This is a genomic window from Burkholderia diffusa (assembly GCF_902499115.1).
Classification (GTDB): Bacteria; Pseudomonadota; Gammaproteobacteria; order Burkholderiales; family Burkholderiaceae; genus Burkholderia; species Burkholderia diffusa.
The window spans coordinates 1-57,671 of sequence record NZ_CABVPN010000003.1 but is presented as its reverse complement, the minus strand read 5'-3'; the positions used below and the strand labels follow the sequence as shown (position 1 = coordinate 57,671).

Genomic DNA, 57,671 nt, shown 5'->3' with positions numbered 1-57,671 from the left:
CGCCGGCCGCGCCCGGGTGGCGCGACAGCGCGGTCACGCGATGGCCGCGACGCACGGCTTCCGCGGCGATGCGCGAGCCGATCATCCCGGTGGCGCCGAACAGTGCGATGTTCAAGGTACGTTGCGTCATGTCGATTCTCCAGAAATAAAAGTAACTACAATGATTACATATAAGACCGAAAAAAAACGGAGCAACACTCCGTCGTGCCGGTCGCCACGCATGCGCGTCACCCGGCCTCCTGCCCGGCATCATCCATTGCCCGCGATCACCCGCCGGCGCTTCCTGCCGGCCGGCTGCGCTGCTCCGATTCGAGCACGTCGGCCGTGACGTCCGCGAGCGTGCGCGTAGCGAGCGATGCTTCCATCGCGCGCTGCGCGTCGCCGATATAGTCGAGCAGCACGCCCTGGATGTGCCGCCCGACGAGACACGCGGGATTCGGCGCCTCGCGATGCAGCGCGAACAGCTGCGCATCGTCGACCGCGCGATACACGTCGAGCAACGTGATCTCGCCGGGTTCGCGCGCCAGCAGCGCGCCGCCGCCCGCGCCGAGCTGCGACGTGGTCAGCCCCGCGGCCGCCAGCATCGACAGCAGACGGCGAATCAGCGCCGGATTCGTGTTCACGCTACCCGCGATGATGTCGGACGACAGCGGCGCACCTTCCTGCATCGACAGCAACGCAAGCACATGAACGGCAAACGCGAACCGGCTGCTGGTATTCATTCCTCACTCTCTCGGTGACGCCGGCTCGAACGGCAGCCGGCGACGATGTGTAACCATGATAATTACATATTGAAGATTCCGCAAGGGCCCTTCACTCGCCGCTGGCCGGCTTCGCACCCGAGGCGTTCTGCTGGCTCCACTGCTGGAGCTTCTTGCCGGCCTCCGCCATCTTCGCGCCCGCTTCCGATGCCGCGTGTGCGACGACGGCGGAAGCGGCCGCATCGATCTGCGCCTGCGCGGCGGACGCAAGGCCGCTCGCCGACAGCGGCGGCACGGCCGAGGCCGCGCTCGCAATGCCGGCCTTCGCGGCATTGATCTGCTGGTTGACGGTGCTCGCCACCTGGTCGAGCGCCTTGGCCGCGTTGTTGGCGGCATCGGCGGCCGCGCTGGCGGCCGTATCGGGTTGCGTGGCCGGCGTGCCGGACTTCTCGCAGCCTGCGAGCAACAGCACCGCACCGACGGCCGCGGCCGCCAGCACGGACCCGGGCACGCGACGCGCCGGCCAAGTCTTCATCTTCATCAGCGATCTCCGGCCGTGCGCCGCACGGCCTGAATGGTTGGACCAGCGTCGATGATACCGCCTGTGGAACAGGGCCAATGACGACTCGTTATTAAAAATGCCTTTCAATTTCGGATTTGTCTGATTCAATTGCAGGCGTGCCGAGACTAAAGTGGGCAGGCTTCAATCCGCTCCGTCTGCTTCCCGTTTCTTCATGGCTTTCCTCATCGACTGGTTCATCGCGCTGGCCGCCGCGCTCGCCACCACCTTGTTCCTGTGCCTTCGTTCACCGTCCGCGCCGCGCCTGCGTGCAGCCGGGCGCCCGCGCCGCGTCGCGTGCGCTCGCCTGCTCGTTCAGGCTGTGATCGGCTTCTGGACGGCCGCGCTGATCGTCGCGCAGGGCATCCTTGGCCCCGACGGCGACGGCCAGTCGCACGCCGGCTTCGCGGCGCTCGCATTTGCCGCACTCGGGCTCACCACCGTCGCCGCCTACTGGTGCGCCTGCGCATTGCGGCTGCGGCGCTCACGCGTGCCGTTCGCCCGCCGCTGACGCGCCAGACCGGTGCATCGCGGCGCACCACGCCACGCATCGCACGCACCATTTGAGCTCTCATCGCACCACGTGCGTGCACCCACTGCGGGTCCGGACTCACACGCGGCCTGCCCCGCTACCGTGCACGCATCGCCGGCGTGCCGCATCGCACGGCCTTCCGCACCACTTGTACGCACGCGTTCACCAAGTTGGCTCGATATTTGCATTCCTTGCCCGTTTTTTGCGCAAGGAAGCCACGGCATGGATGGTCTGAAATCCGGCGTCGATACACTGTTCCTCTTGATCGGTGCCGTCATGGTGCTCGCGATGCACGCGGGCTTCGCATTTCTCGAGCTCGGCACGGTCCGCAAGAAGAACCAGGTCAACGCGCTCGTGAAGATCCTGGTCGACTTCTCGGTGTCGACGCTCGCGTATTTCTTCATCGGCTATACGATCGCGTACGGCGTCGAGTTCTTCGACGATATCGGCACGCTGTCGCAGCACAGCGGCTACGCGCTCGTGCGCTTCTTCTTCCTGCTGACCTTCGCGGCTGCCATACCCGCGATCGTGTCCGGCGGCATCGCCGAACGCGCGAAATTCAATCCTCAGCTCGTCGCGACGCTGATCATCGTCGGCTTCATCTATCCGTTCTTCGAAGGGATCGCATGGAATGAACGCTTCGGCGTGCAGGGCTGGCTCACGCATGCCTTCGGCGCGCCGTTCCACGATTTCGCGGGCTCGGTCGTCGTGCATGCGTTCGGCGGCTGGGTCGCGCTGCCGGCCGTGCTGCTGCTCGGCGCACGCCACGGCCGCTATGCGAAGGACGGCCGGATCGCCGCGCACCCGCCGTCGAACATTCCGTTTCTCGCACTCGGCGCGTGGGTGCTCGCGGTCGGCTGGTTCGGCTTCAACGTGATGAGCGCGCAGACGCTCGACAAGATCAGCGGCCTGGTCGCCGTGAACTCGCTGATGGCGATGGTCGGCGGCACGCTCGCCGCGTGGATGGCCGGCCGCAACGATCCGGGCTTCACGTACAACGGCCCGCTCGCGGGCCTCGTCGCGGTCTGCGCGGGTTCCGACGTGATGCACCCGATCGGTGCGCTCGTCACCGGCGCCGCAGCCGGCGCTCTGTTCGTCGCAATGTTCACCTGCGTGCAGAACAAGTGGCGCATCGACGACGTGCTCGGCGTGTGGCCGCTGCACGGAATGTGCGGCGCGCTCGGCGGCATTGCGGCCGGCGTGTTCGGGCAACCCGCGTTCGGCGGCCTCGGCGGCGTGTCGTTCATGTCGCAACTCATCGGCACGCTCGGCGGCATCGCGATCGCCACCGCGGGCGGCACGCTCGTGTACGGCGCGCTGAAGGCGACCGTCGGGCTGCGCCTCGAGCGCGAAGCCGAATTCGACGGCGCCGACCTGTCGATCCATCGCATCTCGGCGACGCCCGAGCGCGACTGAGCGCGAATACGCGTCCGATCGGCGTCCGGCAGCCCGCCTGACGGACGCCCAAACGCATCATTACGTTTTCAATTCAAAAAACTTTCATCGAGCGCCCCTAAACTTCGGTCCAGTTTTCAACTTGCCTTCGCAATGCTTGCTGATCGCCTGCTGCGCGAAAGGCGATTCTTCCAACATTCGAAACTGGACTCCACATGCCCGCGTTGCCCAATGCTTCCCGTCGTCAGGCCCTGAAGATCCTCGCCGGCGCACCCATGCTGCCCCTCTCCGGCCTCGCGCTGCCGGCCCTGCTGACAGGTTGCGGCGGCGACGACAATCCGGCGGCGACGCCGGCCGCCGCCGCGTACACGTCGGCGGCGTTCTCGGCGATGGCCGCGCCCACGCTCGACAACGCGGCCGCGATGGCCACGACGACGGTCGGTTCGACGCTGTCGGTGTCCTTCTCGGACGGCTCGTCGCGCAACTTCAAGCTCGCGTACCGGCCGTTCTTCGTGACGGGCGACATGGTGCCGGACGGCAAGGGCGGCACGACGCTCGCGGGCGGCTACTACGACATCAACAACCAGCCGATCATCGATCGCTCGGTGGCCGGCAAGGAGCGCCAGTTCTATTCCGACTGCCCGGACGGCAGCTCGCTGCTGACGCTGAAAAATGCGAACGTGCCCGGCGTGAAGGGCAACACGGTGTTCGCGGTCGTGCAGTTCGAATACACGACGCGCGACCAGGCGAGCGCGTCGCAGTACGGCCAGCTGCCGTCGCCGATCGCCGTGCTCACGCTCGACCAGGATCCGTCCACCGGCGCGCTGAAGGTCGTGAAGTACCACAACGTCGACACGTCGAAGGCGCACGGCCTGTGGATCACCTGCGGCGCGAGCCTGTCGCCGTGGGGCACGCACCTGTCGAGCGAGGAATACGAGCCGGACGCGACGAAGGCCGCGACCGACGCGCAGTTCAAGGCGTTCAGCAAGAACACGTTCGGTGACGAGACGAAGGCGAACCCCTACCACTACGGCCACCTGCCCGAGATCACCGTGAATCCGGACGGCACCGGCACCGTGAAGAAGCACTACTGCCTCGGCCGCATCTCGCACGAGCTGATCCAGGTGATGCCGGACCAGCGCACCGTGATGATGGGCGACGACGCCACCAACGGCGGCCTGTTCATGTTCGTCGCCGACAAGGCGGCCGACCTGTCGGCCGGCACGCTGTACGTCGCGAAGTGGACGCAGACGTCATCGGCCGGCGCCGGCACCGCGACGCTCACGTGGATCAGGATCGGCCATGCGACCAGCGGCGAGATCGAAACGCTCGCGAACACGCTGAAGGCGTCGGACATCATGGACCTGGTGACCACCGACCCGAACGATGCGAGCTACACGAAGATCCATTTCGGCGGCAAGTTCAACTGGATCCGCGTGAAGCCGGGCATGGAAAAAGCGGCCGCGTTCCTCGAGACGCACCGCTACGCGGCGCTGCTCGGCGGCAGCATGGCGTTCACGAAGCTCGAAGGCACGACCGTGAACGCGAAGGACAAGATCGTCTACACGGCGATGTCGCGGATCGAGACGTCGATGGTCCAGGGCAACGCGGCGTCGCGCGACGTCGCGGTCGACAAGAAGATCGCCTCGGGCGCGGTCTACGCGCTGAACCTGAAGGCCGGCCAGCGCGACACGACGGGCGGCGCGATCGACAGCGAGTGGGTGCCGGTCGACATGGGCGCGCCGGCCGCGCTCGTCGGCGAGGACCTCGCCGCGGCCGATGCGCTCGGCAACCTGGCGAACCCGGACAAGATCGCGAACCCCGACAACCTGAAGTTCTCCGAGAAGCTGCGCACGCTCTTCATCGGCGAAGACTCGGGCATGCACGTCAACAACTTCCTGTGGGCGTACAACGTCGACACGAAGTCGCTCGCGCGCGTGCTGTCGTGCCCGGCCGGCGCCGAATCGACGGGCCTGCACGCGGTCGACGAGATCAACGGCTGGACCTACATCATGAGCAACTTCCAGCACGCGGGCGACTGGGAGTCACCGCTGCACGACAAGGTCAAGCCGACGCTCGATCCGCTCGTGCGCGCGAACTTCAAGGATCGCTTCGGCGCCAGCGTCGGCTACCTGACGGCCGAGCCGACCAGCATCAAGCTCGCGAAGGCCTGACCGCTTCGCACGAGGGGGGGGGCAGCGCCCCTGGCAGGCCGCCCCTGACCGGGCGTCCCTGACTGGGCGTCCCTTTCTTCATCACCGTTCATTCGTCGGCGCTCCACGCCGGTTTACGCGCGATGCCCATTGCGGGCATCGCGCTTTTTTTTGCGCGCGCCACGCGCACGCGAGTGCGCACGAGCCCGGTCGAACGGGCGATTTCAGCGATCGGGGGATAATACGGACCTGACGCGTCCGGCGGACGGGCAAAAAAAAGCGCCACGGAGACCGTGGCGCTAAAAAAGTTCTAGCCATTCCGAGGGCCGTGCTAGAACCTGAGAGACTGCGCGAAACACCGTTGCCGGTTAAACTCCTGAAACGATGTTTCGAAAACGTGAGACATTCTTTCCGTTTCCGCCCGACAAGTCAAGCGGTATTTGCACCGGTCTGCTCGCTTTCCGGCAATGCTCATTTGAGCGCTTTCCTAATAAACCAAGGGTGAACCCGTAAAATCTCATCCGATGAACGATTCACCCATGGAACATGCATCTTTTGACAATCATCCTACAATACCAACAAAATTGAAATCGAGTTTCGGAAATAGAGAGAATCCCTCGTGTCGACACCTGTAACGCCTCCCGCGCCCCGAGACCGCGAATCGTCGCCGGACGAGATCACCGCGCTCGCGCGCGGCCTCGCCGTGCTGCGGCGCATCGCGGCCGCCGACGCCCCGGTCAGCAACCGCGAGCTCACCGAATTGACGGGCATCCCGAAGCCGACCGTGTCACGCATCACGGCGACCCTCGTCAGCGCCGGCTTCCTGTTCCAGTTGCCCGACAGCGAGCGCTTCGTGCTGACTGCGTCGGTCCTGGAGCTGAGCCACGGCTTCCTGCGCAACTTCGACATCCGCGCGCGCTCGCGGCCGTTCATGATCGAACTCGCCGAGCGCACGTCGCTGTCGGTGCACCTCGCGGTGCGCGACCGGCTCGACATGGTCGCGATCGACGTGATCCGGCCGCGCTCGGCCGTGCTCGTCACGCGCCTCGAGATCGGCTCGCGGATGGACATCGCACGCACCGCGGTCGGCCGCGCGTATCTCGCGGCACTGGAGGACGACGAGCGCCGCGCGCTGCTCGACGCGCTGCGCGCGACGGCCGGCGATGACTGGCCGCACGTATCGGCGCGCCTGACCCCCGGTCTCGAGGACGCGATGCGCGCGGGCCATGCGATCGCGATCGGCGAATGGCGTGAAGGGCTGAACGCGGTCGCGGCCGGTTTCGTCGGCCCGTCGGGCCAGCGCTATTCGGTGAACTGCGGCGGCGCATCCAGTCAGTGCCCGCCCGAATGGCTGCAGGAACACGTGGTGCCCGCGTTGCACGAATGCATCGCGAAAATCACCCGCGAGATCGGCGGCGCGCCAGCCCGGCGCAGCGCCGTGTAATCGGTCCGTCATCGTCCTGTCGCCTTATGTAACGACCGTAACCCGTTGAAAGATAGACGACTGGACTGTAACGGGGACGGGACGTAGCATCATGCCCATCGTCGCGCCGCATCCGCGGCGCGCACCGCTCTTTTCTTTTTCCCGCGCGGACCGGAAGGGCCCGGACCGAGCCGGCCCTCCGGCACCGCATGCCCACGCGCCGCCCCAGGCTCGTCTCCCGGCCCGCCGCGCCGTCTTCCTGACAGAACACGATGGACAACCAACAAAAGCCCACGCCCCCTTCGAAGGATCCCGCCTCCCCCGCCGCGCGCCGCCCGCGCCGCACGCTGGTGATCGGGACGCTCGCGGTCGTCGTCATCGGCGGCTTGCTGTGGTGGCACCCGTGGAGCCGTACGCAGGCGGACGCGTCGGCGGCAGGCAACGCGGCCTCCGGCGCGAGCGCCGGCGGCAGTAACGGCCATCGCGGCCGCGGCGGCCCCGCCGCCATGGCGAACGTTCCGCAGCCCGTATCGGTCGCGACCGCGACGCAGGGCGAGATGCCGATCGTGCTGTCCGCGCTCGGCACCGTGACGCCGCTCGCGAGCGTGACTGTCAAGACGCAGTTGTCGGGTTATCTGCAGTCGGTCGCGTTCCGGGAAGGCCAGATCGTCAAGAAAGGCGACCTGCTCGCGCAGATCGACCCGCGCCCGTACCAGGTCGCGCTCGAGAATGCCGAAGGCACGCACGCGCGCGACTCGGCGCTGCTCGCGACGGCCCGCATCGACCTGAAGCGCTACCAGACGCTGCTGTCGCAGGACTCGATCGCGTCGCAGACGGTCGACACCCAGGCGTCACTCGTCAAGCAATACGAAGGAACGGTGAAGACCGACCAGGCAGCGATCGACTCCGCGAAACTGAACCTCACGTACGCGCGCATCACGGCGCCCGTGTCGGGCCGCGTCGGCCTGCGCCAGGTCGACCCCGGCAACTACGTGACTGCGGGCGACACGAACGGGATCGTCGTGATCACGCAACTGCAGCCGATGAGCGTGATCTTCACGACCTCGGAGGACAACCTGCCGCAGATCGTGAAGCAGGTAAACGCGGGCCAGAAACTGTCGGTCACCGCTTACAATCGCAACAACACCGTGCCGCTCGAGACGGGTTCGCTCGAAACGCTCGACAACCAGATCGACACGAGCACCGGCACGGTCAAGCTGCGCGCGACCTTCGACAACAAGGAAGGCTTGCTGTTTCCGAATCAGTTCGTGAACACGCGGCTGCTGGTCGACGTGATGCGCAATGCGACGATCGTGCCGACGGCCGCCGTGCTGACGGGCTCGATCGGCCAGTTCGTGTACATCGTGAAACCCGACAACACGGTGACGGTGCGCAAGGTCAAGGTCGGCCCGGTCGACGGCGAGCGCACGAGCATCGTCAGCGGCGTCGCGATCGGCGAGCGCGTGGTCACCGACGGCTCCGACCGGCTGCGCGAAGGCGCGAAGATCACGATCCCGGCCGACAAGCCGAAAGGCGCGTCGGGCGCGCATGGCGCCGGTGCGGCGTCCGGCGCATCGGGTGCGGCCGCCCACCGTGGCGGACACAAGCACGACGCGTCGCAGGCTGCGGCCCCCGCGGCCCAGTAACGCGCGGGCCGCTCGATGAATCCGTCCCGCCTCTTCATTCTCCGGCCTGTCGGCACCGCCCTCCTGATGGCGGCGATCATGCTGGCCGGCCTCGTCGCGCTGCGCTTCCTGCCGCTCGCCGCGCTGCCCGAAGTCGACTACCCGACGATCCAGGTCCAGACCTTCTATCCGGGCGCGAGCCCGGAGGTGATGACGTCGTCGGTCACCGCGCCGCTGGAGCGGCAGTTCGGCCAGATGCCGTCGCTGAACCAGATGTCGTCGCAAAGCTCGGCCGGCGCGTCGGTGATCACGCTGCAGTTCTCGCTCGACCTGCCGCTCGACATCGCCGAACAGGAAGTGCAGGCCGCGATCAACGCGGCCGGCAACCTGCTGCCGTCCGATCTGCCCGCCCCGCCGATCTACGCGAAGGTCAACCCGGCCGACGCGCCGGTGCTGACGCTGGCCATCACGTCGAAGACCTTGCCGCTCACGCAGGTGCAGGACCTGACCGACACGCGCCTCGCGATGAAGATCTCGCAGATCGCGGGTGTCGGCCTCGTCAGCCTGTCGGGCGGCAACCGGCCGGCCGTGCGGATCCAGGCGAACCCGACCGCGCTCGCGCAGTACGGGATGAACCTCGACGACCTGCGCACGACGATCTCGAACCTGAACGTGAACACGCCGAAAGGCAACTTCGACGGCCCGACGCGCGCGTACACGATCAACGCGAACGACCAGCTCACCAGCGCCGATCAATACAACGACGCGGTCGTCGCCTACAAGAGCGGCCGTCCGGTGATGCTGACCGACGTCGCGAAGGTCGTCGCCGGCTCGGAGAACACCAAGCTCGGCGCGTGGGTGAACTCGGAGCCCGCGATCATCCTGAACGTGCAGCGCCAGCCGGGCGCGAACGTGATCGCGACCGTCGACGCGATCAAGGCGCAACTGCCGAAGCTGCAGGAGACGCTGCCCGCCGCGCTCGACGTGCAGATCGTCACCGACCGCACGACGATGATCCGCGCCGCCGTGCGCGACGTGCAGTTCGAGCTGCTGCTCGCGGTCGGGCTCGTCGTACTGGTGATGTACCTGTTCCTCGCGAACGTCTACGCGACGATCATCCCGAGCCTGTCGGTGCCGCTGTCGCTGATCGGCACGCTCGCGGTGATGTACATGGCCGGCTTCTCGCTGAACAACCTGTCGCTGATGGCGCTCACCATCGCGACCGGCTTCGTCGTCGACGACGCGATCGTGATGATCGAGAACATCGCGCGCTACGTCGAGGAAGGCGATTCGGGGCTCGAGGCCGCGCTGAAGGGCTCGCGGCAGATCGGCTTCACGATCATATCGTTGACGGTGTCGCTGATCGCGGTGCTGATCCCGCTGCTGTTCATGGGCGACGTGGTCGGCCGGCTGTTTCACGAGTTCGCGATCACACTCGCAGTGACGATCGTGATCTCGGCGATCGTGTCGCTCACGCTCGTGCCGATGATGTGCGCGAAGCTGCTGCGTCACTCGCCGCCGCCCGAAAGCCACCGCTTCGAGGCGCGCGTGCACCGCGCGATCGACTGGGTGATCGCGCGCTACGCGGTCGCGCTCGAATGGGTGCTGAACCGCCAGCGCTCGACGCTCGTCGTCGCGCTGCTGACGCTCGGGCTCACCGCCCTGCTCTACGTGTACGTGCCGAAAGGCTTCTTCCCCGCGCAGGATACCGGCGTGATCCAGGCGATCACGCAGGCGCCGCAGTCGATCTCGTACGGCGCGATGGCCGAACGCCAGCAGGCGCTCGCGGCCGAGATCCTGAAGGATCCGAACGTCGAAAGCCTCACGTCGTTCATCGGCGTCGACGGCAGCAACATCACGCTGAACAGCGGCCGGATGCTGATCAACCTGAAGGCGCGCGACGAGCGCGCCGAGTCGGCCGCGCAGATCATCCGCAACCTGCAGCAGCGTGTCGCGAACGTGACCGGCATCACGCTCTTCATGCAGTCGGTGCAGGACCTGACGATCGACTCGACCGTGAGCCCGACGCAGTACCAGTTCATGCTGACGAGCCCGAACCCGGACGAGTTCGCGACCTGGGTGCCGAAGCTCGTCACGCGGCTGCAGAAGGAGCCGTCGCTCGCCGACGTCGCGACCAACCTGCAGAGCAACGGCCAGTCGGTCTACATCGAGATCGACCGCGCGAGTGCCGCGCGCTTCGGCATCACGCCGGCGACCGTCGACAACGCGCTGTACGACGCGTTCGGCCAGCGCATCGTGTCGACCATCTTCACGCAGTCGAACCAGTACCGCGTGATTCTCGAGTCGGAGCCGAAGGAGCAGCATTACGCCGAATCGCTGAACGACATCTACCTGCCGTCAGCGGGTGGCGGCCAGGTGCCGCTGTCGTCGATCGCGTCGTTCCATGAACGGCCGTCGCCGCTGCTCGTCGCGCACCTGTCGCAGTTCCCGTCGACGACGGTCTCGTTCAACCTCGCACCGGGCGCGTCGCTCGGCGAAGCCGTGAAGGCGATCGACGCCGCCGAGAAGGACATCGGCCTGCCCGGCTCGTTCCAGACGCGCCTCCAGGGCGCGGCGCTCGCGTTCCAGGCATCGCTGTCGAACCAGCTGCTCCTGATCCTCGCGGCGGTCGTCACGATGTACATCGTGCTCGGCGTGCTATACGAGAGCTACATCCACCCGATCACGATCCTGTCGACGCTGCCGTCGGCCGGCGTCGGCGCGCTGCTCGCGCTGATGATCACCGGGCACGACCTCGACATCATCGGGATCATCGGGATCGTGCTGCTGATCGGCATCGTGAAGAAGAACGCGATCATGATGATCGACTTCGCGCTCGAGGCCGAGCGCGTCGAAGGCAAACCGCCGCGTGAGGCGATCTACCAGGCGTGCCTGCTGCGCTTCCGGCCGATCCTGATGACGACGCTCGCCGCGCTGCTCGGCGCGGTGCCGCTGATCGTCGGCGCCGGCGCGGGCTCCGAGCTGCGCCAGCCGCTCGGGATCGCGATCGCGGGCGGCCTGATCGTGTCGCAGGTGCTGACGCTGTTCACGACGCCGGTGATCTACCTCGGCTTCGACAGCCTCGCACGGCGCGTGCGCGACTGGTTCGAACGGCACGGCCCCGGCCGCGACACCGGCAAGCACACGGGCGCATAAGCGATGAACCTGTCGCGTCCCTTCATCACCCGCCCGGTCGCGACGACGCTGCTCGCGCTCGGCGTCGCGCTCGCGGGCCTGTTCGCATTCATCAAGCTGCCGGTGTCGCCGCTGCCGCAGGTCGACTTCCCGACCATCTCGGTGCAGGCGTCGCTGCCCGGCGCGAGTCCCGAGACGGTCGCGACCAGCGTGACGAGCCCGCTCGAGCGGCACCTCGGCTCGATCGCCGACGTCAGCGAAATGACGTCGACCAGCACCGTCGGCAACGCACGGATCATCCTGCAGTTCGGGCTGAACCGCGACATCGACGGCGCCGCGCGCGACGTGCAGGCCGCAATCAACGCGGCGCGCGCCGACCTGCCCGCATCACTGAAGAGCAACCCGACGTACCGCAAGGTCAACCCGGCCGATTCGCCGATCATGGTCGTGTCGCTGACATCGGAAACGTCGTCGCCCGCGAAGCTGTACGACGCCGCGTCGACGGTGCTGCAACAGTCGCTGTCGCAGATCGACGGGGTCGGCCAGGTGTCGGTGAGCGGCTCCGCGAACCCGGCCGTGCGTGTCGAGCTCGAGCCTCACGCGCTGTTCCACTACGGAATCGGCCTCGAGGACGTGCGGGCCGCGCTCGCATCCGCGAACGCGAACAGCCCGAAGGGTGCGATCGAATTCGGCCCGAAGCACTACCAGCTCTATACGAACGACCAGGCCTCGCAGGCGTCGCAGTACAGCGACCTGGTCGTCGCCTACCGCAACGGCGCGGCCGTGCGGCTGTCCGACCTGTCCGAGGTCGTCGACGGCGTCGAGGACCTCCGCAACCTGGGCCTGTCGAACGGCAAGCGCGCGGTGCTCGTGATCCTCTACCGCTCGCCCGGCGCGAATATCATCGAGACGATCGACCGCGTGCGCGCGGCGCTGCCGCAGCTCACCGCGTCGCTGCCGGCCGATATCACGGTGACGCCGGTGCTCGACCGTTCGACGACGATCCGCGCGTCGCTGAAGGACACCGAACACACGCTGCTGATCGCGGTGAGCCTCGTCGTGATGGTCGTGTTCCTGTTCCTGCGCAACTGGCGCGCGACGCTGATTCCGAGCGTCGCGGTGCCGATCTCGATCATCGGCACGTTCGGCGCGATGTACCTGCTCGGCTTCTCGATCGACAACCTGTCGCTGATGGCGCTGATCGTCGCGACCGGCTTCGTCGTCGACGATGCGATCGTCGTGCTCGAGAACATCACGCGTCACATCGAGAACGGCAAGCCGCGGCTGCAGGCTGCGTTCGACGGCGCGCGCGAGGTCGGCTTCACCGTGCTGTCGATGAGCATTTCGCTCGTCGCGGTGTTCCTGCCGATCCTGCTGATGGGTGGCATCGTCGGGCGCCTGTTCCGCGAATTCGCGTTGACGCTGTCGCTCGCGATCGGCGTGTCGCTCGCCGTTTCGCTGACCGTCACGCCGATGATGTGCGCGCGGCTGCTGCGCGAGTCGCACGAGGTGCAGGAGGAAGGCCGCCTCGGCCGGTTCCTCGAGCGCTTCTTCACGCGGATGCAGCGCGGCTACGAGCGCACGCTGTCGTGGGCGCTGCGCCGTCCGCTGCTGGTCCTGCTGATCCTCTTCGCGACGATCGGCCTGAACGTCTACCTGTACATCGTCGTGCCGAAGGGCTTCTTTCCGCAGCAGGACACCGGGCTGATGATCGGCGGCATCCAGGCCGACCAGTCGACGTCGTTCCAGGCGATGAAGCTGAAATTCTCCGAGATGATGCGGATCGTGCAGGCGAACCCGAACGTGAAGAGCGTCGCGGGCTTCACCGGCGGCACGCAGACCAACTCGGGCTTCATGTTCGTCACGCTGAAGGACCGCACCGAGCGCAAGCTGTCGGCCGACCAGGTGATCCAGCAGCTGCGCAAGCCGCTCGCGGACGTCGCGGGTGCGCGCACGTTCCTGCAGGCCGCGCAGGACATCCGCGTCGGCGGCCGGCAGAGCAATGCGCAGTACCAGTTCACGCTGCTCGGCGATTCGAGCGCCGAGCTGTACAAGTGGGGGCCGCTGCTGACCGAGGCGCTGCAGAAGCGCGCCGAGCTGACCGACGTGAACTCCGACCAGCAGCAAGGCGGCCTCGAAGCGATGGTGACGATCGACCGCGCAACTGCCGCGCGGCTCGGCATCAAGCCCGCACAGATCGACAACACGCTGTACGACGCGTTCGGCCAACGCCAGGTCTCGACGATCTACAACCCGCTGAACCAGTACCACGTCGTGATGGAAGTCGCGCCGAAATACTGGCAGAGCCCGGAGATGCTGAACCAGGTGTGGATCAGCACGTCGGGAGGCAGCGCGAACGGCTCGCAGACGACCAACGCCGCGGCCGGTACCTTCGTCGCGACCTCGGCCGGCACGTCGAGCGCCGGGACGGCCGCCACCAGCGCCGCGGCGATCGCGTCCGATTCGGCGCGCAACCAGGCGCTGAACTCGATCGCGTCGAGCGGCAAGTCGAGCGCATCGTCGGGCGCGGCGGTGTCGACGTCGAAGTCGACGATGATTCCGCTGTCCGCGATCGCGACCTTCGGCCCTAGCACGACGCCGCTGTCGGTCAACCACCAGGGGCTGTTCGTCGCGACGACGATCTCGTTCAACCTGCCGCCGGGCGTGTCGCTGTCTCAGGCGACCCAGGTGATCTACCAGACGATGGCGCAGATCGGCGTGCCGCCGACGATCGTCGGCAGCTTCCAGGGCACCGCACAGGCGTTCCAGCAGTCGCTGAACAACCAGCCGATCCTGATTCTCGCGGCACTCCTGGCCGTCTACATCGTGCTCGGGATCCTGTACGAGAGCTACATCCACCCGATCACGATCCTGTCGACACTGCCGTCGGCCGGCGTGGGCGCCCTGCTCGCGCTGCTGCTGTTCAAGACCGAGTTCAGCATCATCGCGCTGATCGGCGTGATCCTGCTGATCGGTATCGTGAAGAAGAACGCGATCATGATGGTCGACTTCGCGATCGACCAGACGCGCAACGGCAACAAGTCGTCGTTCGATGCGATCCACGAGGCGTGCCTGCTGCGCTTCCGGCCGATCATGATGACGACGATGGCGGCGCTCCTCGGCGCGCTGCCGCTCGCGTTCGGCCACGGCGACGGCGCGGAGCTGCGCGCGCCGCTCGGGATCGCGATCGCCGGCGGCCTGATCATGTCGCAGGTGCTGACGCTCTATACGACGCCGGTGGTCTACCTGTACATGGACCGGTTCCGCGTGTGGGGCGAGAAGCGCCGCAACCGCCGCGGCAATTCGGGCGGACCGGCGGTGGCGGGCGAGTAAGCGGGTAACGGCACGAGCGACGGGCTTGCACACCGGCCGCAATCGGCTATCGTGTGTCCATGCCCATCCTCGCGCCCCGTTCCGGGGACCCGTCATGAACGTCCAACTGAACCATACGATCGTCTGGTGCCGCGACAAGCATGCGTCGAGCCGCTTTCTCGCCGAGCTTCTCGAACTGCCGGCGCCGACGCCATTCGGCGCGATGCTGGTCGTCCAGCTCGACAACGGCGTGTCGCTCGATTTCTACGAGAAGGCGGGAGACATCACGGCGCAGCACTATGCATTTCTGACCGACGAGGCCGGCTTCGATCGCGTGTATGCGCGCATTCGCGAGCGAGGGCTGCCGCACTGGGCCGATCCGGCCAAGCGGCAGCCCGATGACATCTACCGCCATAACGGCGGCCGCGGCGTGTATTTCGACGATCCTGACGGTCACTTCCTCGAAGTGATGACCCAGCCGTATGTGCTGAACGGATAACGGAACGCATCGGCCGGCGTTGCGCCGGCCGACGTGACGGCACGAGCGACGGGCACCCGGCGCCCGACCGAGGGTGGGGGTAGCGCCATCGCGTCGGACAGCGGCCCCCGCCCTGCCACCGTTACTCGGCGGCAGCCGCCGTCTTGCGCGGACGACGTGCGCGGGTCGCCGTCTTGCGAGCCGGCTTCTTCGGCTTGGTGCCGGTGGCTGCTTCACCAGCCCCTTCACCAACCGCTTCCCCGGCCGGCTCGGCCGCCGGTACGGCCGGTGCTGCGTCGTGCGACGGCTGCGCGGCGGGTGCCCCCGCGACGTACTCGTCGGCCGTCGGCGCCGCATGCTGCGCCGCAACGTGGCGGTCGTCGCCATGCTCCGCGTCGCGATGTGCCGCTTCGGCGTGCTTGCCGTCCGCGCGCGCGTCGCCGCCGTGCTTCGCGCCGGCGCCCTTCTTCGCACCGGCCTTCTTCGCCGGGCTCTTGCGCGCGCGCTTGCGGCTGTCCTTCGCGTCGCCGTGCGTCTCGACCGCTTCGGTCACTTCGGCTGCTTCGGCCGGCACGCTCGCCGCCTCGCTCGTCATGTCGACGATCGCTTCGTCGACGTCGACATGCTCGCGTTCAGGCGAGGCCGCTTCCGCGCGCTGCCCGCGACGTCGCGACCCGCGCTCGGCCGGTGCCGGCGCCGCGTGGCGTCCGCCGTGACCGTGGTGCGCGCCGCCCGTATCGCGGTGCGCCATCACCGGTTCGGCCACGGCCGGCTGACGCGGCCGCGACACGAACGCGCCCGACTTGTCGTCGCGGCCCACTTCGAGCAGGCCGCGCGCCTGCGCTTCGTCGAGCAGGTTGCCAAACGCGCGGAAGCCGTAATACGACTCGTTGAAGTCCGGCTTGCGGCGCTTGATCGCGCTCTTGAGCACCGACGCCCAGATCTTGCCGACGTCGTCGCGCTCCGATGCCAGCGCATCGAAGGTCTCGACCGCGAGCGCGATCGCCTCGCTGCGGCGCGCTTCCAGCTCCGGCTTGCGCGACGGCTCGTCGGGCCGCTTCGCGCCGCCGTTGCCCGTGCGCTGCTGTTCGCGCTTCGCCAGCGCGCGCTGCTGCTCGCGCACCAGGTCGTCGTAGAAAATGAATTCGTCGCAGTTCGCGACCAGCAGGTCCGACGTCGACTTCTTCACGCCGACCCCGATCACCTTCTTCGCGTTCTCGCGCAGCTTCGACACGAGCGGCGAGAAATCCGAGTCGCCGCTGATGATCACGAACGTGTCGACATGCGACTTCGTGTAGCAGAGGTCGAGCGCGTCCACGACGAGCCGGATGTCGGCCGAATTCTTGCCCGACTGGCGCACGTGCGGAATCTCGATCAGTTCGAAGCTCGCCTCGTGCATCGACGCCTTGAAGCCCTTGTAGCGCTCCCAGTCGCAATACGCCTTCTTCACGACGATGCTGCCTTTCAGCAGCAGCCGCTCCAGCACGGGCTTGATGTCGAATTTCTCGTACTTCGCGTCGCGCACGCCGAGCGCGACGTTCTCGAAGTCGCAGAACACGGCCATGCTGACGTTGTCCAGGGGTAATGCCATGTGTACTCCAACCGGTTGGTCGCCGCGTTGTATTGCGTAGCGGCGAAGAATGCATCGCGCACATGATAGCCGGTCGGCGGGTCGATTCCGCCATCCATGCGCGCGACCGCGCGGATAACGGGTTGCAGCGCCGGCCGTTACGGAGTGGTGCAGCCCCAATTACCCGCGCGCCGCCGCCCCAAATCGACATACACTTGAGTATCGGTCGTCCGTCCCTATCTGGGAGGATGACGCATCGCGCAAGGAGCGGTTTCATGACGACGAAGGTATTGCTGATTGGCGCGACCGGCCGCACGGGTCGGGCCTGCGCGGATCTGCTGCTCGAGCAGCCGGAATTCGAGGTGACTGCGCTGGTGCGCCGGCATGGCTATGCGCTGCCGGGCGCGAAGGTCGTCGAGGCCGATCTGACGGGCGATTTCTCGCACGCGTTCCAGGGCATCTCGCACGTGATCTACGCGGCCGGCTCGGCGGAATCGGAAGGCGCCGCCGAAGAGGAGCAGATCGACCGCGACGCGGTCGCCCGCACGGCCGAGCATGCGCTCGCCTACAACGTGCAGAAGCTGGTCGTGATCAGTTCGCTGAGCGCCTACTGGCCGGAGCGCAGCGGCGACGCGCTGCGCCACTACTCGCAGATGAAGCGCGAAGGCGACGAGCGCGTGATCGCGTCGGGCATCGATTACGTGATCCTGCGCCCCGGCCCGCTCGCGGACGGGCCAGGCGTCGGCAAGATCGCGCTGACCGAGGAACCGCTCGACTCGGCGCCGCCGGTGTCGCGCCAGGATGTCGCATGGGCCGCGATCGAGGCGATCAAGCTCGGCATTTCACGCAAGGTCGTCGGTTTCGTCGGCGGCAGCGTGCCGATCGAACAGGCGTTGCGCGCGTAACACACGCCCGGGCCGCCACGGGGCGGCGCATTTCGTCGTGCCGGCGGCCCGCGATGCGGGCCGCTCGACTGCGCGCCTGCTGCCTCCGGCTTACTGCTTCGGATGCGCGTCGGCCCACGCCTTCACCGCGCCGAGCGTGTTCTCGACGTGCTTGTCGGGCGACAGGCTCGTGTATTCGTACAGCACCTTCCGCTCCGGTGAAATCACGTAGGACACGCGGTTCGCACGATCGAGCGCGGGCAGCTTCGCGTCGTATTCGCGGATGATCTTCGCGTCCGGATCGGCCGCGACCGGGAACTTGCTGCGGCACTCGCTCACCGAAAACTTCGTCAGCGTGTCGATGTTGTCCGCGGATACGCCGATTACCGTCGCGCCGTAAGCCTTGTAACGATCGACCGCGTCCGCGAACGCATGTGCCTCGATGGTGCAACCCTTCGTGAACGCCGCCGGGTAGAAGTACAGCACGACCGGCCCGTGCTTCAGCGCATCGGCCAGCGAGTACGCGTAGGTCTTGCCGCCCAGCGACGCCTGCGTCGTGAAGTCGGGCGCCGTGTCGCCCGGCTTCAGTTGCGCCTGTGCAACCAGCGCATGGCCGGCCACCATCAGCGCCGCCGCGGCGCCCACCAACAGTTTTCGCTTCATCTGCGTCCTCATTTCTTATAAAGTCAGCCTCGATGTAGGCCATACTGGCGTTCGCCTGTCGAACGCCAGTATGCATGACCCGGTCCGGCGGCAACGCCAGCCGCGGCCGACCGGTTAAAGATTCCGCCTGGTCTGCCGTTATTCCTTCCGGACAGCCGGTTCCAGCCCTTCACGTCAGCGAGATACATGGAAGCCAACAGGAAACAGACGCCACGCAAGGGCTCCTGGCGCAACGCCTTGCATACGCTGCGCCGCTTCGCCTGGTCGGGCGGCGCGCTGATGCCTGCACGCGCCGGCACGCCGCGCCGCGACGACACCGTGCGCAACTGGCTGGAACAGACGGTCGGCACGGTGGATTTCCTCGCCCATGTCGACCGCGAGCTGCGCTTTCTGTACGTGTCCGACGCAAGCCTGCGCTTCATCGGTTATCACCGCGACTACCTGCACACGCTGACGCTGCGCGACCTGATCGCGGAACAGGATACCGCGGCGCTCGAAGGTCTGCTTGCGCGCGCCGCGCGTTCCGGCCAGGTCGAAAAGGCGACGATGTGCATCGTCAAGTCGCTCACCTACCCGCTCGACGTCGAGATCCGCGCGTTCAAGAGCCGCCACCACGGCGTCGATGGCTTCGCGATCGCGGCGTTCGACGTGTCGGCCTGGCGTGCGCTCGAGGCGCGCCTGACGTACGAAATGCACCACGACCCGATGACGGGGCTCGACAATCTGTCCGCGCTCGTGCCCGCGCTGATGCGCGCGCAGCAGGCCGCCGACGAAAGCGGCACCTGCGCGGCGCTGCTGCTGCTCGACCTCGACGACTACCAGCGCATCAACCGCGCGCTCGGCTACGACGCCGGCGACACGCTGCTGCGCGACACCGCGCAGCGGCTGCAGGCGCTCGTCGCGCCCGGCGAGCAGCTCGCGCGCGTCGCGAGCGACAAGTTCGCGATCGTGTTCACCGCGCCGGACCGCGCGCGGGCAAGCGATGCCGCCGACGCGCTCGCGCGCCGGCTGCAGGCCGCGGTGCGTGAGCCTTACGCCTACCAGGGGCAGACCGTCCACCTGTCCGCGAGCATCGGCATCGCGCTGTACCCGGACGAACGCGCCGCACACCATCGCGCGCAGCATCACAGCCCGCTGCTGCGCCGCGCCGACCATGCGCTCGCGCAGGCAAAGGCGGCCGGCGGCAATGCGCTCGCGTTCCATGAGCCGGTCGACGATCCGGCCGACGCGGAACGACTGAAGCTCGAGGCCGACCTGTACGACGGCGTGCGCAACGGCGAGTTCTCGCTGCACTTCCAGCCGATCACGCGCAGCCAGTCGGGTGCGGTGGACGGCGTCGAGGCGCTGATCCGCTGGCGTCATCCCGTGCACGGCCTCGTGCCGCCGGCAACCTTCATTCCGCTCGCCGAATCGATCGGCCTCATCAACTATCTCGGCAACTGGGTGCTCAAGGCCGCGTGCATGCAGCTCGTCGCCTGGGATCGCCAGGGGCTCGCGCTGCAGTACGTGGCGGTCAACGTGTCGCCGCAGCAGTTCCGCGACCCGCGCTTCACGCAAAGCGTGCGCGAGGCGATCGCGTTGACGGGCATCGACCCGCGCCGCATCGTGCTGGAAATCACCGAAAGCCTGCTGATGCACGATCCCGTCCAGGCGAAGGGGCTGCTCGAGGAGCTGACCGCGCTGGGCATCCGCTTCGCGATCGACGATTTCGGTACCGGCTATTCGAGCCTTGCGTACCTGCAGCGCTTCCCGCTCGCGAAGCTGAAGATCGACCGCAGCTTCGTCGAGAACCTGCTGACGTCGCGCAACGACCGCGCGATCGTGTCGGCGGTGGTCGGCCTCGCGCAAACGCTCGATCTCGAGCTCGTCGCGGAAGGCGTCGAGACCGAGGCGCAGCGCGAGCTGCTGACCGAGATGGGCTGCAACCACATCCAGGGCTGGCTCGTCTGTCAGGCGCTGCCGTCCGAGGAGCTCGCGCGGCGCTTCGAGGCGCAGCAGTTGCGCCTGCACGCCGCCTGACGCGCGCGGCGAACCGGATACATCCGTATGTCAATCACCGCACACCTGCCCCGCACGGCGCTGCTCGACAAGCTGTGGGCCCGGATGAACGAACGGGGCGACTTCCCGCTCCTGTCGGAGTCGCTACGCGCGACGATGGCAGCGATGAAGAACGACGATCTCGACTTCACCGCGCTCGTGAGCGTCGTGCTGTCGGATTTCGCGCTCACGCAGAAAGTCCTGCGGCTCGCCAATTCCGCGATGTACATGGCGTTCGGCGGCAACATCACGACCGTCACGCGGGCGCTGATGGTGCTCGGCATGGACACCGTCGGCCATCTCGTCGTCGGGCTCAAGCTCGTCGACCATTTCCACCAAAGCACGCCGCGCCGCATCGACGCGAAGCTCGAGCTGAACCGCGCACTGCTGTCCGGTTGCGTCGCCCGCAAGCTGACCGAGCATGCCGAGTTGCGCGGCGGCGAGGAAGCCGTCGTCTGCACGCTGATGCGTCAGGTCGGCAAGCTCCTGGTGGTGTGCTATCTCGACAGCGAGTGGGACCGGATCCGGCGCCGCGCCGCCGAGCTGAACGGCGACGAAGCGGCCGCGTGTGTCGACGTCTTGGGCGTCGGCTTCGACGAGATCGGTCTCGAGGCCGCCGCGAGCTGGCGACTGCCCGACGTGATCCGCGCCGGCATGGCCGACGGCGACGGCGGTAGCGCACACGCCGCCGGCCTCGACGAGGACGACATCGACGAAGACCGCCAGCGGCCCCGCGACGCCTGCGCCGACGACAGCCCCGAGCGCGTGCGCTGGCTGCGCGCGGTGAGCCGCTGCTCGACCGACGTCGCCGGTGCGCTCGCGATGCCTGCTGGCCCGCAGCGCGATGCGCATATCGCGGCGCTCGCGCAGCACTACGCGCAGGAACTGGACATCGACGCCGACGCGCTGGTGGAAATCGCCGACCGGCTCGCACGCGAGGAAGCGAGCGACACCGTGATGCGCGAGATCGTCGAGCTGCGCGCGAACGCCGACGCGATCGCGCGGGCGCAGCCCGATCCCGAGGCATGCCTCGAGGCCGGCCTCGCCGACCTGCGCGCGCTGCCGTCCGAACACGTGCTGACGCCGGTGCTCGCACTCGCGTCGGAAAGCCTGCTCGCGGGCCTCGCGTTCACGCGCACCGTGATGTTCGTGCGCCGTGAAGACGGCGCGTTCGCCGCGCGGCTCGGCTTCGGCCAGGACGTCGACGCGGCGCTCGACCGGCTGTGCTTCGACGAGCGCTTCGAGCCGGACGTGTTCCATCTCGCGATCACGAACTCGGTCGGCATCTTCATCGAGCAGGCGCAGGACCCGAAGATGGTGAAGCGCCTGCCCGCGTGGTATCTCAATGCGCTTCCCGGCACGCGCGCGTTCGTGCTGCTGCCGGTACGCGTCGGCACGAAGACCGTCGGCCTGCTGTACGGCGACTGGGCCGGTGCGCAGCCGGCGCGCAAGATCACGCAGCAGGAGATGAGCGTGCTGAACGAGCTCGCGCGGGAACTGGGGCGGTTCTTCCCCGCGTAACGCAAGCGGCGCCCCAAAGGCAAACCGGCCGCGAAAGCGGCCGGCTGCATCGTGCGACGGATCGAAACGCTTACTTGAGCGTGACCGGCACGCTGAAGTACTTCTTCGCGAGGTTGTCGATCGTGCCGTCGGCCTTCAGTTCCTTCAGCGCCTGATCGAGCGCCGTCTTCAGCGCCGCGTCGTTCTTGCGCAGACCGAAACCGACGCCCGAGCCGAGGATCTCCGCATCGCTGACCGTGCCGCCGGCGAAGCCGAAGCCCTGGCCTTGCGGCTTCGACAGGAAGCCCTTCGAGCCCGCCTCCGAATCCTGGAACGTCGCGTCGAGACGGCCGGACTTCAGGTCCGCGTAGGCCAGGTCCTGCGTCTGGTACGGCACGACGTCGACGCCGGCCGGCGCCCACTTCTTCTTCGCGTACGCTTCCTGGATCGTGCCCTGCAGCACGCCGACGCGCTTGCCCTTCAGCGCTTGCGGGGTCGGCAGCAGGCCGCTGCCCTGCTTCGCGATCAGCTGGTTCGGGATCGTGTAGATCGGATCGGTGAACGCGATCGCGTGCTTGCGCTGGTCGGTGATCGTCATGTCCGAGTTGATCGCGTCGAACTTGCGCGCCTGCAGCGCGGGGATCAGGCCGTCGAAGTCGTTCTCGACCCACACGCACTTCGTCTTCAGCTTCGCGCACACCGCGTTGCCGATGTCGATGTCGAAGCCGGTCAGCTTGCCGTCGGGCGTCTTGTATTCGAACGGCGCGTACGAGGCCTCGACGCCGAACCGGATCTCCTTCGGATCCGCAGCCATCGCGCTGCCTGCCGCCACGGCCGATGCCGCCACTACCGCGTGCGCGGCCACTTTACGCCAATCCAACTTCATCAGGTGTTCTCCTCGATACTCGAATGTTCCGGAACTACGGGCGCATGCATCATTGCAGGGTCGGATGACAACCACAATGCCGATGCCGCGCCTTGATGCGGCGCAACAGCCGCAAGGCCGCGATTGTACCAATCCGCGAGGCCCGATACGGCAAAGCGGCCGCCGGCACACGATGCTGCACTGCATGCGCGATGACGACCGGATGCGCCGTCGAACTTGCAAGACGATGTCGCAAATACGCAAGGCGCGACGCGCGGGCCGTCTGCGCGGCATGCGGGCGTCGACGCACTTCGGGGATGCTGCCGGACGATGCGCGGGCGACGGATCGCCGTAGCCGCGCACCGCCGGTCTTCCGTCAGACGAGTGCGGCGAGCGTCTCGCGCGTGGTGTCGACGACGAGCAGGCCCGCGCGCAAACCCGGCTTCACGGTCGGATTCGGAAACACGATGCGCTCCTCGTCGTGCTGCACCGTGTAGCGGTAGTCGCCGTCCTGCGCGAGCACGGTGCCGCGCGCGAACGCGGTGAAGTTCGCGACGTCGGCCGCGACGAACAGCTCGAGCGCGTCGCTCTGCTTCGTGATCTGGTCGATCACCGTGAACACGCGCGGCAACGGCGGAGGGTCGACGTCGCGCGGCGCGCCCGAGACGAGGTTGCGCACCGCATGATCGGCCGACGCGAAGCGCGACAGATCGTTCTGGCCGAACGGCCGCACCTTGCCGAGTTCGAGCGTGCACGCGTGCGCGCCGCAATGCTCGGCCGTGTAATGCGAATACGTATTGCCCTTCGCGCTATGCAGCAGCACGGCCGCGATGCGCGCATCGCCGAGCCATTCGACCATCGCGCGGGTCGGCGGCGTGCCCGTATGCGGCAGCAGCGCGAACTGCTCGAACACCGATGCGCGGATCGCCGTGTGCATGTCGATGTGCCAGCGCGCACCGCCCGCCGGCGCGGCCGCGAAGAACGCGGCGGCCGCCGCTTCGAGTTGCACCGCGCGCGGCGCTTCGCGGCTCGCGGGCACTTGCGCGTGACGGCCGCTGAACAGGCGGTTCAGGTCGTCGTCGAGATAGCGTTCGCCCGCGCGCATCGCCGGCACGTTGCCGAACACGACGAGCAATCGGCACGCGAGCGGCAGCGTGCCTGCCGCGAGATCGCGCACGAGCATCGACAGCAGCTCGATCGGCGCAGTCTCGTCGCCATGCACGCCGGCCGACACGAGCACGCTCGCCGCGTCGCCGGCCCCATTGGCCGAAGCCGGCTCGAGTTGGAGCAGCCCGTGGCCGAGCCATTGCCAGTGCACCGCACCGTCCGCGCACATGCCGTCCTTCACGGGCGGCGCGTCGCCCGCGAGCGTGAACGCGAGAAAATCGTCGAGCAGCGCGGCGCCCGGCATGCCGGACTCAGCGCTGGAAGTCATACAGCGACCCGACGCGCAGGATCTGCGTGAGTTCGTCGAGCGCCGTGCGCGATTCGTCGAGCAGCGTCGGATCGGCGAGGTCTTCCGGTGCGAGACGGTCGCGATAGTGCTTTTCGATCCACGCGTCGAGCGACGCGAACAGCGTGTCGTTGATCCACACGTTCGACGTGACGGCCGCGCGCTCGGCCTCGTTCAGCACGACGCGCAGGCGCAGGCACGCGGGGCCGCCGCCGTTCTTCATGCTTTCGCGCAGGTCGAACACCAGCACGTCCCGGATCGGGCCGTTGCCGGCCGCGAGCTGGTCCAGATAGGCGGCGACGTTCGCATTCTCGCGGCACTCCTGCGGCACGACGAGCACCTGCGAGCCGTCCGCGCGCGACAGCAGCTGGCTGTTGAACAGATACGACGTGACAGCGTCGTTCACGCTCACGGCCGCATCGGGTACCTCGATCACGTTCAGCCGTGCGCCGCGCGCGTCGAGCGCGGCGGTCAGCGTGTCGTAGATCGCCTGCTTGTTGACGAACGCACGCTCGTGCGTGAACAGCGTGTCGCGGTTGCCGACCGAGATCACGTCGTTGTGGAACACGCCTGCATCGATCACGTCCGGATCCTGCTGCGCATAGACCGTCGCCGTCTCGGCGAGACCGTGGCGATGCGCGACCGCGCGGCTCGCCTCGAAGGTCTGGCGCGCCGGGAAGCGCTTCGGCTCCGGGCCGCGGCGATATTCCGCGCGGCCGTATACGAAGAACTCGACGCCCGGCTGGCCGTATTCCGCGCAAAAGCGCGTATGGTTCGCGGCCCCCTCGTCGCCGAGTGCCGGCGTGCCCGTCAGCGCCTCGTGCACCGCGAAGTGCGCGGGATCGGCGAACAGCGTCGACAGCGTGCGGCGCGTCGCTTCGTGCTCGATCGCGCGATGCAGCTTGCTGCACAGGTTGGCCGGCGTGAAGTGCACGCGGCCGTCGCTCGTGTCGGCCGACGGGCTGACGGTGGCCGCGTTCGCGGTCCACATTGCCGACGCCGAGCTCGCCGCGGCGAGCAATTCGGGCGCCTGCTTCGCGGCCTTCGCGATCACGTCCGCGTCCTTGCCGGAGAAGCCGAGCTCGCGCAACAGGCGCAGCGACGGGCGCTCCTGCGGCGGCAGCACGCCTTGCGCGAAGCCGAGATCCGCGAGCTGCTTCATCTTGCGCAGCCCCTGCTTCGCGGCGGCCTTCGGGTTCGCGGCCGACTTCTCGTTGTTGAGCGACGCCACGTTACCGAACGACAGCCCGGCGTAGTTGTGGGTCGGGCCGACGAGTCCGTCGAAATTGGCTTCTTGTGCGTTCATCGTCGTTCCCTCGATCAGAAATGCAGGCCCGGCGACAGGCTCGCGGGCAAGGTCAGTTCGGTGCTTTCCACCGACGCCATCGGATACGCGCAATAGTCGGCCGCGTAGTACGCGCTCGGCCGATGATTGCCCGAGCGGCCCGTGCCGCCGAACGGTGCGGCGGACGATGCACCGTTGGTCGGGCGGTTCCAGTTGACGATCCCCGCCCGGATCGTGCGGCGAAAGTGGTCCCATGCCGTCGCGTCGTCGGCCAGCAAGCCGGCGGACAGGCCGAACGCCGTGTCGTTCGCGCGCTCGATCGCTTCGTCGAACGTCGCGTAGCGGACGATCTGCGCGAGCGGGCCGAAATGCTCTTCGTCGGGCAGGTTCGCCACGCCGGTCACGTCGATGATCGACGCGTTCACGAAACCGAGGCGCGGATCGCGCTGCGTCATCGCGATGATCGGCTTCGCGCCCTGCTCGATCAGACGCGACTGCGCGTCCACGAGCTTCGCGGCCGCGCGTGCCGAGATCACCGCGCCCATGAACGGCTGCGGATCGGCGTCGAACACGTCGGCCGTGATCTTCGACGTGACGTCGGCGAAACGTGCGAGGAAGCGGTCGCCGAACGCGCCTTGCGGCACGAAGATGCGGCGTGCGCACGTGCAGCGCTGGCCGGCCGACAGGAACGCCGACTGGATCGTGTGATGCACGGCCGCGTCGATGTCCTCGACTTCGCCGATCACGAGCGGGTTGTTGCCGCCCATCTCGAGCGCGAGCACGATTTCCGGACGGCCGCCGAACTGCTTGTGCAGCAGCGTGCCGGTGTCCGAGCTGCCGGTGAAGAACAGCCCGTCGATCTGCCGATGATTCGCGAGCGCGATGCCCGTGTCCTTCTCGCCCTGCACGAGGTTCAGCACGCCGGCCGGCAGCCCGGCTTCCTGCCACACCTCGACCGTCGCGCGCGCGACGCCCGGCGCGAGCTCCGACGGCTTGAACACGACCGTGTTGCCCGCGATCAGCGCCGGCACGATATGGCCGTTCGGCAAGTGGCCGGGGAAGTTGTACGGGCCGAACACCGCGACGACGCCGTGCGGACGATGGCGCAGCACCGCGACGCCGTCGGCCATGTCCTGGCGCTTCTCGCCGGTGCGTTCCTGGTACGCCTGGATCGAGATGCCGACCTTCGCGGCCATCGCCGCGACTTCGGTGCGCGCTTCCCACAGCGGCTTGCCCGTCTCGCGGCCGATCGCGGTGGCGATCGCTTCCTTGCGCTCGGTGAGCAGCGCCGCGAAGCGCTTGGCGATCGCGCAGCGCGATTCGAAGTCGAGTGCCGACCAGCCGGCGAATGCGCGACGCGCGCTCGCGACCGCGCGGTCGACGTCGGCCGCCGATGCGCTGTCGCCCTGCCATGCGATCGCGTCGGTGCCCGGGTTGCGCGAAGCGAAGACGGGGCCCGAGCCTGCGACCCAGGCGCCGTCGATGAAGAGTTCCGTCATGATTCGTTTATCCCTGTTTGACTTTGAGCGGCAGCACGCGGACCGGATCGCCGGCCTTCACGTCGAGCGCGGCGGCATCGTCGGCCGACAGCACGAACGAGCCATTCGCGACCACGCCCGGCGCGACGCCGACGCGGAAATCGCCGAGCGACGTATTCGACACGAGCGACTTCGGCGGATGGCCGCCCCACGCATCCTCTCGCGCATCCGGCTCGCCGATCGCGACCGGCACGACGACGCTTTCGCGCACCGTGCGCAGGTCGTTGACGTGGCATTCGAGCACCGGGCCCGCGTCGAAGATGTCGACGTGATTCTGGTAGCGCAGCCCTTCCGCTTCGAGCATCTTGCGGGCCGGCAGCGTGTCGCGGTGCGTGAGGCCGACCGCGTCCTGCGCGTCCTGCGGCAGCAGGTCGACGTACACCGGATAGCGCGGCATCAGTTCCGCGAGGAACGACTTGCGGCCGTGCGAGCTCAGGTAGTCGGCCGCGTTGAAATCGATCTGGTAGAAGTGCGAACCGACCGCGCGCCAGAACGGCGACGTGCCGTCCTCGTCGAAGTGGCCGCGCAGCTCCGCGCAGATGCGTTCCGGAAAGCGGTCGCGGAACTGCGCGATGAACATGAAGCGCGAGCGCGACAGCAGGCCGCCGACACCACCCGTGCGATAGCGCGGGCTCAGGAACAGCGAGCACACTTCCGCGTAGCCAGTCAGGTCGTGCGAGATGTTCAGCGCGTGCATCCGCGTCCACACGCCGAGCTCCTGGCTCGCATGCACGACCGTGCTCACGCGATAGTTGTAGAACGGCTGTTCGAGGCCGACCTGCGACTCGATCCCGCACACGCCCGCGATGTCGCCCGTCTTCGAATCTTCCATCACGAAGAAGTAGCCGGCTTCGCCCGGCGCGGCCTCGCCGTCGAGCGTGCGACGCGTACGTTCGATGCGCGCGGCGAGCGCGTCGCGGTCGGGCTTGAACGTGGTCAGGCCCGGCCCGGTTTCCTTCGCGAGCGACACGAGCGCGTCGACGTCGCCCGTTTGTACGACCCGAACGACGATCATGCTGCGTCTCCCTTCATCTCTTCATCGTCGCGGCGATGCAGCGGCACGCAGCGCACGACATCACCATCCTTCACATCGAGCGCCGCGCGCACGTCGCCGGCCAGCGGCGCGTCGGCCGTGTCGCCCGGCAGGTCGGCCAGCACGCAGCGGAACGATTCGCCGCTGCCCGTCGACACCATGTACGCGACATCGCCCTGCTGACGCGCGGCTTCGCGCACGGTGCGCTCCGCGCCGTGCTTCACGCATGCGGTGCGGTCGACCTGCGCGGTCAGCACCGGGCCCGCGTCGAAGATGTCGACGAAGCGGTCCGGCTCGAAACCTTCCTCAAGATGGATGTCGTAGGCGAGCAGTGCCGTTTCGTTCGGCTCGCCGAGCACGCGCTGCGCCGCTTCCGGCAGCAGCGGCACGTAGAGCGGATACGCCGGCATCACTTCCGCGATGAACGTGCGGCTGCGTCCGCCCGACGCGATGTCGACGTCGGTGAAGTTGCGGCCGAAGAACTTGCGGCCCACCGCTTCCCAGAACGGCGATGCGCCCGTGTCGTCGCTCACGCCGAGCAGCAGCGTGAACACTTCCGGCGTGAAGCGGCGGCGGTTGGCGGCGATGTACATCATCCGCGCACGCGAAATCAGGTGGGCGGCCGCGTCGCCGCGCAGCGACGGATCGACGTAGAAGCCCGCCAGCCGGCTCTTGCCGGTCAGCTCGTGCGACATCGTGAGCGCGTGGATCTTGCGGTTCACGTGCAGCTCGCGCGACGCGTGGATCAGTGCGTCGTTGCGGAACGCGTAGAACGGTTCCGAGTAGCCGGCCGCGGCCACGATGCTCGCCGTGCCGAGCAGCTTGCCCGTCGACGAATCCTCGAGCACGAAGAGATAGAACTCTTCGCCGGCGAAATCGACGTCCGCGCGAAACGAATCCTCGGAGAGCGCCACGCGCGCTTCGAGCGCCGCGCGGTCGTGCGGCAGCGAGTGCAGGACCGGCTGCGCGGTGCGCGCCATGTGCGCGAGCGCATCGAGATCCGTGAGTTTGCCGGGGCGAACAAATAGCATCGTCGTTCCTGTCTGCGATGGGTGCGCCGATCAGCGCGCGGTGGCTTCCTGGGCCGCGAGCACCTGCTCGACTGCCTTCTCGAAGCGCTTCACGCCTTCGTCGAGCAGGTCGAACGGGATCACGAGCGATGGGACGAAGCGCAGCACGTTCGGGCCCGCGATCAGCATGATCAGGCCGTTCTCGGCTGCGGCGGCGACGAAGTCCTTCGCGCGGCCGTCGAATGCGGCGGTGAGTTCCGCGCCGACCAGCAGGCCCTTGCCGCGGATGTCCTTGAAGATGCCAAAGCGTGCGTTGATGCGTTCCAGCGCGCCCTTCAGCCGGACGCTGCGTTCGCGCACGCCTTCGAGCAATGCAGGGTCGCCGATCAGTTCGACGACCTTGTCCGCGATCGCCGACGCGAGCGGGTTGCCGCCGTACGTCGTGCCGTGCACGCCGACCTTGAAGTGTGCGGCCAGTTCGTTCGTCGTCAGCATCGCGCCGATCGGGATGCCGTTGCCGAGCGCTTTCGCGGTCGTGAGGATGTCCGGCGTGACGCCCGTGTCCATGTACGCGTAGAACTGGCCCGTGCGGCCGACGCCCGTTTGCACTTCGTCGAAGATCAGCAGTGCGTCGTTCGCGTCGCATGCTTCGCGCAGTGCCTTCAGGAAGGCCGGATCGGCCGGGATCACCCCGCCTTCGCCCTGCACCGGCTCGACGATCACCGCGCAGGTTTGCGGGCCGATCGCGGCCTTCGCGGCTTCGATGTCGTTGAACGGCAGGTGCTTGATGCCGGCCGGCACCGGGCCGAAGCCTTCCGAGTATTTCGGCTGGCCGCCGACGCTGACCGTGAAGAACGTGCGGCCGTGGAACGACTGGACGAACGACACGATTTCGTATTTGTCGGCGCCATGGCGGTCGAATGCGACGCGGCGTGCGAGTTTCAGCGCGGCTTCGTTCGCTTCCGCGCCCGAGTTCGCGAAGAACGCGCGGTCGGCGAAGGTCAGCGATTCGAGGCGCTTGGCGAGGCGCAGCACCGGCTCGTTCGTGTAGCCGTTGCCGATGTGCCAGAGCTTGCGGCCTTGTTCGTCCAGGACCTTCAGCAGTTCCGGGTGGCCGTGTCCCAGCGACGTCACTGCGATGCCGCAGGCGAAATCCACATACTCGCGGCCGGCCGTGTCCCACACGCGCGAGCCCTCTGCACGGTCCGGCACGAACGGCGCGGGGGAAAATACCGGCACCATCACTTCATCGAATGTCTGGCGGGTCACGGTCGAGGTCGTCATGGTCGTTCCTTTCGGTTTCGTAAGAGGGTTCAACAGGATCAAGTTTAGGTAAGGGTGGCGCAAGCGTCTTGCGGATTTGCGACGGGTTCTATCGGAAGCGCTTTTCTTCGGTCTATTTTGCCCTTCCCGGCGGGGGCTTCGGGGGTGGTGGTGTTTTTTTGGGGGCTTCTCGGGTGGTGCGCCCACGTTCTTCGCGAAGCACCTGTGATCGTGTCGGTCTATTAGCGTCGCCCCTGCGCGGGGCGGCGGTTACTTTTCTTTGTCTTGCCAAAGAAAAGTAACCAAAAGAAAGGCGCTGTGAAAACGCATGACCTCCCGGTGCCGTGGTCAACAAAGTGGCCTCCGCCTGAGTGTCCGCGCCAGTCAGGAAACCGGAGTGGTTCGAGCAATGGTTCTGACACCACTCACTACCCAACAGAGCGGTATACCGCCCGCCAGTTCCATCCTCTCTTCGCTCGGCTGACGGGGACACATCCCTCAAGCAGCACAGTTGGTCGAATGGTCCCGGGGGCCACGGCATGTAAATGACGCCTCGAATCCCACCCACAAGCACCTCGTCATCCTCACGGCCCTTGAGAATAACGCCGCTGGCGAACACGGAATGACGCAGTCGGCACATTGCTTGATAGCGCAAAGGGTAAATGAGCACCGTTCGACAAGTAGTGCAGCCAGCGTGATCACGCCTTCTCAAGTACTTCGAACAATATCGAGATATAGCCTTACGCCGTGCGGCTACCATTGTGACTTTCCGAGACGGCCAAACGATGAATAGAAGAATTGCGGTTGTGGGTGACAGCCTTTCAAGCGGAGGAACAATTAGCCCATACAGCGGGCCACCATTCCTAGTCCACGGGCATCAAGCAGCCTTGATTGGCGGCAGTGCGTTCTGCACTGCATGTCAAAGCACCGGCGTCATCGCAAAGGCCGGCGGGCCATATCGACTCAAGTTTCAGGGAGAAGTCGCACTAGACCGCGATATTGTCCTGTGCGGCTGTTCGACTCCGCCGAGCATCGTTGCTTTGCTTGCCGGTGAAGCACGGCGTGATGATCGGCTAAAGGGTCTCGGGGAGGTCGCTTCGGGCCGAACGACAACGGGCCGCGTCGTGTCGATCAAGCAAGGCGAATTTGATGAGCAGGTCGAGGCGAAGTGTAGCGGCAGTACTGCCCAGGGGCCCACGGGTTACCCCTATTACATCGAGACGGCAGACGGCCGCATCCATTCCGGCGTGCTCGATGCAAACGGCGAGCCACCGCGCGTCCACACCGGCGACGGACCCCGAGACTACACCGTCTACTGGGAAGACGAAGCAATTGCAAAAAGACACAACGGGGTGAGCTATGCCTAATCCATCTACGAAGGTCCGCACGAACGACACGCCAAAATCGAAGAAATCTGTACAGCTTCGAGTGCTGTCCTTTCAAGAGCTTTGGAACGCGTACCCGAAGAAAGACCCCTACGACGACCCCACTGGCGAATATGAGAATCAATGCGCCATTCGCATGAGCGTCACGTTTCACAGCATCGGAAGCGACATGAAGTCGTTTTCACAAAATGTGTTGAAGCCGATGCCGGGAAAGAAGATGCTAGGCCGTCTGATGCTTGGTGGCAAAGCGACAGCGACACGCGCGTACGAGCTGGCTGAATGGTTAAAGCTTCGCCCGTTCCTTGGGCTTGGCAAACCTGACAACATCACTGGTCCAGATTGGCAAACCAAGATAAGAAACCGAACCGGTATCATCTACTTTTTCGGCTACTGGCGACAGGATGGCGATTCCGCCGACACACTCAGCGGCGGTCATATCGACCTGTGGAACAAGGACACACTTACCCCATCCGTCGTGAGTTTCTTACGCTTCCGCATTGGCATGTCGCAATTCCGAAACCCACTGACAAACAACAGTTGGTTCTCCGACCTGGCCAATTCCAAAGAAATCCTATTCTGGGAAGTGAAATGAAACGTATGGCGCTCGCTATACTAGGGTTCGCGTGGGGCTTGCTCGTCACATGGGTGACCATCTACGCCCTCAATCACATCCGTTGGCCTGCGGTGAAGTCACATACAGCGGGTTGCAACGACATGGAACACTGCACATCGCATGCGAAGTTCCTGTGGGGCATGTTCGCCATGCTGTTATGGCCCGCTGTCACATGCGCGATATTAAACGCGGTAGCATATAAACGATGGTCGGGACGTCGTTGGGGAGGAGCATTTTTCGTTGTAACGTTGCTCGCCGCGCTGTTCTATTGCAAGCCATACGTCGCACCCTACTTAGGTCTTGCCGACTAACCCCTATCGCTGCTCTTGGGGATCAGATGTGCGCCGTCGTCGTCCATTTGTCGCACGCCTCCTGGCAAGGCCACAGCAAGCACCCTCATCTTGCGACTTGAAGCACCTTGCAGCCGAGCGAAGCGAGGATGGAGCTCGCGGGCGGTATACCGCTCCGTCGGGTGGTGCGACGAGTCAGAACCATTGCTCGAACCACTCCGGTTTCCTGACTGGCGCCGACACTTAGGCGAGGGCCACTTCGTGGGCCATGGCACCGGGAAGTCATGCGTTTTCACAGCGCCTTTCTTTTGGTTACTTTTCTTTGGCAAGACAAAGAAAAGTAACCGCCGCCCCGCGCAGGGGCGACGCTAATAGACCGACACGATCACAGGTGCTTCACGAAGAACGGCGAGCAACCCACGAGAATCAATCCTTCCCCCCACGCTCGACCAACGCGCCCCCGCGAGGCTCACTCCCGGTTTGCTTTTCGAGCCAGGCTCGCCGATCCTCCCGAGGCGTCACGCCGAACCTTTCGCGATAGGCATTGGAAAAATGCGCAGCAGAAGAAAACCCACAAGCGAGACTGACCTGCACGACCGATTTGCTCGTGCGCTGCAACTGCGTCCTTGCCTTGAGCAACCGGAGATTGAGGTAATACTTGGAGGGCATCGCCCCGAGATACTGCCGAAAGAGCCTTTCGAGCTGCCGCCGCGACACGCCCACGAGCCCGGCGATCTCGTCGGTCGTCAGGGGATCCTCGATATTGGCTTCCATCAAAAGCAATGCATCGTTCAGCCGAGGATGCCGCTCGCCCGGCGCAGTCACGAAAGGAATCCGCTGCCGCTCCTCGCCGCTGCGCAGCGTGCCGGCCCCGAGCGCATCGGCAATCCGCTCACCGAGATCGGGCCCATGTTCCCGGCCAATCATGGCCAGCATGAAATCCACGGTAGCCTGCCCACCCGCGCACGTCGCGCGGTCCCGATCGATCTCGAAGATCTGCTGCGTGACGATCGACCGCTCGAACTGCTCGGCGAACTGCTGATACGTCTCCCAGTTCACGCTCACGCGATATCCGGAAAGCTGTCCGGCCATCGCAAGCCACCACACGCCGTGATGAATGCCGGTCACGACCGGCGTCCGCTGCCCGACCCGCGCGAGACTCGCGAGAAACAACCGGTAGTCGGCAAACTGCTGAAACCGCTCCGACACGACGATCAGCCAGTCGCACGCGATCGCATCGTTGAACGCCGCATCGGCGTGCCACTGCGCCCCGCCGACGAGCGGCACCGGCCGCCCGTCCCACGAACACACCTGCCAGCGATACAGCAAGCGCCCGTCGATCTCGTTCGCGAGATGCAACGCATCGACGATCGGACCCACGCCCGACATCGACACGGGCGGCAATGCAACGATCACCACCTGCGTCGTGCGGGTGGCGCCTGCGGGACGAGACACCGGTACCACGTATGAAACCCGCCCTTCGCGTTACTTGAGACTGCCCGACAGGAACTGCTTCAGACGCTCGCTCTGCGGACGCACCAGCACCTCCTTCGGATCACCCTCTTCCTCGGTCCGCCCCTGATGCAGGAACATCACGTGGTTCGACACGTTGCGCGCGAAACCCATCTCGTGCGTGACGACGATCATCGTGCGGCCTTCCTCGGCCAGCTTCTGCATCACCTTCAGCACTTCGCCGACCAGTTCCGGGTCGAGCGCCGAGGTCGGCTCGTCGAACAGCATCACGTCGGGATGCATCGCCAGCGCACGCGCGATCGCGACACGCTGCTGCTGGCCGCCCGACAAATGCGACGGATACTGCTTCTCGACGCGCGGCGCGAGGCCGACCTTCTCCAGGTACTCGCGCGCACGCTCCTCGGCTTCCTTCTTCGAAATGCCGAGCACGTGCACCGGCGCTTCCATCACGTTCTCGAGCACGTTCATGTGCGCCCACAGATTGAAGTGCTGGAACACCATCGCGAGCTTCGTGCGGATGCGCTGCAACTGCTTGTGATCGGCAACCTCGAGCGCGCCGGCGCGGTCGGTCTTCGTGCGCACTGCCTCGCCGTCGACGACGATCTGCCCCGCATTCGGCCGCTCGAGAAAATTGATGCAGCGCAGGAACGTGCTCTTGCCCGAACCGCTCGCACCGATGATGCTGATGACGTCGCCCGCCTTCGCGTTCAACGACACGCCCTTGAGCACCTCGTTGTCGCCGTAGCGCTTGTGAATGTCGACCGCTGCAAGCTTGACGGAAGCGGACGCGCTCGTTTGAGTGATCTCGGCCAACTGGCTCTCCTCGAAGTGAAATCAATGACGGCCGGCCGCGAGATACGCGAGCCAGTGGCGCTCCGCCCGGCGAAATGCCGCGACGAGTGCGAACGATACCGCAAGATAGATCAGCGCGGCGATTCCGAACGACTGGAACGCCATGTAGGTCGCGGAATTGGCGTCGCGCGCGACCTTCAGGATGTCGGGCACGGTCGCCGTGAACGCGACGGTGGTCGCGTGCAGCATCAGGATCACCTCGTTGCTGTACAGCGGCAGCGCGCGGCGCAGCGCCGACGGCAGGATCACCCGGCGGTACATCGTGAACGGCGACATCCCGTAAGCACGCGCTGCCTCGACCTCGCCATGCGGAATCGCGCGAATCGCGCCGGCGAAGATCTCGGTCGTATACGCGCAGGTGTTCAGCGCGAACGCGAGGATCGCGCAATTGAAGCCGCTGCGGAAAAACGCGTCGAGCAGCGAGTGCGACCGCACGAACTCGAGGCTGTACATGCCCGTGTACATCAGCAGCAGTTGCACGTAGAGCGGCGTGCCGCGGAACACGTACGTGTAGAACCGCACCGGCATCGAAAGCCACTTATTCTTCGATACGCGCGCGACCGCGAGCGGCACTGCGCACACGAAGCCGAGCGAAATCGACGCGACGAGCAGCCACAACGTCACCGCAAGGCCGGAGAGGCGCTGGCCGTCCCAGTAAAGGAACGCCTGGCCGAATTCCTGGAGGATCTCGATCATAGTTCTGCGTGCCGCACGCCCATGGAATAACGCTTCTCGAGCTGGATCAGCACGAGGTTGGAAACGGTCGTGATCGCGAGGTAGATCAGCGCCGCGACGAGGATGAAGAAGAACATGTTGAACGTGCTCTTGCCGGCGTCCTGCGCGGCCTTCACGACGTCCGCGAGACCGATGATCGACACCAGCGCGGTCGCCTTCACAAGCACCTGCCAGTTGTTGCCGATGCCCGGCAGCGCGAAACGCATCATCTGCGGAAACATGATCCGCACGAACACGCGCATGCCGCTCATCCCGTACGCCGCGCCGGCCTCGAGCTGGCCGCGCGGCACCGACAGGAACGCACCGCGGAACGTCTCGGTGAAGTACGCGCCGTAGATGAAGCCGAGCGTCAGCACGCCGGCGACGAACGGGTCGATGTCGATCTGGTCCCAGCCGACGAGGTCGGTGAACTGGTTCAGCCAGATCTGGATGCTGTAGAACAGCAGCAGCATCAGGACGAGATCGGGCACCGAGCGGATGAGCGTCGTATAACCGGTCGCGATCGCTCGCAGCACCCGGTTGTGCGACAGCTTCGCCACCGCGCCGATCAGCCCCAGCGCCACCGCGGCGGCGAGCGACAGCACCGACAGTTCGATGGTCTGCACGGTGCCGGCCCAGAGAACAGGACCAAAGCCGTAAAGGAACACGCGCGTCTCCAGTGTTGATATGAACACCGGCGCGCATACCTTTCCGCGCCGGGCTGACGCGGATAGTCGCAAGCGAAATTGATTGCCTCAAATCACCGTGCACGCGATTGCTGCGCCGCAGCAATTCGTCCCACCATTTGCAGGCACGGCCTACGCCACTGTTTCAAAAGGAAAAAAGCCGCTTCCTGACAGTCGGATGACACGCAGGTAAGCGGACTTTTTGCAATTTTCCGGTCGCTTTTTCGATATAGCGCCGCAGCCGGTCTCACCGCCCCTTCAGGATGTCGGAGCGCGAAGTCGTATAGACAAGCCCGTCCGGGCCGAAATGAACGTTAAAGAATGCGTCGGTGTTCACGCCGTCCTCGAGCCAGCGCCAGCTCCACACCGTCTCGGGCTTCAGCGGGTATTGCGCGATGTCGCCCGGCTTGCCGAGCAGGCGCCGCACCTCGTCCTCGGTCATCCCGGGACGCACCTTCGCGAAATTCTCGGCGGTCAGCACCTGCGTCGCGCCCGTGTAGTGCCCGCTCGCGTCGAGGTCGACGAACCAGGTCTGGTTGCCCATCGGGCCGCGCGGATATTCGAGGCGCTTCGAGCCGTCGGTGAAGGCGCGCTCGGTCTCGGGCTTGCCCATCGTGGCGCGCACGTCGGCTTCGGTCGATACGCCGGCCTTCAGCCCCTTGAGCAGCAGCGGTGCCGGCTTGATCGCGTTGAAAAAGTCCCTGATGCGTTGCACGTCGAAATTGCCTTGCTTGTCGTCGCAGCCGGTCAGCGCCAGCGCGGCGGCCAGCATCGTCACGGGAAGAAGCCGGAAACGGAAAATCATCAGAAGAAATGCGCGTCGAGAAAACACGCGGCAAGGATACCCGCGCGACGCCAAAAGCGCGAGACGGGCGCGCGGCCCGTCTCGTGTTCAATGCATCGTTTCGGTTTCCACCTCGGCCTCGCGGCTCGCCTGCGCCGCGCGCCCCCCGGCCGGCGCGGCCTTGATCCGGCGGCGCGTGCGCACCAGTTCGGCCAGCTGCCACGAACCGAGCGCCAGGCAGCCGAACAGCACCTCGCGGCCGCGCTTGACCAGCGCGAGCGACAGCGCCGTCTCGCGATCGACGCCGAACATCTGCGCGAGCAGCACGACGGTCGCCTCCTGCACGCCGAGACCGCCCGGCACCATGAACGCCGCATGCCGCACGGCCTGCGTCATCGCCTCGATGGCGATCGCGCCACCGATCGATACCGGATGGCCGAGCAGCGCGAGCGCCCAATAAATTTCGAGCGCGCCGAGCACATAGCCGGACAGCTGCCAGAAGAACGCGCTGAACAGCAGGCCCGTGCGCGACATCAGGCTATCGATGTCGGCATCGAGCCGCTTGCCGTCGACGCCCTGCAGCAACCGGTGCGAATCGCCGAGCAGACGCCCCGCGAATCGCTCGATCGCGTGGAAGATTCCGCCGCGCCGCATCAGCACGACGCCGAGCACCGGCAGCGGCAGCGTCAGCAGCAGCGCGAGGCCGATCGTGCCGCCGCCCATGTCGTGCGTCGTCGCGAGCAGCAGCACGAGGCCGAGCGCGGCGAACGCATACTGGACGACGATCGTCACCAGCACCTCGACGATCACCGACGCGGTCACGCGGCTCGCATCGGGCACCTGCCAGCGCGCCATCCGGATCCCGACCAGCTCGCCGCCGATCCCGACCACCGGCAGCAGCCGGTTCACGGCTTCGCGCACGGTCGCGACCCACCACAGGAACGACAGCGGCGCGCGCCGGTCGAGCAGCTGGTGCCACGCATACGCGTCGAGCAGCAGCGGCAGCGCGTGGAACGGCACGAGCCACAGCAGCGCGAAACCGGCGCGCTCGAGCATCTGGGTAACGTCGCCGATGCCTTCGTGCAACCCGAGCGCGAGGAGGATGCCGATGCCGAGCGGCCAGCCGAGCCATTTGATCCACTTGGTCATGACGGCTGCGCTCCCGGTGCGCGCGACGATTGCGCGCCGCGCCGCACCGCGGGCTGGCCGAATACGTCGGCAAAACCGCCGGTCGCGACGCCCGCAGCCTTCAGCGCGGCCGCGACGCGCGGAGACAGCAGCGCGTCCAGTTCGTCGACCGGACGGTAATCGGCCATCGTCGGCGTGATCGGGCCGTCGCCCGCTTCCGCCGGATGACAGTAGATCTCGCCGACTCCGGGCGGCAGCTTGGCCAGCGCGTCGAGCAGCACGGCCTCGTCCATCGCGCCCGTATGCTCGATCCCGACCACATAGTCGTTATGCGCAAGCCCCGCGCGGTCGAGCCGCGCGCGCACCAGCGCGATCCACGGCTTGAGCAGCGCGGGCGCGCTCGTTTCGTACGGCAGCCGCACCGCGCGCAGCCCGTAGTCGCGGCCGATCTCGATGATCATCGACAGCACGGTCGGATGCAGGTGGAAATGCTTGTGCGCGTTCACGTGGTCGAGCGGCAGGCCGCTTGCCGCGAACACTTCGAACTGCGCGCGGATCTCGCGGCGCAGCTGCGCGCGCACGTGCGGCAGGAAGAAGAAGCGGCAGCCGCCCTTCGCCATCGCGTCGCCGAACCGCCCGTCGGGGCCGACGAGCGCGGGGATCTCATGCGCGGGCAGCGTGGCCGGCCCATCCGCGAGGACCAGATGCAGGCCGACCGCGAGCGACGGCAGGCGCCGCGCGCGTTCGATCGCATCCTGCGCCGCGGGCGCACCGACCATCAGGCTCGCGGCGTTCAGCACGCCGTCGCGATGCGCGCGCTCGACCGCCGCGTTGACGCGCGGGTGCAGCCCGAAGTCGTCCGCGGTGAAGATCAGCGCCCGCGCCGCCCGCTGCGTCGTCACGAATCAGGCCTCGTGCGCGCGCAGGAAGCGGAAGAACTCGACGCCTTCGCGCAGCCGGCGCTTCATCATGTCCCAGCTCGTCAGCATTTCGCGGACGATCTCCCAGATCTTCGACGGACGGAAGTAGAACTGGCGATAGAACTGCTCGAGGTGGTGATAGATCTCGTCGCGCGACAGGTGCGCATAGCCGATCGCCGCCAGCTGCACGCCTTCCTTGCTAACCAGGTTGATGGTCTTGTTCTCTTCCATCCAGCCGTTTTCCACGGCCTGCTTGTAGAGCGTCGTGCCCGGATACGGCGCGGCGAGCGATACCTGGATCGTATGCGGATTGATTTCCTTCGCGTACTCGATCGTCTTCTTGATGGTTTCCTGAGTCTCGCCCGGCAGGCCGAGAATGAAGGTGCCGTGGATCTTGATGCCGAGCTTCTTGCAGTCCGCGCTGAAGCGGCGCGCGAAATCGGTGCGCACGCCCTTCTTGATGTTCACGAGGATCTGGTCGTCGCCGGATTCGAAGCCGACCAGCAGCAGGCGCAGGCCGTTTTCCTTCATGACCTTGAGCGTCTTGTACGGCACGTTCGCCTTCGCGTTGCACGACCACGTCATGCCGAGCTTGCCCAGACCGATAGCGATGGCTTCGGCGCGCGGCAGGTCGTCGGTGAAGGTGTCGTCGTCGAACATCAGTTCCTTCACTTCCGGCATGTTGTCGCGGATCCACTTCGCTTCGGCGAGCACGTTCTCGACCGAGCGCGTGCGGTAGCGATGGCCGCTGACCGTCTGCGGCCAGAGGCAGAACGTGCAGCGCGACTTGCAGCCGCGGCCCGTATAGATCGACACGTACGGGTAGTTCAGGTAGCCGATGAAGTAGTTGTCGATCTTCAGGTCGCGCTTGTAGACGGGCGCGACGAACGGCAGTTCGTCCATGTTCTCGAGGATCGGACGCGCTTCGTTGTGCTCGATCGAGCCGTCCTTCGCGCGCCAGCTCAAGCCCTTGATCTCGGGGAACGGCTTGCCTTCGGCGATTTCCTTGCAGGTGTAGTCGAATTCCTCGCGGCACACGAAGTCGATCGCCTCGCTCGCCGTGAGCGAATTGTGCGGATCGACCATCACCTTCGCGCCCACCATGCCGACCAGCATCGACGGCTTCATCTTCTTCAGATCCTGCGCGAACATCGCGTCGGTCGGGAAGGACGGCGTGCTCGTGTGGATGATCACGAGATCGTAGTCGTTGGCGATCTTCAGCGTCTCTTCGACCGACAGGCCGTCGGCCGGCGCGTCGACGACGCGGCTGCCCGGCACGAGCGCCGCCGGCTGCGCGAGCCACGTCGGGTACCAGAAGGAACGGATTTCGCGCTTCGCCTGGTAGCGCGAACCGGCTCCGCCGTCGAAGCCGTCATACGAAGGGGCCTGCAAGAACAGCGTTTTCATGAATGCTCCGGTAGCCTGCATAGTTCGATTCGTTTCAACGATTCAGTCAATCAACCGCGGGCCGCCCTGCCGGCGCCCGCATCTCTGTCATGTCGCGTCGCACGGGCGTTGCCGCGCGGCGCGTCTCGGCCTTCGGGCCGGATTCGATCGGGACCGCACGCATGGCCGGCTCCCTCGGGGAACGCACCTCAGCGGCCGTCCCCACCTTCCACTGCCGCCGTCGCGCGTTCGCCGCCGACGACCGTCATCCTCGCGCCACGCCACACGACGTGCGTGCCGAACGCGGCCGCGAGCCATTCGAGCGCGAGCAGCGTGTCGCGCACCGCGACGAGCGGCAGATCGCGCCAGAAGGCGCACCAGCCGTCCTCGCCGCGCGCGTGCAGCACGAGCCGCCCGAACGCACCGACGACGGCCGCGCCACCCGCCAGCGTCCCGGCGACGGTGCCGTCGAGGCGCAGTGCCAGTGCCGCGCCGATCGCGAGCCACGGCGCGGTAAACGTGATGAACAGGAACGCGAAGCCGGCAGGATTCAGCGAACGGATCGTGCGCAGCCAGCGCGTCTCGCGGTGCCAGAGCGGCCCGAACGACGGCTCGATCACGTCGGTCGCGACCTCGACCTCGGACAGCACGGTGCGCCGCCCGAGGCGACGCGGCAGCTCGGCAAGCCAGAAATCGTCGGCCAGTTCGTCCTTCAACGCGATGAAGCCGCCGATCCGGGCGAGCGTGTCGCGCGTCAGCGCGAGCGTCGCGCCGAAGCCGAAGCGGCTCGAGCGGCCGAGGTGCGTGATCCGTACCGACGGCGCGAACCAGGCATCGACGAACTGCGCGCCGATCCGCGTCCAGAACCCGCCGACGCTGCGCGCATGATACAGGCACGTGACGACCCCGACCGACGCATCGGCGAGCGGCGCCGTCACGCGCTCCAGATAATCCGGCTTCACCGCGATGTCGCTGTCCGCGATCACGATGCGGCCGTACTTCGCCCGCTCGGCCAGATTGATCAGATTGCTGACCTTCAGGTTCTTGCCGTGCACGCGCGCGTCAATCACGAGCGTGATGTCGCATTCGGGATAATCGGCGCGCAGCCGCTCCACCACGGCGATGGCCGGATCAGCCGCCGAAGCGACCCCGAACAGCACTTCATGGCGCGGGTGGCGCTGCTCGCAGAACGTCGCGAGGTTCTCGTACAGGTGCGGCTCCGCGCCGCACAGCGGTTTGAGCACGCTGACTGGCTCGAAGCCGTCGCGCGCGGCGGTGCGCGGCGTGCGCGGCTGCGGCGCGAACGCGGCGACGAGCGCGTAGCCAGCCGCGGCCAGCGTGAACACGGTCAGGAGCCAGTCCAGCAGCGTGACGGCCGGCGTCATGCGCGATGCCCTCCGGCAACGCGCGCGCCCTGCCGATCGATCGAACCGGGTTGAACGTGATTGGATATTCCGACAGCAACGAACGCGGGCACGACCCGACTCCTTGTTCCAGCAGCGTCTGTGTAATGGGGAGGCACGGCCCATTCCCCGAAGGCGGCCATGCCCGGCTTCGCGTGGCACATCCTCGCGCGATGCCCGGACGGGATGCGGGAAGATTCGAATGGCTACCATCGGCACAACATGGGCAAGCGCCGGATTTTATCAGCCCGAGCCGACGTGCGCTCGGACGCCTCGCGTAACGGACTGGTGCGATTTCGGCAAAGCTGTGCGGCCGGGGAACCATTCTGGTGCCACCCCGTTCACGTTAGCGTAAGCGCTTTGCAGGCATATTGCAGTCTTGAAAATCAAACGTTTCGTGGAAATTTGTACGTCGATGCGAAGACACGTGCAATCGCGGTAAAGATCGGTAATTATTTGGTGATTGGGTCCATTTTTGCAACAATCACCAGACCTTACCTTGCACCCCTGAAAGGCGCATGGGTATCCGCGCGTCGCCAGCGCGTTCCGGAACCCTTTGGCAAAATCGTCGCCATCTGTTGCGCATGCGCATCACCGCGCCCCTCCCTTTCGAAGGCCACCCGATGATTCCGTTTTCCGTACTCGATCTCGCTCCCATTCCCGCCGGCGCAGACGCTGCCCAGGCGTTCCGCAACACCGTCGATCTCGCACAGCACGCGGAGCGCCTCGGTTATCGGCGCTACTGGCTCGCCGAACATCACAACATGCCCGGAATCGCGAGCGCGGCGACCGCCGTCGTGATCGGTCATGTGGCGGGCGCGACGAAGACGATCCGTGTCGGCTCGGGCGGGATCATGCTGCCGAACCATGCGCCGCTCGTGATCGCCGAGCAGTTCGGCACGCTCGCGTCGCTGTATCCGGGGCGCATCGACCTCGGGCTCGGCCGCGCGCCCGGCACCGACCAGACCACGTCGCGCGCGCTGCGCCGCGACCTGATCGGCAGCGCCGACTCGTTTCCGGACGACGTCGCCGAGCTGCAGCGCTACTTCGCGGAGCCGGTGCCCGGCCAGCGCGTGCGCGCGGTGCCCGGCGCGGGGCTGGACGTGCCCGTGTGGCTGCTGGGTTCGAGCCTCTTCAGCGCGCAGCTCGCCGCGATGCTCGGGCTGCCGTTCGCGTTCGCGTCGCACTTCGCGCCGGACTATCTGATGCGAGCGCTCGAGCTGTATCGCGCGCAGTACCGGCCGTCGGCCGCATGGCCAAAGCCGCATGCGATGGTCGGGGTCAACGTGTTCGCGGCCGATACCGATGACGAGGCCCGGCGCCTCTTCACGTCGCTGCAGCAGCAGTTCATCAACCTGCGCCGCGGCACGCCGGGCAAGCTGCCGCCGCCCGTCGACGCGCTCGAGGCGAGCGAGTTCGAACTCGCGAACGTCGCGCACGCGCTGTCGTTCGCGGCCGTCGGCTCGCGCGACACGGTGCGCGACAAGCTGCGCGACCGGATCGCGCAGACGGGCGCGGACGAGGTCATCATCACCGCGCAGATCTACGATCACGCCGCACGGGTGCGCTCGTTCGAACTGGCGGCACAGATCCGCGACGAACTCGCGAACGAAACCTGCTGACCGGGCGGGTGCGCCCGCGCACGCGTCATTGCGGCGGGTGCACCGCCTCCATCCCTTCGAGCAGCGCCTTGTGGAACGCGTCCGGGTCCTGGATCTGCGGCGCGTGCCCGAGCGTCGGGAATTCGACGAGCTGCGCGCCGGGAATCGCCGCCTGCGTGCGTTTCGCGAGTTCCGGGTAACGACCGAGCTTCGCGTGCACGTCGGGCGGCGCCACGTCCTTGCCGATCGCGGTCGTGTCCTTGTCGCCGATCAGCAGCAGCGTCGGCACGCGAATCGCGCCGAGTTCGTAGACCACCGGCTGCGTGAGGATCATGTCGTAGATCAGCGCGGAGTTCCACGCGACCGCGTCGCGGCCCGGGCCGCGATACATGCCGGCGAGCATCTGCACCCAGCGCTCGTAGGACGGTGCCCACTTGCCCGCGTAATAGGTCGCCTGCTCGTAGCGGCGGATGCCGTCCGCCGTCGTCTTCTGCTCGCGTGCATACCAGTAGTCGACCGACAGCGGCGGCACGCCGAGCGCCTTCCAGTCCTCGAGGCCGATCGGGTTCACCAGCACGAGCTGCTCGGTCGCCTTCGGGTACGTCAGCGCGTAGCGCATCGCGAGCATCCCGCCCGTCGAATGTCCGACGATCGTCGCCGACTTCACGCCGATCGACTCGAGCAGCGCATGCGTGTTGCGCGCGAGCTGCTGGAAACTGAACTGGTAGCGCTCGGGCTTCGACGATTTGCAGAAGCCGATCTGGTCCGGCGCGATCACGCGATAGCCGGCGCGGGTCAGCACGCCGATCGTGTCCTCCCACGTCGCCGCGCAGAAGTTCTTCCCGTGCAGCAGCACGACGGTGCGGCCGTTCGGGTGCGCCGGCCGCACGTCCATGTACATCATCTCGAGGGTTTCGCGCTGGGACACGAACGCGTAGCGGTGCACCGGCTCCGGATAGGCGAAGCCTTCCAGGCGGGGGCCATACGCGGGCCCGTCGTTACCGGCCGGCGCCGGGACGGCGGCCACGGCTGGCGTCGCGCATGCGGCAGCGACACCCGCGCCGAGCACGGCGGCGCGCGCGAGGGACAACATCTTGCAAATCGAGGGCATGGCGATCACGGTAATGAGAAATGCACGCGGGCAACCAGGCGGCCCCGCGCACCGCGATTCTACGCGGTCGGGCTGACGACGGCGCGCAACACTCGATGACTGCGCGGCTTCCGCGCACGCGACGATCTCGGGTATCGTGTGACGTGACCCTGAAACGCCTGCAGGCGAACGCTCATGAAAAACGTCCTCAGCATTCAGTCGCACGTCATCTACGGACACGCCGGCAACAGCGCGGCCGTGTTCCCGATGCAGCGCCTCGGCGTCAACGTCTGGCCGCTCAACACCGTCCAGCTGTCGAATCACATGCAGTACGGCCACTGGGCCGGCAGCGCGATCGATGCCGCGAAGATGGAGCAGCTCGTCGACGGCGTCGCCGCGATCGGCGCGCTCAAGCGCTGCGACGCGGTGCTGTCCGGCTTCGTCGGCTCGCCCGCGCAGGCGCGCGCGACGGTCGAGATCGTGCGCACGGTGAAGGCGATGAACCCGAACGCGTGGTACTTCTGCGATCCGGCGCTGGGCCAGACGGGCGGCATCCGCCCCGAACCCGGCGTCGAGGAATTCATCGTCCAGGAGATGCCAGCGCTCGCGGACGGCATGTCGCCGAACCACACCGAGCTGCAGAAGCTCGCCGGGCGGCGCATCGAGACCGTCGCCGAAGCCGTCGATGCCTGCCGCGCGCTGATCCGCCGCGGCCCGAAGATCATCCTCGTCAAGCACCTGCACGACCGCAACAGCCCGGCCGACCGCTTCAACATGCTCGCCGTCACCGAGACCGAGGCGTGGATCGGCCAGCGCCCGCTGTATGCGTTTCCGCGCCATCCGGTCGGCGTCGGCGACCTCACCAGCGCCATCTTCGTCGCACGCCGGCTGCGCGGCGACTCGGTGCGCGCCGCGTTCGAGCACACGCTCGCGGCCGTGCACGCGGTCGTGAAGGCGACCTACGACGCGCGCCGCTACGAGCTCGAACTCGTCGCCGCGCAGGATGAAATCGCCCGCCCGAGCGAATGGTTCGGTGCGTGGGTGACGGACGCCTGACGCCGCCGCATCCGCGTCGCCGGCGCGCGCCCTCTGCTGTCCCGCTGTCCTGCTGTCCCGCCTTCCCGCTGTCCGCGTCCCCGTTTCCCTTGCACCACGACCGCCGGCCGTTGTCCGTTCAACGCCGCGCCTGCAAACGTTTCCGGACTTCACATGAATGACACCGAATACTCGCTATGCTCGCGGCGGCACGACCGGTGCAGCCGCATCCTGCGCCGCAGACGCGCCCGTTATTTCCCGCATGTCCCGCCAACCGGCTCCCCCTTTAACGCACGATAACGACCATGACCCGATCGAACCGTCGTGACTTCCTGCGCGTCGCCGCCGGCACCGCCGGCGCCGCCGCGCTGAACCTGTTCCCGCCCGTGATCCGCGATGCGCTCGCCATTCCCGCGAACCGCCGTACCGGCACGATCCGTGACATCGAACACATCGTGATTCTGATGCAGGAGAATCGCTCGTTCGACCATTACTTCGGCACGATGCGCGGCGTCCGCGGCTTCGGCGACCCGCGCCCGCTGCGCCTCGCGAACGGCAAGTCGGTGTTTCACCAGCCGGTCGGCCCGGCCGAGCTGCTGCCGTTCCACCCGGGCGCCGACAAGCTCGGTTTGCAGTTCCTGCAGGACCTGCCGCACGGCTGGCAGGACATGCACGCCGCGTGGAACAAGGGCCGCTACGACCAGTGGGTGCCGAACAAGGGCACCACGACGATGGCGTACCTGAAGCGCGACGACATTCCGTTCCACTACCAGCTCGCCGACGCGTTCACGATCTGCGACGCGTACCACTGCGCGATCCCGAGCTCGACCGACCCGAACCGCTACTACATGTGGACCGGCTACGTCGGCAATGACGGCACGGGCGGTGGCCCGGTGCTCGGCAACGAGGAAAAGGGCTACGGCTGGACGACCTATCCGGAAGTGCTCGAGCAGGCCGGTGTGTCGTGGAAGATCTACCAGGACATCGGCACGGGGCTCGACGCGAACGGCTCGTGGGGCTGGACGCAGAACCCGTACATCGGCAACTACGGCGACAACGCGCTGCTCTACTTCAACCAGTACCGCAGCGCGCTGCCCGGCACGCCGCTGTACGACAAGGCGCGCACCGGCACCAACATCAGCGCCGGCGGCACGCTGTTCGACGTGCTGCAGCAGGACGTGAAGAACGGCACGCTGCCGCAGGTGTCGTGGATTTGCGCGCCGGAAGCGTACTCGGAGCACCCGAACTGGCCGGCGAACTACGGCGCGTGGTACATCGAGCAGGTGCTGAAGGCGCTCGTGTCGAATCCGGACGTGTGGAGCAAGACCGCGCTCTTTATCACCTACGACGAGAACGACGGCTTCTTCGATCACGTGCAGCCGCCGTTCGCGCCGCAGTCGCGCGACAACGGGCTGTCAACGGTCGCGACGACCAACGAGGTGTTCGCCGGCGATGCGTCGCACATGGCCGGCCCGTACGGGCTCGGGCCGCGCGTGCCGATGCTGGTGGTATCGCCGTGGACCAAGGGCGGCTGGGTCTGTTCGCAAACCTTCGATCACACGTCGCTGCTGCAATTCATCGAAGCGCGCTTCGGCTCGCAGTACGCGGTCACCGCGGCGAACGTGTCGCCGTGGCGCCGTACGGTGTGCGGCAACCTGACGTCCGCGTTCGACTTCGCAACGCCCGACGCAAGCTGGCCACAGCTCCCGGACACGAGCGGCTACGCGCCGCCCGACCGCAACCGTCACCCCGACTACATCCCGGTGCCGCCGGTCGTCCAGCATCTGCCGAAGCAGGAGGCCGGCCTGCGTCCGGCGCGCGCGCTGCCGTACGAACTGTTCGTGCACGGCCGGATCGACAACGCGAGCGGCCAGTTCCGGCTGACCTTCGCGAACACCGGCGCGGCGGGCGCGGCGTTCCAGGTTCAGGCGCGCAACCGCGTCGACGGCCCGTGGACCTACACGGTCGACGCCGGCAAGCGGCTCTCCGACACGTGGAGCCCGGCGCCGTCGCTCGGCCTGTACGACCTCGACGTGTACGGCCCGAACGGCTTCTATTGCCACTTCCGCAGCCCCGCCGCGTCGGCGGTCGGCCCCGCGAGCGTCAACCCCGAGGTGATCTACGGCTACGACGTCGCGAACGGCAACATCACGCTGCGCCTGATGAACCGCGGCCACAAGACCGTGCGGCTCAAGGTGACGAACGCATACGGCCACGGCCATGCACGTGAGTTCGACCTCAAGCCGGGTACGCACGTCGACGACTACTGGGACCTGCGCGGCAGCAACGGCTGGTACGACCTGACCGTCAGCGACGGCAAGCCGCTCGGATTCCAGCGCCGCTTCGCGGGCCACGTCGAGACCGGCCGCCCGAGCACCAGCGACCCGCTGATCCGCACGACCGCGGCGCACGACGACGCCGAAACCGCATCGGACGCGCTGTCCGACTGACGGCTCGCATGACGCGGCGCGGCCCCGGCGGGCCGCGCCGTGTCTGCCCCCCACCGCCGCCCGCCTTCCGACCCGTTGCGCTCGCGACGGGAAACTCCCGATACCGGCCGCCCACGCTCGCGTAGAAGCTATGCGCAAATCCGCACCGAATGCGCAGCAAATTGCCAAGACCCGCGCATATCGGCGACCTATATATCGAAGCGATCGGGGCTCCTCGCAGAGCCTGACGGGAGATTCTTCCGGGAAGCATCAGCATGCCAACCTCCCCGCCCGATTCCGAGAAGCGGTCGAACCGCCCGCCCGTCGCACGCGCCCGGCCCGCCGGCTGCGTGCGGTACCCACCCGCTGGTGTAAGAACAAGAGGAACGAACATGAAATTCCGTCATTCCCTGTTGTCGGTATCGGTCGTATCCGCGGTAGCTCTCCTCTCGCAACAGGCCGCTCAGGCGGCCGACTCAACCGACGTGAAGGTCGGCTTCGCCGCGCCGCTCACCGGCGTGAACGCCGGTTACGGGAAGGATCTCCAGAACGGCGTACAGCTCGCGCTCGACGATGCGGCCGCGCAGAAGATCCAGATCGCCGGCAAGCCCGCGCACTTCAACCTCGTCGTGCAGGACGACCAGGCCGACCCGCGCATCGGCGTGCAGGCCGCCCAGGCGCTCGTCGACCAGAACGTGTCGGTGGTGGTCGGCCACTTCAACTCGGGCACGACGATTCCGGCGTCGGTGGTCTACGACAAGGCCGGCATCCCGGTGATCGACCCGGCCGCGACCAACCCGACGCTCACGTCGCGCGGGCTCGCGAACATGTTCATGGTGATCGCGACCGACGGCCAGAACGCCGGCAACGCGGGCAAGTACGCCGTGGACGTGACCAAGGCTAAGCGCATCGCGATCATCGACGACCGCACCGCGTTCGGCCAGGGCGAGGCCGACGAGTTCGAGAAGGCCGTGAAGGCGGCCGGCGGCAACATCATCGGCCGCGAGTTCACCAGCAACCAGGCGGTCGACTTCCGCGCGCAGATCACGAGCCTGAAGGGCAAGAATCCCGACCTGATCTTCTTCGGCGGTCTCGATTCGCTCGCCGCGAACTTCATCAAGCAGATGCGCCAGCTCGGGCTGAACGCGCAGTTCGTCGGCGGCGGCGGCGTGAAGGACAACGAGTTCATCAAGATCGCCGGCCCGGCCGCGGAAGGCGCGATGGCGTGGGAATACGGACGGCCGCTCGACGAGCTGCCGCAGGGCAAGGATTTCGAGCAGCGGTTCAAGAAGCGCTTCGGTGTCGACGTGCTGTCGTATGCGCAGTTCGGCTACGACGCGGCGTGGGCGGCGATCAAGGCGATGCAGGCGGTCAACTCGACCGATCCGAAGGTCTATCGCCCGGCGTTGAAGAAAGTCGATTTCGAAGGTGTCACCGGCCGCATCTCGTTCGCGAGCGACGGCTCGCTGAAGAGCGGGATGTCGACGCTCTATCAGGTGAAGAGCGGTACGTGGAAGACCATCGTGACGAAGGGAGGCTGATCGAGCAGGATCAGCTGCCTGGATAGCCAGGCGGCCTGGGGGCGGGCCACGGCGGAAACGCCGCCCCGCCTTCTCTCGCACGATGCGCGTGCCGACGGATGCATCGCAAGCAATAAAACGATCGGCGCAATCGCGCCGATCTTATGCGATGACTGATGTTTAGACGGTATTCGACGTGACCCGCGGCATTGTGCGGGCCGTCTCGTCAGCTGGCCTGCGTGTCGCGTTCCGCCTCGGCCGCCTCGTGCGCACGGCGCAGCCGCTCGCGGCTGTTGGTCAGGTGCGTGCGCATTGCGGCACGCGCGGCCTCCGGGTCGTGACGCGCGATCGCCTCGTAAATGTCTTCATGCTCGTGATTGAGCCGGCCGACATAGCGCTCGAGGTCGTCACCGGCGAAGCGCGCCGAATTCACGCGCGTGCGCGGAATGATCGACGCGCCGAGCTGCGTCATGATGTCGACGAAGTAGCGGTTGCCGGTGGACTGCGCGATCTGCAGGTGGAACTGGAAATCGAGCTGCGCCGTGTCGCGGCCGCCGCCCGCCCCCGACGCGATTGCGTCGAGCGCCCGCCGCAGCGCGGCGAGGTCGGTATCGTTCGCGCGCTGCGCGGCGAGGCTCGCGCATTCGCTTTCGAGGCTGATGCGCAGCTCGAGCACGGCTAGTACGTCGCGCAGCGTCGTGATGGTCGCGGGATCGATGCCGAGTGCCTGGCGGCGCGTCGGTTCGAGCACAAAGCTGCCGATGCCGTGGCGCGTCTCGACGAGGCCGCTCGCCTGCATCCGCGAGATCGCTTCGCGCACGACCGTGCGGCTGACGCCCTGCGCCGCCATGACTTCGGTTTCGGTCGGCAGCTTGTCGCCGGGACGCAGCGTGCCGTTTTCGATCTGCGCGGTCAGCGCGTCGACGACATCTTGTGCGAGGCTGCGTGCGCGACGGCGCGGCGCTGCGGGAAGCGTGGGCACGGACATGAGGCCGGTTCCTTTTTGAATGATCGTAATGTGAGCCGAGGGTTTACGCGGGGTTTGAGCGAACGCCGATGATTCATTATACTGCGTCACAAGTCATCCGACGACTGATGATCGCGATACGGATCTCCTGTTGACCAAGGCTGGTGTACAAGCACCTGCCGGGTCCCGTGGTTCACGATCGGCCAGCATTCGCGCTTGTGCGCGGCTGCCGGCGCCCGGTTTCACGGTCGACACCGAAGCGCGCATCCGCGCTTGGCTCCGGTCCGCCGCGACACCGGCATCGAGCGGGTCGCCCTCACCCTTTCGGGTTGCTGTCGACATGCGGGGCTTGCGCGCCGCGCACGTCGGTTGTCGAATGATCGCACCTCCCGCCGCGCGCGGCAAAGCTTTTGCCGCACGGCATTGCCCACTCTTTCGCCATCGCCGCCATGAACGCCGTCACTGCCTCGCCTTCCCACGACACGCCGCGCATCGTCGACCTGCAAGCCATCCCGGTCGCCGGCCACGACAGCATGCTGCTCAACCTGAGCGGTGCGCACGGCCCGTTCTTCACCCGCAACCTCCTGATCCTGAAGGACAGCGCGGGCCGCACCGGCGTCGGCGAGGTGCCGGGCGGCGAAAGCATCCGCCGCACGCTCGAGGATGCGCGCGCGCTCGTCGTCGGTCAGCCGGTCGGCAACTACCATGCGGTGCTCAACGACGTGCGGCGCACCTTTGCCGACCGCGACGCGAGCGGCCGCGGCCTGCAGACCTTCGACCTGCGCACCACGATCCACGCGGTCACCGCGCTCGAAGCCGCGCTGCTCGACCTGCTCGGCCAGCATCTCGGCGTGCCCGTGGCCGCCCTGCTCGGCGAGGGACAGCAGCGCGAGCGCGTCGAGATGCTCGGCTACCTGTTCTACGTCGGCGACCGGACGCAAACCGCGCTGCCCTATCGCGACGGCCGCGGCGCGACCGACGACTGGACGCGCGTGCGCGACGAGGCCGCGCTGACGCCCGAGGCGGTCGTGCGCCTCGCCGAAGCCGCGCATGCGCGCTACGGGTTCAACGACTTCAAGCTGAAGGGCGGCGTGTTCGAAGGCGCGCGCGAGGTCGAAGCCGTGACGGCGCTCGCCGAGCGCTTCCCCGACGCGCGCGTGACGCTCGATCCGAACGGCGCGTGGTCGCTCGACGAGGCCGTGCGGCTGTGCCGCGACCTGCATCACGTGCTCGCCTATGCGGAAGATCCGTGCGGTGCGGAAAACGGCTACTCGGGCCGCGAGGTGATGGCCGAATTCCGCCGCTCGACCGGGCTGCCGACGGCGACCAACATGATCGCGACCGACTGGCGGCAGATGGGCCATGCGGTGCAGTTGCAGGCGGTCGACATCCCGCTCGCCGACCCGCACTTCTGGACGATGCAGGGCTCGGTGCGCGTCGCGCAGATGTGCCGCGACTGGGGCCTCACGTGGGGCTCGCATTCGAACAACCACTTCGACGTGTCGCTCGCGATGTTCACGCACGTCGCGGCCGCCGCGCCCGGTCAAGTCACCGCGATCGACACGCACTGGATCTGGCAGGACGGCGAACGGCTGACGCGCGAGCCGCTGAAGATCGAGAACGGGCTCGTGGAAGTGCCGAAGCGTCCGGGTCTCGGCATCGACATCGACATGGATGCGGTCGCGGTCGCGCACGAGTTGTACAAGCAGCACGGGCTCGGCGCGCGCGACGATGCAGCCGCGATGCAGTATCTGATTCCGGGCTGGACGTTCAACAACAAGCGCCCCTGCCTCGTGCGCTGAGCGCAGGACGAGCCGGGCGGCTGGTCCGCCCGGCCGGAAGGCCTAACCGGCCGCCCCGATCCCCCGCGCCATTCCCGACGCGGCAAACACGATGACCATCACGAGCACGGCCTGCCAATGGCCGATGCGCACATAGGTCCGTGCGCGGCCCAGATCGGGCATCTGCTGTTGCCGCGCGGCGATGCGCCAGCGGATCAGCCCGAGCATCGGCACGATCTCGAGCAGCAGGATCAGCACGAGCGCGGTCATCTTGAGGTGGAAGAGCGGCGCGTGAAGGTAATACGCGGCGCCCTTCTCGAAGCCGCCGAACGCGCGTGCGAGCCCCGTCGCGATCAGCACCAGCGCGGACAATCCCCAGGCCGCGTCGGCCTTGAACACGCCGGGCAGGTCGGCGGCCTGCGCCGACGCGATGACCCGGCGCAGCGCGCGGTTGCGCCCCGCGATCGCGGCGAACGCGACGCCGAACGCCATGAGGTGAACGGCTGCCAGCAACCAGCGAACGATCATTGCGCCTCCTTGTCGCCCGCGCGCCGCGCAGGCCTTGTCAGACGATCTGCTTGAGCGCGGCGTCGAGCGCGAGCACCGCAACGCGGTCGCCCTCGGTCGCGAGCGGCGCGCGCATCACGATCTGCCGGTTATGGCCGACGGCCGCCGGAGAATCCCACAGCAGTTCCACCTTCGGCCGCCGAAACAGGCTGCCGCGACGCGGCGGCACGACGGCCGCCTGCGCACCCTGCTCGGCCGCGGCGGACGCGCCCCGGCCGGGCCAGCGCACCGACAGTTCGCGCGCGTCGTACTGGCCGACCTTACGGCTCTCCATCCAGACGATCGCGGTACGCGTGAGCGTATCGAGCGAGATCGCGTAGCGGCCGACCGCGAAGCGTCGCGCGGCCACGTTGGTGCGCCACAGCGGCCGCGGGCGACACATCCACACGATCGCCGCATACAGCGCCGGCGCGGCGATGAGCCAGCCGTTGGTCGCCGTCACCGCGTGCAGCGCACGGCGCCAGCCGGCCGCCCACGCGAACGCGCCGATCGACCACACGGCAAACAGGAAACCGATCAGCGCGAAGACCCGCAGCGCCTGGCGCAGCCACTGCGGCAGCGGGTGGAACGGCCGCTCGGCGCGCGCGACGGCGCCCGGCAGCGCGAGCAGCAGGAAAATCAGCACGAGATAGACGAATGCCCACGGCGACGACACCATCGCCGACAGCGACGCGCGATACCCCATCTGCGACATCGAGAACAGCCAGCGCGCGAGCAGCACGAGACCGATCGCGCGCAACGCGAAGATCACGCCGGCGCCGGGGGCCGGCGCTGCGCGCGTGGTTTTCGATCTCGCCAAGACTGCTCTCCTCTCGATGTTCGTGCGGGCCGGATTTCGCGGCACGGCCATTATAGGGACATTACCGTCTGGACAGACGACCGGATGGCGTGCCGGGCCGCTTCCGGGACCGTTCGCGGCGCCGGGCGCGGCGAGAATACAACAGATCGGCGCCGCAGATGTGACAACGCCCCGCCGGGGACCCGGACGGGGCGTCAATGACGGCCTCAGCCGCAGTGCGGCCGACGCGCCGGCATCAGCCTGCGTTGACTTCGCGCAGCACCGTGCGGTGCTTCTGGCGCAGCAGTTCCTCGTAGCCCTTCACGTAGTTCTGCGCCATCACCTTCGACGAGAAACGTGCTTCGAACGCGGCGCGCACCTTCTCGCGCGGCAACGTATCGAGTCGCTTGAGCGCCGCGACGGCCGACAGTTCGTCTTCGACGACGAAGCCCGACACGCCGTTTTCGATCACTTCCGGCACCGAACCGCGCTTGAATGCGATCACCGGGGTGCCGCAGGCCATCGCCTCGATCATCACCAGGCCGAACGGCTCCGGCCAGTCGATCGGGAACAGCAGCGCGTGCGCGTTGCCAAGGAATTCGGTCTTTTCCGACTCGCTGATTTCGCCGATGTACTCGACGTGCGGCAGCGCGAACAGCGGCTTGATCTTCTCTTCGTAGTACGCGCGGTCGGCCTTGTCGAGTTTCGCGGCGATCTTGATCGGCAGGCCGGCCTGCTCGGCGATGCGAATCGCGGTGTCGACGCGCTTCTCCGGCGAGATGCGGCCGAGGAACGCGAGGTAGCTCGGCTTCACGTTCGGGATCGGCGTCAGCAGGTTTTCCGGCAGGCCGTGGTAGACGGTCGACAGCCAGTTCGCCTGCGGCAGCGGGATGCGCTGGTTGTCGGAGATCGACACGACCGGCACGTCGCTGAACGCGTTGAAGATCGGCTGCAGTTCCGGCAGGTCGAGACGGCCGTGCATCGTCGTCAGATGCGGGACCGGCTGGCGCGAGAACAGCGAGAACGGGTAGTAGTCGATGTGGCAGTGCAGGACGTCGAACTCTTCCGCACGGCGGCGCACCTGCTCGAGGAGCAGCATGTGCGGGGCCATCACGTCGCGGATCGTCGGGTCGAGGCGCAGCGCCTGCGGCCAGCACGCTTCGAGCTTCGCCGACGTTTGCGAATCGCCGCTCGCGAACAGCGTGACGTCATGCCCCATCTCGACAAGCGCTTCGGTGAGGTAGGACACCACTCGCTCGGTACCACCGTACAGTTTCGGGGGCACCGCTTCGTGCAACGGAGCGATTTGGGCGATTCGCATGCGTAACTCCTAAAAAATCGGCTAAAAACCAGGTATGGGTCGGCAACCTGCCGGCGGTCCGGGCTGGATGCATTTCGTCCGAAAATCGGACGAATCAGCCTGCCGGGGGCGTCGAACCCGCGCTGCTCAAGGAGCGTCGGCGACGCGACAGGCATAGAACGTTTGAAACGAAGACCCGTTGACAGGGGTTCGTAAAAACCTGGAATCGAACCCGGAGCCGATTATCTAGGGTTAATCCCGATACGGCGCACAACATTTCAAACACTTTACTTTGTTACAAAGGTGCAACACTTTGCAACCCGCGGACTTGGGCGTCCGTTCTAGAGTGGAAGGCCCTTTTGGCGTTCCGAGTCGTCCCCTCGCTGCCGGCATCGCGATTCCGGCGCATGCGGCAGGACGGATGCCGAATTTTATCTCAAAATTGGTCGCGCGCCCGTGACCAAGGCAAGATTCGCGCAGCGCAATGCACGGCCTTGTTTACAATGCCGGATTATTCAGTCCGGGCGACCGTGGGCTGCGATCCACCGATCCGCTCAATCACCGAATCACCGCACGCATATTTTGGAATCTCTCACCCCTGCCCAGCGCAACGCCCACAACGCGAAGCTGTCGAGCTACGCGCATCGGCCGATCGCGTTTCTGTTCCGCTACATCCGCCTGCATCCCGTCGCGCACCTGATCGTGCTCTGCAGCGTGCTGGCCGCCGTCGGCTGCGCGCTCGGCTCGCAATACGCGATCAAACACCTGATCGACGTGCTCGCGACCGGGCGTCATCATCCTGGCCCGCTGTGGAGTGCGTTCGCGCTGCTCGTCGGGCTGATCGCGGCCGACAACCTGCTGTGGCGCGTCGGCGGCTGGGTCGCCGCGCACACGTTCGTCGCGGTCACCGGCGACCTGCGGCGCGACCTGTTCCAGTACCTGATCGGCCATTCGCCGACGTACTACTCGGAAAAGCAGCCGGGCACGCTCGCGAGCCGCATCACCGCCACGTCGAACGCCGTCTATACGTCCGAGAACACGATGGCGTGGAACGTGCTGCCGCCGTGCATCGCGGTGATGGGCGCGATCCTGATGATCATCGTCGTGAACCCGCTGATGGCCGCCGGCCTGCTCGGCTGTTCGGCCGTGCTCTCGGTCGTGTTGTTCAAGCTTGCCGGGCGCGGTTCCGCGCGCCATCACGCGTTCGCGTCGAAGGCCGCGGCGGTCGACGGCGAGCTCGTCGACGTGATCGGCAACATGGGCCTCGTGCGCGCGTTCGGGATGACGCTGCGCGAACAGAAGCGCTTCGGCGCAACGGTGAAGGCCGAGATGGACGCGCGCCAGCAAAGCCTGCTCTATCTCGAGAAGCTGCGCCTGCTGCACGCGGTGATCACCGCGATGCTGTCCGCCGGCCTGCTCGGCTGGGCACTGTGGCTGTGGGACCAAGGCCGCGCGACCTCCGGCGACATCGTGCTCGTCAGCTCGCTCGGCTTCACGATCCTGCACGGCACGCGCGATCTGGCGGTCGCGCTCGTCGACGTCACGCAGCATGTGGCGCGCCTGTCCGAAGCCGTGAAGACGCTGCTCGAGCCGCACGGGATGCCGGACCGCTCCGACGCGCAACCGCTGTCGGCCAAGGGTGGGCGCGTCGATTTCGAACGCGTGACGTTCGCGTATCCGCATCGCCGCGCGATCCTCGACCACTTCGACCTCCATATCGAACCGGGCCAGCGCGTCGGCCTCATCGGCAAGTCGGGCGCCGGCAAGTCGACCGTGCTCGCGCTGCTGCAGCGCTTCTACGACACGCAGGATGGCGCCGTGAAGGTCGACGGGCAGGACGTGAAGGCGATCACGCAGGACAGCCTGCGGCACGCGATCGCGCTCGTGCCGCAAGACATCTCGCTGCTGCACCGGACCATCTACGACAACATCGCATACGGCCGCCCCGAGGCGACCCGCGAGGAAGTGCTCGCCGCCGCGCGCGACGCCCGCTGCTCGGAGTTCATCGAGGCGATGCCGGAAGGCTATGACACGATCGTCGGCGACCGCGGCGTGAAGCTGTCGGGCGGCCAGCGCCAGCGCATCGCGATCGCGCGTGCGATCCTGAAGGATGCGCCTATCCTGCTGCTCGACGAAGCGACGTCCGCACTCGACAGCGCATCCGAGGAAGCGATCCAGAGCGCGCTCGACCGCCTGATGGTCGGCCGCACGGTGATCGCGATCGCGCACCGGCTGTCGACGCTGCGCAACTTCGACCGGATCATCGTGATGAGCAACGGCAAGGTGATCGACGACGGCAGCCCCGACGTGCTGCGCAACCGTCCGGGCCTGTACCGCGACCTGCTCGCGAAGCAGCACGGCCGCCATCACGCGCCCGACGGCACCGCACCGACCGGCGAACGCGTGGCCTGACGCCGCGCCACGCAGCCGACAAAAAAAGCCGCCGTGCTTCGCGCACGGCGGCTTTTTTCATGGCATTGACCCGTCCTGAAATAGGTTGACACTTTTTCGCCGAAACGAAGAGGTGCCAAATGGAGCAAGGGATCAAGCGGACG

46 protein-coding genes (1 of these 46 running past the window's edge) are annotated in these 57,671 nt (G+C 66.8%); 19 read left to right on the top strand and 27 right to left on the bottom strand.

Features of this window, described 5'->3' with window-relative positions; all coding sequences use genetic code 11:
- The 3 genes from BTE28158_RS03825 to BTE28158_RS03815 all read right to left on the bottom strand — a co-directional run.
- On the bottom strand, positions 1-130 hold the 5' portion of the coding sequence (locus BTE28158_RS03825; protein ID WP_059683049.1) for an NAD(P)-dependent oxidoreductase. 512 nt of this gene lie to the left of the window's left edge; only the first 130 of its 642 coding nucleotides appear in the window; it begins with the start codon at positions 128-130; its stop codon lies off the left edge, out of view.
- Between the two features lie 136 nt (positions 131-266).
- Positions 267-722: an Rrf2 family transcriptional regulator gene (locus BTE28158_RS03820; protein WP_151050591.1), complete on the bottom strand. Its 456-nt coding sequence runs from the start codon at positions 720-722 to the stop codon at positions 267-269.
- Positions 723-813: 91 nt separating this feature from the next.
- Entirely contained in the window at positions 814-1,242 is a 429-nt protein-coding gene (locus BTE28158_RS03815) for a BCAL1086 family glycoprotein (RefSeq protein ID WP_059603394.1), read from the bottom strand.
- 193 nt (positions 1,243-1,435) lie between these two features.
- Here BTE28158_RS03815 and BTE28158_RS03810 point away from each other — a divergent pair, with 193 nt between their 5' ends.
- The 8 genes from BTE28158_RS03810 (at position 1,436) to BTE28158_RS03775 (ending at position 15,334) form a co-directional block, all read left to right on the top strand.
- Positions 1,436-1,771, top strand: a complete 336-nt coding sequence (locus BTE28158_RS03810; RefSeq protein WP_151050589.1) for a hypothetical protein — start codon at positions 1,436-1,438, stop codon at positions 1,769-1,771.
- 243 nt (positions 1,772-2,014) lie between these two features.
- Complete coding sequence (locus tag BTE28158_RS03805) at positions 2,015-3,208, top strand: ammonium transporter (protein WP_124623226.1); 1,194 nt, start codon at positions 2,015-2,017, stop codon at positions 3,206-3,208.
- A gap of 194 nt (positions 3,209-3,402) precedes the next feature.
- Entirely contained in the window at positions 3,403-5,361 is a 1,959-nt protein-coding gene (locus tag BTE28158_RS03800) for a PhoX family protein (protein WP_151050587.1), read from the top strand.
- Between the two features lie 598 nt (positions 5,362-5,959).
- A complete protein-coding gene (locus BTE28158_RS03795) occupies positions 5,960-6,784 on the top strand; it encodes an IclR family transcriptional regulator (protein ID WP_151050585.1) in 825 nt (274 codons plus the stop codon).
- 251 nt (positions 6,785-7,035) lie between these two features.
- On the top strand, positions 7,036-8,409 hold the full coding sequence (locus BTE28158_RS03790) for an MdtA/MuxA family multidrug efflux RND transporter periplasmic adaptor subunit (protein ID WP_124623233.1): 1,374 nt from the start codon (positions 7,036-7,038) through the stop codon (positions 8,407-8,409).
- Positions 8,410-8,424: 15 nt separating this feature from the next.
- Complete coding sequence (locus tag BTE28158_RS03785; RefSeq protein WP_151050583.1) at positions 8,425-11,544, top strand: MdtB/MuxB family multidrug efflux RND transporter permease subunit; 3,120 nt, start codon at positions 8,425-8,427, stop codon at positions 11,542-11,544.
- Between the two features lie 3 nt (positions 11,545-11,547).
- Positions 11,548-14,856, top strand: coding sequence for an efflux RND transporter permease subunit (locus tag BTE28158_RS03780; RefSeq protein WP_151050581.1), 3,309 nt, complete (start codon positions 11,548-11,550; stop codon positions 14,854-14,856).
- Positions 14,857-14,950: 94 nt separating this feature from the next.
- A complete protein-coding gene (locus BTE28158_RS03775) occupies positions 14,951-15,334 on the top strand; it encodes a VOC family protein (protein WP_059603371.1) in 384 nt (127 codons plus the stop codon).
- Between the two features lie 121 nt (positions 15,335-15,455).
- Here BTE28158_RS03775 and BTE28158_RS03770 read toward each other — a convergent pair whose 3' ends face one another.
- Positions 15,456-16,904: an NYN domain-containing protein gene (locus BTE28158_RS03770; RefSeq protein WP_174919684.1), complete on the bottom strand. Its 1,449-nt coding sequence runs from the start codon at positions 16,902-16,904 to the stop codon at positions 15,456-15,458.
- 254 nt (positions 16,905-17,158) lie between these two features.
- Between BTE28158_RS03770 and BTE28158_RS03765 the strand changes: the two genes are divergently transcribed.
- A complete protein-coding gene (locus tag BTE28158_RS03765) occupies positions 17,159-17,788 on the top strand; it encodes an NAD(P)H-binding protein (RefSeq protein ID WP_124623243.1) in 630 nt (209 codons plus the stop codon).
- A gap of 90 nt (positions 17,789-17,878) precedes the next feature.
- On the opposite strand, the gene BTE28158_RS03760 is transcribed toward BTE28158_RS03765, so the two are convergent.
- Positions 17,879-18,430, bottom strand: a complete 552-nt coding sequence (locus BTE28158_RS03760) for a peroxiredoxin (RefSeq protein ID WP_059603363.1) — start codon at positions 18,428-18,430, stop codon at positions 17,879-17,881.
- 279 nt (positions 18,431-18,709) lie between these two features.
- On the opposite strand from BTE28158_RS03760, the gene cdpA reads away from it, so the two are divergent.
- Complete coding sequence (gene cdpA, locus BTE28158_RS03755) at positions 18,710-20,449, top strand: putative bifunctional diguanylate cyclase/phosphodiesterase (protein WP_203249527.1); 1,740 nt, start codon at positions 18,710-18,712, stop codon at positions 20,447-20,449.
- Between the two features lie 27 nt (positions 20,450-20,476).
- On the top strand, positions 20,477-21,988 hold the full coding sequence (locus BTE28158_RS03750) for an HDOD domain-containing protein (RefSeq protein WP_124623247.1): 1,512 nt from the start codon (positions 20,477-20,479) through the stop codon (positions 21,986-21,988).
- 70 nt (positions 21,989-22,058) lie between these two features.
- Here BTE28158_RS03750 and BTE28158_RS03745 read toward each other — a convergent pair whose 3' ends face one another.
- From BTE28158_RS03745 to BTE28158_RS03715, 7 genes are all read right to left on the bottom strand, one after another.
- Entirely contained in the window at positions 22,059-22,853 is a 795-nt protein-coding gene (locus BTE28158_RS03745) for an ABC transporter substrate-binding protein (RefSeq protein ID WP_151048761.1), read from the bottom strand.
- A gap of 355 nt (positions 22,854-23,208) precedes the next feature.
- The gene (astE, locus tag BTE28158_RS03740; protein ID WP_174919725.1) at positions 23,209-24,243 is read right to left on the bottom strand and encodes a succinylglutamate desuccinylase; all 1,035 of its coding nucleotides are present in this window, start codon (positions 24,241-24,243) and stop codon (positions 23,209-23,211) included.
- Between the two features lie 7 nt (positions 24,244-24,250).
- Positions 24,251-25,591 carry an N-succinylarginine dihydrolase gene (gene astB / locus BTE28158_RS03735; protein WP_124623251.1) on the bottom strand — a complete coding sequence of 447 codons (1,341 nt, stop codon included), beginning with the start codon at positions 25,589-25,591 and terminating at the stop codon, positions 24,251-24,253.
- A gap of 14 nt (positions 25,592-25,605) precedes the next feature.
- Complete coding sequence (gene astD / locus BTE28158_RS03730; protein WP_151048763.1) at positions 25,606-27,069, bottom strand: succinylglutamate-semialdehyde dehydrogenase; 1,464 nt, start codon at positions 27,067-27,069, stop codon at positions 25,606-25,608.
- 7 nt (positions 27,070-27,076) lie between these two features.
- Complete coding sequence (astA, locus tag BTE28158_RS03725) at positions 27,077-28,123, bottom strand: arginine N-succinyltransferase (RefSeq protein WP_124623255.1); 1,047 nt, start codon at positions 28,121-28,123, stop codon at positions 27,077-27,079.
- The gene (aruF, locus tag BTE28158_RS03720; protein WP_124623257.1) at positions 28,120-29,172 is read right to left on the bottom strand and encodes an arginine/ornithine succinyltransferase subunit alpha; all 1,053 of its coding nucleotides are present in this window, start codon (positions 29,170-29,172) and stop codon (positions 28,120-28,122) included. Before aruF ends, astA begins: the two co-directional genes overlap by 4 nt.
- A gap of 30 nt (positions 29,173-29,202) precedes the next feature.
- Positions 29,203-30,435, bottom strand: a complete 1,233-nt coding sequence (locus tag BTE28158_RS03715) for an aspartate aminotransferase family protein (RefSeq protein WP_151048764.1) — start codon at positions 30,433-30,435, stop codon at positions 29,203-29,205.
- A 764-nt stretch (positions 30,436-31,199) separates the two neighbouring features.
- Here BTE28158_RS03715 and BTE28158_RS03710 point away from each other — a divergent pair.
- Positions 31,200-31,781 (top strand): PAAR domain-containing protein, encoded by a 582-nt coding sequence (locus tag BTE28158_RS03710; RefSeq protein ID WP_151048765.1) that lies wholly within the window; start codon positions 31,200-31,202, stop codon positions 31,779-31,781.
- Positions 31,774-32,391 carry a type VI secretion system amidase effector protein Tae4 gene (locus BTE28158_RS03705; protein ID WP_151048766.1) on the top strand — a complete coding sequence of 206 codons (618 nt, stop codon included), beginning with the start codon at positions 31,774-31,776 and terminating at the stop codon, positions 32,389-32,391. The genes BTE28158_RS03710 and BTE28158_RS03705 overlap by 8 nt, the downstream gene beginning before the upstream one ends.
- A gap of 737 nt (positions 32,392-33,128) precedes the next feature.
- Here the strand turns inward: BTE28158_RS03705 and BTE28158_RS03700 are convergent.
- The 9 genes from BTE28158_RS03700 to hpnI form a co-directional block, all read right to left on the bottom strand.
- Positions 33,129-34,166 carry a GlxA family transcriptional regulator gene (locus BTE28158_RS03700; RefSeq protein WP_151048767.1) on the bottom strand — a complete coding sequence of 346 codons (1,038 nt, stop codon included), beginning with the start codon at positions 34,164-34,166 and terminating at the stop codon, positions 33,129-33,131.
- Between the two features lie 21 nt (positions 34,167-34,187).
- Complete coding sequence (locus BTE28158_RS03695; RefSeq protein ID WP_124611256.1) at positions 34,188-34,988, bottom strand: ABC transporter ATP-binding protein; 801 nt, start codon at positions 34,986-34,988, stop codon at positions 34,188-34,190.
- 21 nt (positions 34,989-35,009) lie between these two features.
- Positions 35,010-35,723, bottom strand: a complete 714-nt coding sequence (locus BTE28158_RS03690; RefSeq protein ID WP_151048768.1) for an ABC transporter permease — start codon at positions 35,721-35,723, stop codon at positions 35,010-35,012.
- The gene (locus BTE28158_RS03685; protein ID WP_059523652.1) at positions 35,720-36,409 is read right to left on the bottom strand and encodes an ABC transporter permease; all 690 of its coding nucleotides are present in this window, start codon (positions 36,407-36,409) and stop codon (positions 35,720-35,722) included. The genes BTE28158_RS03690 and BTE28158_RS03685 overlap by 4 nt, the downstream gene beginning before the upstream one ends.
- Before the next feature lie 265 nt (positions 36,410-36,674).
- Positions 36,675-37,232, bottom strand: coding sequence for a hypothetical protein (locus tag BTE28158_RS03680; protein ID WP_059599148.1), 558 nt, complete (start codon positions 37,230-37,232; stop codon positions 36,675-36,677).
- Positions 37,233-37,319: 87 nt separating this feature from the next.
- Positions 37,320-38,360, bottom strand: a complete 1,041-nt coding sequence (locus BTE28158_RS03675; RefSeq protein ID WP_151048769.1) for a lysylphosphatidylglycerol synthase domain-containing protein — start codon at positions 38,358-38,360, stop codon at positions 37,320-37,322.
- Positions 38,357-39,241, bottom strand: coding sequence for a hopanoid biosynthesis-associated protein HpnK (gene hpnK / locus BTE28158_RS03670; protein WP_151048770.1), 885 nt, complete (start codon positions 39,239-39,241; stop codon positions 38,357-38,359). Before hpnK ends, BTE28158_RS03675 begins: the two co-directional genes overlap by 4 nt.
- Before the next feature lie 3 nt (positions 39,242-39,244).
- On the bottom strand, positions 39,245-40,666 hold the full coding sequence (hpnJ, locus tag BTE28158_RS03665; RefSeq protein ID WP_031400064.1) for a hopanoid biosynthesis associated radical SAM protein HpnJ: 1,422 nt from the start codon (positions 40,664-40,666) through the stop codon (positions 39,245-39,247).
- A gap of 188 nt (positions 40,667-40,854) precedes the next feature.
- Positions 40,855-42,030: a bacteriohopanetetrol glucosamine biosynthesis glycosyltransferase HpnI gene (gene hpnI / locus BTE28158_RS03660; RefSeq protein WP_059599145.1), complete on the bottom strand. Its 1,176-nt coding sequence runs from the start codon at positions 42,028-42,030 to the stop codon at positions 40,855-40,857.
- Between the two features lie 641 nt (positions 42,031-42,671).
- Between hpnI and BTE28158_RS03655 the strand changes: the two genes are divergently transcribed.
- Positions 42,672-43,670 (top strand): LLM class flavin-dependent oxidoreductase, encoded by a 999-nt coding sequence (locus BTE28158_RS03655; protein WP_151048771.1) that lies wholly within the window; start codon positions 42,672-42,674, stop codon positions 43,668-43,670.
- Between the two features lie 25 nt (positions 43,671-43,695).
- Here BTE28158_RS03655 and BTE28158_RS03650 read toward each other — a convergent pair whose 3' ends face one another.
- Positions 43,696-44,760: an alpha/beta fold hydrolase gene (locus tag BTE28158_RS03650; protein ID WP_151048772.1), complete on the bottom strand. Its 1,065-nt coding sequence runs from the start codon at positions 44,758-44,760 to the stop codon at positions 43,696-43,698.
- 174 nt (positions 44,761-44,934) lie between these two features.
- On the opposite strand from BTE28158_RS03650, the gene pdxY reads away from it, so the two are divergent.
- The 3 genes from pdxY to BTE28158_RS03635 all read left to right on the top strand — a co-directional run bounded on the left by pdxY (position 44,935) and on the right by BTE28158_RS03635 (position 49,744).
- The gene (gene pdxY / locus BTE28158_RS03645) at positions 44,935-45,795 is read left to right on the top strand and encodes a pyridoxal kinase PdxY (RefSeq protein ID WP_059523664.1); all 861 of its coding nucleotides are present in this window, start codon (positions 44,935-44,937) and stop codon (positions 45,793-45,795) included.
- A gap of 284 nt (positions 45,796-46,079) precedes the next feature.
- Positions 46,080-48,224, top strand: a complete 2,145-nt coding sequence (locus BTE28158_RS03640; protein ID WP_151048773.1) for a phosphocholine-specific phospholipase C — start codon at positions 46,080-46,082, stop codon at positions 48,222-48,224.
- Positions 48,225-48,595: 371 nt separating this feature from the next.
- Positions 48,596-49,744: a branched-chain amino acid ABC transporter substrate-binding protein gene (locus tag BTE28158_RS03635; RefSeq protein ID WP_124902092.1), complete on the top strand. Its 1,149-nt coding sequence runs from the start codon at positions 48,596-48,598 to the stop codon at positions 49,742-49,744.
- 205 nt (positions 49,745-49,949) lie between these two features.
- On the opposite strand, the gene BTE28158_RS03630 is transcribed toward BTE28158_RS03635, so the two are convergent.
- A complete protein-coding gene (locus tag BTE28158_RS03630; RefSeq protein ID WP_059599140.1) occupies positions 49,950-50,711 on the bottom strand; it encodes a FadR/GntR family transcriptional regulator in 762 nt (253 codons plus the stop codon).
- Between the two features lie 428 nt (positions 50,712-51,139).
- Here BTE28158_RS03630 and gudD point away from each other — a divergent pair, with 428 nt between their 5' ends.
- Entirely contained in the window at positions 51,140-52,492 is a 1,353-nt protein-coding gene (gene gudD / locus BTE28158_RS03625; RefSeq protein WP_151048774.1) for a glucarate dehydratase, read from the top strand.
- Between the two features lie 42 nt (positions 52,493-52,534).
- On the opposite strand, the gene BTE28158_RS03620 is transcribed toward gudD, so the two are convergent.
- From BTE28158_RS03620 to BTE28158_RS03610, 3 genes are all read right to left on the bottom strand, one after another.
- The gene (locus tag BTE28158_RS03620; RefSeq protein WP_059599138.1) at positions 52,535-52,999 is read right to left on the bottom strand and encodes a DUF2214 family protein; all 465 of its coding nucleotides are present in this window, start codon (positions 52,997-52,999) and stop codon (positions 52,535-52,537) included.
- Positions 53,000-53,036: 37 nt separating this feature from the next.
- Positions 53,037-53,837 (bottom strand): hypothetical protein, encoded by an 801-nt coding sequence (locus BTE28158_RS03615; protein ID WP_059599137.1) that lies wholly within the window; start codon positions 53,835-53,837, stop codon positions 53,037-53,039.
- 235 nt (positions 53,838-54,072) lie between these two features.
- A complete protein-coding gene (locus BTE28158_RS03610) occupies positions 54,073-55,137 on the bottom strand; it encodes a glycosyltransferase family 4 protein (RefSeq protein WP_059599136.1) in 1,065 nt (354 codons plus the stop codon).
- Between the two features lie 561 nt (positions 55,138-55,698).
- On the opposite strand from BTE28158_RS03610, the gene BTE28158_RS03605 reads away from it, so the two are divergent.
- Positions 55,699-57,528 carry an ABC transporter ATP-binding protein gene (locus BTE28158_RS03605; protein WP_124623290.1) on the top strand — a complete coding sequence of 610 codons (1,830 nt, stop codon included), beginning with the start codon at positions 55,699-55,701 and terminating at the stop codon, positions 57,526-57,528.
- Here BTE28158_RS03605 and BTE28158_RS03600 read toward each other — a convergent pair.
- The coding region (locus BTE28158_RS03600; RefSeq protein WP_217481641.1) for a hypothetical protein at positions 57,483-57,671 on the bottom strand (189 nt) is incomplete at its 5' end. The genes BTE28158_RS03605 and BTE28158_RS03600 overlap by 46 nt on opposite strands.

Coding starts and splice junctions, on each gene's coding strand:
- BTE28158_RS03820 (WP_151050591.1), bottom strand. CDS start 722: ATGAATACCAGCAGCCGGTTCGCGTTTGCCGTTCATGTGCTTGCGTTG.
- BTE28158_RS03815 (WP_059603394.1), bottom strand. CDS start 1,242: ATGAAGATGAAGACTTGGCCGGCGCGTCGCGTGCCCGGGTCCGTGCTG.
- BTE28158_RS03810 (WP_151050589.1), top strand. CDS start 1,436: ATGGCTTTCCTCATCGACTGGTTCATCGCGCTGGCCGCCGCGCTCGCC.
- BTE28158_RS03805 (WP_124623226.1), top strand. CDS start 2,015: ATGGATGGTCTGAAATCCGGCGTCGATACACTGTTCCTCTTGATCGGT.
- BTE28158_RS03800 (WP_151050587.1), top strand. CDS start 3,403: ATGCCCGCGTTGCCCAATGCTTCCCGTCGTCAGGCCCTGAAGATCCTC.
- BTE28158_RS03790 (WP_124623233.1), top strand. CDS start 7,036: ATGGACAACCAACAAAAGCCCACGCCCCCTTCGAAGGATCCCGCCTCC.
- BTE28158_RS03785 (WP_151050583.1), top strand. CDS start 8,425: ATGAATCCGTCCCGCCTCTTCATTCTCCGGCCTGTCGGCACCGCCCTC.
- BTE28158_RS03780 (WP_151050581.1), top strand. CDS start 11,548: ATGAACCTGTCGCGTCCCTTCATCACCCGCCCGGTCGCGACGACGCTG.
- BTE28158_RS03775 (WP_059603371.1), top strand. CDS start 14,951: ATGAACGTCCAACTGAACCATACGATCGTCTGGTGCCGCGACAAGCAT.
- BTE28158_RS03770 (WP_174919684.1), bottom strand. CDS start 16,904: ATGGCATTACCCCTGGACAACGTCAGCATGGCCGTGTTCTGCGACTTC.
- BTE28158_RS03765 (WP_124623243.1), top strand. CDS start 17,159: ATGACGACGAAGGTATTGCTGATTGGCGCGACCGGCCGCACGGGTCGG.
- BTE28158_RS03760 (WP_059603363.1), bottom strand. CDS start 18,430: ATGAAGCGAAAACTGTTGGTGGGCGCCGCGGCGGCGCTGATGGTGGCC.
- cdpA (WP_203249527.1), top strand. CDS start 18,710: ATGCCTGCACGCGCCGGCACGCCGCGCCGCGACGACACCGTGCGCAAC.
- BTE28158_RS03750 (WP_124623247.1), top strand. CDS start 20,477: ATGTCAATCACCGCACACCTGCCCCGCACGGCGCTGCTCGACAAGCTG.
- BTE28158_RS03745 (WP_151048761.1), bottom strand. CDS start 22,853: ATGAAGTTGGATTGGCGTAAAGTGGCCGCGCACGCGGTAGTGGCGGCA.
- astE (WP_174919725.1), bottom strand. CDS start 24,243: ATGCCGGGCGCCGCGCTGCTCGACGATTTTCTCGCGTTCACGCTCGCG.
- astB (WP_124623251.1), bottom strand. CDS start 25,591: ATGAACGCACAAGAAGCCAATTTCGACGGACTCGTCGGCCCGACCCAC.
- astD (WP_151048763.1), bottom strand. CDS start 27,069: ATGACGGAACTCTTCATCGACGGCGCCTGGGTCGCAGGCTCGGGCCCC.
- astA (WP_124623255.1), bottom strand. CDS start 28,123: ATGATCGTCGTTCGGGTCGTACAAACGGGCGACGTCGACGCGCTCGTG.
- aruF (WP_124623257.1), bottom strand. CDS start 29,172: ATGCTATTTGTTCGCCCCGGCAAACTCACGGATCTCGATGCGCTCGCG.
- BTE28158_RS03715 (WP_151048764.1), bottom strand. CDS start 30,435: ATGACGACCTCGACCGTGACCCGCCAGACATTCGATGAAGTGATGGTG.
- BTE28158_RS03710 (WP_151048765.1), top strand. CDS start 31,200: ATGAATAGAAGAATTGCGGTTGTGGGTGACAGCCTTTCAAGCGGAGGA.
- BTE28158_RS03705 (WP_151048766.1), top strand. CDS start 31,774: ATGCCTAATCCATCTACGAAGGTCCGCACGAACGACACGCCAAAATCG.
- BTE28158_RS03690 (WP_151048768.1), bottom strand. CDS start 35,723: ATGATCGAGATCCTCCAGGAATTCGGCCAGGCGTTCCTTTACTGGGAC.
- BTE28158_RS03680 (WP_059599148.1), bottom strand. CDS start 37,232: ATGATTTTCCGTTTCCGGCTTCTTCCCGTGACGATGCTGGCCGCCGCG.
- BTE28158_RS03675 (WP_151048769.1), bottom strand. CDS start 38,360: ATGACCAAGTGGATCAAATGGCTCGGCTGGCCGCTCGGCATCGGCATC.
- hpnJ (WP_031400064.1), bottom strand. CDS start 40,666: ATGAAAACGCTGTTCTTGCAGGCCCCTTCGTATGACGGCTTCGACGGC.
- hpnI (WP_059599145.1), bottom strand. CDS start 42,030: ATGACGCCGGCCGTCACGCTGCTGGACTGGCTCCTGACCGTGTTCACG.
- BTE28158_RS03655 (WP_151048771.1), top strand. CDS start 42,672: ATGATTCCGTTTTCCGTACTCGATCTCGCTCCCATTCCCGCCGGCGCA.
- BTE28158_RS03650 (WP_151048772.1), bottom strand. CDS start 44,760: ATGCCCTCGATTTGCAAGATGTTGTCCCTCGCGCGCGCCGCCGTGCTC.
- pdxY (WP_059523664.1), top strand. CDS start 44,935: ATGAAAAACGTCCTCAGCATTCAGTCGCACGTCATCTACGGACACGCC.
- BTE28158_RS03640 (WP_151048773.1), top strand. CDS start 46,080: ATGACCCGATCGAACCGTCGTGACTTCCTGCGCGTCGCCGCCGGCACC.
- BTE28158_RS03635 (WP_124902092.1), top strand. CDS start 48,596: ATGAAATTCCGTCATTCCCTGTTGTCGGTATCGGTCGTATCCGCGGTA.
- BTE28158_RS03630 (WP_059599140.1), bottom strand. CDS start 50,711: ATGTCCGTGCCCACGCTTCCCGCAGCGCCGCGCCGTCGCGCACGCAGC.
- gudD (WP_151048774.1), top strand. CDS start 51,140: ATGAACGCCGTCACTGCCTCGCCTTCCCACGACACGCCGCGCATCGTC.
- BTE28158_RS03620 (WP_059599138.1), bottom strand. CDS start 52,999: ATGATCGTTCGCTGGTTGCTGGCAGCCGTTCACCTCATGGCGTTCGGC.
- BTE28158_RS03610 (WP_059599136.1), bottom strand. CDS start 55,137: ATGCGAATCGCCCAAATCGCTCCGTTGCACGAAGCGGTGCCCCCGAAA.